Below are 56543 nucleotides of genomic sequence, written 5' to 3' on the forward strand. Positions count from 1 at the left end.
CGAATACCTCTCGCTCAAGCTCGACGATCCGTCCTTCACGGCTCCGGTCTATGCCTCCCTCGTCCAGGGCGACAAAGGCGAGCACAAGCTCATCTGGTCCCGCTAAACAGCACCAAGGCGCCCCGCTCACTGCGGGGCTACCCATCAACCCCCGGAATTATGCGGAGTAAAATCTACCGCAAACACCGGCAAAAGCAGTCTTCAGCGACCGATACTCCGCATAATCCCACTCTCTGCATAATCGACGTTATGTGGAGCTCCACATAATGTCGAGTTCGGCGCAGCGTGGAAGAAAACCTCGAATGACGGCCGTGACTATCTCTCGGTCAAGCTCGACGACCCGAGCTTCCCGGCCCCGATCTACGCAACCCTGATCGAGGTCGAAGGCGAGGAAGGCCTCTCTCTCATCTGGTCCCGGCTGAGCCGGGACTGATAGCAACGAAGGCCCCGCCGAAAGGCGGGGCCCTCCCTTTTAGGGGATCAGTTGTTCAGTGCATCCTTGAGCGCCTTTGCAGGCGCAAATGTCAGCTTCTTCGAAGCCGCGATTTTCATGGTCGCGCCGGTGGACGGGTTGCGGCCGTCGCGCTCTGGCGACGCCTTCACCTTGAATTTTCCGAAGCCCGGGATTGAGGTTTCAGCGTCGGAGCCGGCAGCTTCTGCGATCGCCTTGAACACGGCATCGACGATGCCCTTGGCCTGGACCTTCGTCAGGCTGTTGTCGGCCGCGATCTTGTCGGCAATATCATTGGTGGTGGTCATGGAATTCCCTCGCATCATCTAAGAAGACGGAATCACTGTCAGCTTGCGGAGGCTTTGTCATCGACGTGCTGCGGTGAGGAATGCCGGATAACCTTGATTTCCACAGGTGATTTTGGTCTATAGCCTCGATTTCGCTTTTCGCGGAGAAGTTCGAGGAACAGACCGATGGCGTGCTTCTCTTCATTGAAGAGGCGCACTTTCCGCTGGCCGCGTGTTCCGATCCTTCCCCAGCAGCGCACCAGCGACACGTCTCCGAACAGTGTCGGCTGGACCGCGAGCGCGTAGAACCGCGCCATGTTCTTCTCAAAGTCGACACGCTCGACATAGACGTGATAGGGTTGAACGATCATCTACGCAGAATCGCGCGTTCAGATTTCGGCGTCCAATCAGAGTTTTGAATCGTCCGATGCGGATGGATTCATTTTCGTGATCGGACGTTGCCGCTGCCCCTTTTCCGCTTTTCGACGTTGAAGAGTGTACCCTGTCGGGGTAGGGGGCAATCGTGCCTCACTTCATTCCTATTTCAACGTTCCTATTGAAGCGGTTGTGGCCGACGCAGGTTCTCATATCTTCGCGCCGGAACCAGATAGCGCGACCGCATCTCAGTGGCGCGTTGCCGGCGGTGAACACGATCTGCTCGTCGCCGCGCATGCGCAGAACCTCATGCGGCAGTATCAGTGGACGGCGCGCGAGCTGTTTGGAGCGTGTGCGTGACGATCCCGACATCTGCGACGAGCGGCTGGTCTGATCGACCTCGACCGTCGTGTCGCCGCAGCGTTTCGAGATATATTCAGCCGTCTCGGGATCGTTGATCGCGGCAAAGGAGACCCACGATGCCGACTCGAACCATTTCGATGTAGCGTCGCGGCCGCCATAGGCTTCCCGCATCTGCCCGATCGACTGGAATATCAATGTGAGCGTCAAGCCATATTTCCGGCCGGCGTCGCGGGCAGTCTCGAGGATGCGCAGATAGCCAAGACGCGCCACCTCATCGAGAAGAAACAGCGTCCTGTCATTTACCTCGCCGTTTCGATTGTAGATCGCGTTCATCAGCGCGCCGATGATCACACGCACGAGTCCCGGATGGGTCTCCAGCACCTTAAGATCAAGCGCGATGAAGATATCGGTATTGCCGGCGGCGAGATCGTCGGTCGTGAAGCTCGACCCCGACACTAGCGCCGCATAGTTGGGATAGGAGAGCCAGTGTGTCTCTTTCACAGCATTGGCATAGACGCCACTGAAGGTCTCGGGCGTCATCGAAATAAATGGCGCGACGTTCTCCTTCACGAAGGCCGAATCCGACTGGTCGTAAATGTTGGTGAGACGCTCACGCAGTTTCGGCTCAGGCTCGGAGAGGTTCTCCCTGACCTGTCGCAAGGTTTCATCCTTTTCTTGCCGGTGACCGGATAGGCAGACGTCGGCGATCAGCGCGGTCAGCAGCTGCAGCGCGGAGGCGCGGAAGAAGTCGTCACGAGCCGACGCCTGCCGCGGATTGTCGGTCATCACCCATGTGGCGACGGCGACGATATCCTCCTCCTTAGTGCTGCCGAACCGGCCGATCCAGTCGAGCACGTTGAAGCCGATCGCCGGATTCTCCGGACCGAGGACGATGACATTCCGTCCGTCCTGCTTTCGATGCTCGATCACCATCGGCGCGACTTCGCTAGACGGATCAAGCACGACGAGGCCGCCGCCCCATTTCAGCGCCGTCGGGATCGTCACCGACGTCGTCTTGAAGCCGCCGGAGCCGGCAAAGACGACGCCATGCGACGAGCCGAAGGAGCCATCGAAGCACAGCAACGGAGTCCTGCCGCCCGCCCCCCATGTGTCCTTGGCATCGGCGCGAAACGATACCGCCGCCACACTGTCGCGGTCGACGCGATATCGCTCGCCAATGACAATGCCGCCGGCATCGGGAAACAGCCGGGCAGCCTCGGGCATTCCCATCCAGTCGCTCTCGCCATGGATGGCGCGTTTGCCCCGGATGCGGCGCGGCGCGGCGGCCGCGAAAGCGGCATTACCCTTGATTGCTACACGCAGCCCGAAGACGCCGGCGAGAAGTGCTGCGGCGACGCCTGCCATCGTCGCCGGATCGGCATAGGCAATCGGCGAGCTCTCCGCCGGCACCTGAGTTACAAAAGCCGAAATCCGCGTCGCCTCGCGCAGCACGGCGATGATCATCGTGGCCACGGATCCGCCGACAACGCTGCATCCGGCCACCCTGATGCTCGACGAACCGTTCGTCGCGAAAAGGAAGATGACGCCAACCGCCCCGGCACCAACATAGGGCAGGGCGATTCCGGCCCGGCCGAGCATCAGCCGCGCGCTGTCTGTCTTGCCGAACGCGGCCAGCCATTGTTCGATCCCGGTCATTCCGATGACGACGGCGATCATCAACATGACGGGAGCGATGGCGAGCAGGATCCTACTCGACGTCACGCCCAAATGCCTCCGCACCGATCGCCGTCAGGCGCGATTTCTCCGCTGCGTCATTGCGCAATCGCTGGGCGGCGTCGATCAGCAGGCCGAGCAGCAGTGCCCGTTTCTCGTAGCGCAGGCCCGCCTTGACGATCAGGCCGCCCAGTTCGATTTTCTCGCGCGTGTCCTTTTTGCGCGCCTCTGACGATGCCGACCGACTCATCCGTTCAAGCCTCGCCAAAGCGGCCCGCAGCCGCGCCAGCCGTGACCGGCGGGGTCTCGCGCTTCCGAGGTTTTGCGTCTTGTCTGCAAAACCGCGCCGCGAGCTCCTCGAACGCCTTTTGCAATTCCGTCTCGTCGATCTCGATTTCGCCCAGTCCGGACTTCAGCGCGACGCGGCCAATCCGCTCGGCCTCTCGCGTCTCCGCCTGCCGGAGCTGATCCTGCAGGCGGGCGATTTCTTCTCGGATCTTCGATGACGGCTTCTTCATTCCGGTTGAACCTTTCCTGTCCGATGTGATTGCGCTCGGACATGAGTTTTCCTCAGGTAGGTCGCGTGCGCGACTCATAAAAAAGCTAGTCGGCAGGGCCGACGCTTTTGCCGATCATCCCGGCCGTTCCGAAGGAGCGGTTTCCAAGGGCGCAGTAATACGTCGCTGACGCGACGTGGCTAGCGCAGGCCAGGTCCAGGCCTGATCCGATCCCGACGAACACGATGTTCGTTCAACCGTTGGGATTCGTATCGCCTTGGCCATCACGCATTTCACGCCCCAGCTCATCGGACGCGGTAATGGCCGCAGCGCCGTGCTGTCTGCGGCGTACCGGCATTGTGCGAAGATGACCTATGAGATCGAGGCGCGCGCGGTCGACTATTCCAATAAGCGCAATCTCGCCCATGAGGAGTTCCTATTGCCGCCGGATGCCCCGAAATGGGCCCCCGCGCTGATCGCCGACCGCTCGGTTGCCGAAGCAGCCGAAGCCTTCTGGAACTGTGTCGAAGCCTTCGAGAAGCGCGAGGATGCGCAATTCGCCAAGGAATTCATCGTCGCGCTGCCGGTCGAGCTGTCGAAGGATCAGAACATCGCGCTGATGCGCCAGTTCGTCTTCGAGCAGGTTCTGTCGCGTGGCCAGGTCGCCGATTGGGTCTATCATGACGAGCCGGGCAATCCGCATGTCCACCTGATGACGACACTGCGCCCACTGACGGAGAAGGGCTTCGGACCGAAGAAGGCTGCTGTCATCGGTGATGACGGTCAGCCGGTTCGAATGAAAAGCGGAAAGATCCAATATCGTCTGTGGGCCGGTGAGAAGACGGAATTCCTTCAGCAGCGCAATGGCTGGCTCGACCTGCAGAACCTACATCTTGCGCTCGGCGGACTGGAAATCCGCGTCGACGGGCGTTCCTATGCCGAGCGCGGCATCGACATCGTTCCGATCGTCCATATCGGCGTCGGCACCAAGGCGATCCAGCGCAAATCGGAGCAAGACGGAAGCGCCGTTGAGCTCGAGCGGCTAAAATTGTTCGAGGAGCAGCGGCAGGACAACGCTCGGCGCATCGAGAAGCGGCCGGAGATCGTGCTCGAGATGATCTCTTCGGAAAAGAGCGTCTTCGATCAGCGCGACATTGCCAAGGTTCTGAATCGGTACATCGATGACGCCGGCACCTTCTCGCAGCTGATGGCACGCATCCTGCAGAGCCCGCAGGTTTTACGCATCGAACGCGACAGCGTCGATTTTGCCACCGGCGAAAGGATCGGCGCCCGCTATACGACGGGTGAGCTGATCCAGATGGAAGCGGCAATGGCGAAGCGTGCCGTGGCGCTGTCGCGGGCCGGCGGATTCGGCATCAAGGGCCGCGTCCTCGATTCGACGTTCGAACGTCATCCACGCTTGTCGCTGGAGCAGAAGACCGCCATCGAGCATGTGGCTGGTCCCGCCCGCATCGCCGCTGTCGTCGGCCGGGCAGGGGCTGGCAAGACGACGATGATGAAGGCGGCGCGCGAGGCCTGGGAGCTCGCCGGTTATCGTGTGGTCGGCGGGGCTCTGGCCGGCAAGGCGGCCGAAGGGCTCTCGAGCGAAGCCGGCATCGACAGCCGCACGCTGGCATCCTGGGAGCTCCGCTGGAAAGACGGCAGGAACGCGCTCGACAACAAGACTGTGTTCGTGCTCGATGAAGCCGGCATGGTCGCCTCGAAGCAGATGGCGCTGTTCGTCGAGGCGGCATCGCGGGCAGGGGCCAAGCTGGTGCTTGTCGGCGATCCCGAACAGTTGCAGCCGATCGAGGCGGGCGCCTCCTTCCGCGCGATCGCCGAACGCATCGGTTATGCCGAACTCGAAACAATCTATCGCCAGCGCGAGCAATGGATGCGCGACGCGTCGTTGGATCTTGCCCGTGGCCGCGTCGAAGAGGCGGTCAACGCCTACCAGCAGCAGGGCCGCATCCTTGGCTCGGTGGTGAAGCGCCAAGCGATCGACAATCTCATCGCCGACTGGAACCGTGAATACGATCCCGCCAAGACCACGCTGATCCTCGCCCATCTTCGTCGCGACGTTCGAAGCCTGAACCACCTTGCCCGCGAAAAACTGGTCGAGCGTGGCGTCATCGGTGAGGGTCATGCCTTCCGGACGGAAGACGGCATACGCCGCTTCGACGCCGGCGACCAGATCGTCTTTCTGAAGAACGACAGCGCCCTTGGCGTGAAGAACGGCATGCTTGGGCATGTCGTCGAGGCGGCTACGAACCGGATCGTCGCGGAAATCGGCGAGGGAGATCAGCGCCAGCGCATCACCGTCGAACAGCAGCTTTACCGCAACCTTGACCATGGCTACGCCACCACCATTCACAAGAGCCAGGGCGCGACCGTCGATCGCGTCAAGGTGCTCGCCTCGCTCTCGCTTGACCGGCACCTGACCTATGTGGCGATGACCCGCCATCGCGAGGATCTGGCGCTCTACTACGGTCGCCGGTCCTTCGATCTGAACGGCGGCCTCGTGAAGATCGTCTCGAAGCGCAACGCCAAGGAGACGACGCTCGATTACGAGCGCGGGACGCTCTACCGGCAGGCGCTTCGCTTCGCCGAGAACCGGGGGCTGCGCATCGCCAATGTGGCCCGGACACTGGTTCGGGATCGCCTCGAATGGACCGTGCGCCAGAAGCAGAAACTCTCCGACCTCGCCATTCGCCTGCGCGGCGTTGGCGAACGGCTTGGCCTGGTCGAAACCAGCAATGTCGAAACCCGCAAAACCCAGATCGGAAAGGAGGCCGAACCTATGGTTGCCGGCATCACCCTGTTCCCGAAGTCGCTGCAGGACGCCGTGGAGGAAAAGCTCCTCGTCGATCCAGCTGTCAAGAAACAGTGGGAAGAGATCTCGTCCCGCATCCGCTACGTCTTTGCCGATCCGGAAACGGCCTTTCGCGCCATGAATTTCGACGCGGTGCTGAGCGATCCGCAGGCCGCGAAACGGACGCTCGACAAGCTTGTCACCGATCCTGCGTCGATCGGTCCGCTGAAGGGCAAGACGGGCATGCTGGCCGGCAAGGCGGAAAAGCGAGCGCGGCATGTCGCCGAGTTGAACGTGCCGGCGCTGAAGCGTGACATCGAGCGTTATCTCGCACTGCGCGAGGGGGCCGTCCAGAAGATCGAGGGAGAGGAGAAGGCGCTGCGCCAGCGCGTCTCGATCGACATCCCGGCGCTGTCATCTTCCGCCTATGGTGTGCTCGAAAAAGTGCGCGACGCCATTGATCGCAACGATCTGTCCGCGGCATTGGGCTACGCCATCGCCAATCGGGAAATCAAGGCCGAGATCGATGTGTTCAATCGCGCCGTCGCGGAACGCTTCGGGGAGCGCAAATTGCTGACGAACGCCGCGCGTGAACCTGCCGGCAAATTGTTCGACACGCTGTCCGAGGGGCTCCGTCCCGCCGGGAAGGAAGAGCTCGCTAAGGCGTGGCCGGTCATGCGCACCGGGCAACAGCTCGCGACCCAGGAACGCGCCGCCGAGACGCAGAAGCAAACGGAAAAGCTGCGACTATCGCAGCGTCAGAGCCAGGTGCTTAAGCCATGAGCCGCGAGCGCGTCATCTCAGCTGTCATTGCAACATGTACTTGCTTGATGGCAGTCGCCGCCGGTGGCTGGATCGGTGGTTATCGACTGAACCTGACGCCGAGCGAGCCGCTTGGCCTGTGGCGGATCGAGCCTCTGATGCGGGTCGCCGCCGTCGGCGATCTCGTGTTCGATTGCCCGCCGGCTTCGGCGGAATTCGCCGTGGCGCTGGAGCGCGGCTACCTCCGCCGCGGGCTCTGCCCAGGCGGCGTCGCGCCGCTGATCAAAACCGTCGTGGCACTTCCTGGCCAGCATGTGGAGGTCGGCTCTGATGTCGTCATCGATCGGCTTCCTCTGCCCAACTCCGCCATTCGGCCCAGCGACGGCGCCGGGCGTCCGCTTCACCATTTCGGCGGTGGCATCGTGCCTTCAGGACATCTGTTTCTTCACTCAGACTTTGCGAGCTCCTATGACTCCCGATATTTTGGGCCTGTGCCGGAAACGGGCCTTCTCGGGCTGGCGCGGCCGGTCCTCACATTCGATCCCTGATCTCCTCCATTCGCTTTTATTGATCGGCGGCGCGGTCATCGTCGGCGTTCTCGGTTGGAGCGGATATGTCCTGGCACTGCCACTGGCGTTGGTGTTCCCGACGCTTTGGGCCTTCTCGCGGTCGCGGGTGACGGCGGCCCTCGTGTCGGCAGGATATTTTCTGGCGGCCTCGCGTGGGCTGCCGCAGGGCGTCGCCAACTTCTATGCCTCCGACCTGGGGCCGGGGCTTTTCCTCTGGATCGTCGCGTCGCTTGCCTTTGTGATCGTCCACACGACGCTCTGGACGGATCGTCCGGGAAAGGAAAGGGCGCTGCGCTATGTGGCGGCTGCCGTCCTGATGGCAGTTCCTCCTTTCGGTATAGCAGGATGGGCGCATCCGATCACGGCGGCTGGCGTGCTGTTTCCGGGATGGGGGTGGCTGGGCCTCGGCGCGACCGCGATCCTATTGGTCATCATGACCGGTCGAAGGTGGCAAATCGCGGGCGCAGTCCTGGGAGGACTTTATGTCTGGTCAGCCACGACCTGGACGCCATCCAACGAACCAAACGCTTGGGCGGGGGTCGATCTTGAACTCCGGGAAAACCTCGGCCGTGACGCATCTCTCGAGTTTCACCGTGGCCTCATCGCAACGGTTAGAAAGTTCGCGGACAAGGGCGCGCGCGTTGTCGTGCTTCCCGAGAGCGCCATTGGCTTCTGGACAACGACTGTGGAGCGGTACTGGCAGGGAGAGCTGGCGGAAGGCCGCGTCACCGTAATCGCCGGCGCTGCAGTCGTCGAGCGCGTCGGCTACGACAATGTCCTGGTCGTGATTTCCGGTGACGGCGGGCGCATCCTCTATCACGAACGCATGCCCGTCCCCGTGTCGATGTGGCAGCCATGGCTTGCCTGGAGCGGGCTAGGTGGCGGCGCGCGAACTAGCTTCTTCAGCAATCCCATCGTCGAACTCGATGGCCAGAGGATTGCGCCGCTGATCTGCTACGAGCAACTCATCGTCTGGCCCGTGCTGCATTCGATGCTGCATAGGCCGGACATGATTGTCGCCGCCGGCAATGGCTGGTGGACATCAGGCACTTCGATCATCGCGATACAGCAAGCCAGCACTGCGGCCTGGGCGCGACTGTTCAACCTCCCGCTCGTCACAGCCTTCAACACCTGAGAGAGGAATAACAAGGATGGTGGATGCCGCCGTTATCCAGAAATGTGCCGATCCGGGCCTAAAGCCCGCGATCGTCGAAAAGTTTATTGCGCAGGCCGGATCGTCCGATCCGCTCGCCGTCACGGTTCGTTCGGGAAACCGGGTCATCCTGGTTCCGCCGGCAAAAACGGCCGACGAGGCGATGGCGCTGATCGGCGAGTATGTCGGACAGGCTGTCGTACGTGTGGGAATAACGCAATATCCGGCCGGTTTAGGGATCAAGGACGTCGCGGAGTTGAAACCTGACCTCGTCGATGCTTGCGAGAATATTCGCATGGGCACCGCGCTGTTCGGCAAGGTCTATCGCATCGTCACCAAGTGGTACGGCAATGCCGTTGACGAGGCATTCGAGGACGCCATTATCTCGTGGCAGAGCGGATATTTCGAGGGGACGGCAGTTTTTCGTGCGCCCGATCCGGGCGACGTCAAGCTGGCTCAGCCGAAGCAAGACGAACCGGGCATCGAGGCGGATGCGCGCGCAGGTATGAAGCCGGAGGACCAGAAAGCCCGGGACACTCCGAAAGCCGACGGTGCAAGCGATCCGAACAGCGCAGGGATGCGCATCGATCTCTCTGGAATCGGCGGCTCCAGATAAGCAGCATTTCCTCCACGTCACAGGTGAAGCGGCGATCATTCACCAGAAAACATCAACACACCAGCCGACGCGGCAGATCCTCGGATTTGCAGAAAACAGCAAACCGGACATGCTGCTCGAAAGGAAACCAATGGAAGATCGACAACAGTCACCATTGTCGTGGTCGTTGACGAGGTTGCGAAGGGTAGGCAGCGGAGCGGATTTGAATGTTGCCATTGCGAACATTCGAGATCGTTACCAATTTGCTCATTTGGCGTTTTTGGTGGTCCGTCTTGCAAACCCGGCAGACACCCACCCATTCTATTGCGCGACATATCCGGAAGAATGGACATCCCTTTATCTTGATCGGAACTATTTCGCGATCGACCCCGTCATCAACCTCAGCCGCACTGGCTTCTTGCCCGTCGATTGGTCAAATCTCGATCGACGATCCGCGAGAACCCGCAGCTTTTTCATGGAGGCACGCTCATTCGACATTGGCCGGTACGGTCTGACGGTCCCGATCAGAGGTCCGAGCGGCGAACGCAGCCTCTTTTCGGTGACGTCGAACTTGCGGCGGGCTGAGTGGCGAAAGTTACTCTTATCAAGTAACCACGACATTCAGATACTTTCCCATTATCTGCACGAGAAAGCACTGTCTGCGTCGGGCCTGCGGACAAGTGGCGGCTACCGGAAGCTATCCAGACGCGAACAGGAGTGTCTTCAACTCCTGGCGCACGGCCTCGTTTCGAAGCGCATTGCCGCGAAATTGCAGATTTCGGAGAATGCGGTGCGCCTTTATCTCAAGTTAGCCAAACGCAAACTCGATGCCAAGACGATGTATCAGGCTATCGCAAGGGCAAGCTTCCTTGAGATAATCCAGACCTGATAGCGCGCAAAGACCAGCAAACCTATCGTATTGCATTTTGCAATACATGACCTTATCTTTCGCTCAAGGAGATCAGCCATGGCTACGACCGTCGAACGCAAGGAATACCCGATCGCAATGCGTCTGCCTGCCGCAGACGTTGCAATGATTGATCGTGCAGCCAGCCTACGTGGCCGTTCGCGTACCGACTTTGTGCGCGACGCCGCCGTGCGCGCGGCCGAAGAAGTCGTCATGGAGCAGCGGCTGGTCCGCATGACTCCTGAAGGATTCGCCGATTTCATGGAAGTCCTGTCCCGTCCCGCAGTTTCGGTTCCCGAGATGGTGGAGCTTGCCAAGCGACCCGCCCCCTGGGAGCCCGGTTATGGGCCGAAGCGCTAAGCCGTGGCTCTATCGGCTCCTGAACCGCTCACTGTTACGCACAATGTTTCCGAATTCTCCTGTGGCAAGCCGGCGCTCGATTACTGGCTGAAGACACGCGCCCTCTCCAATCAGCAGAAGGGCTTCACCGCCGTTCTGGTCGTTCATGAGGCGGGGCGCGTCGTCGGTTATAATGGTCTGGCGCCGACCGCCGTAGTGCCGGCGATCCTGCCACGCTCGATCCGCACTGGACAACCGCCTGATCCGGTTCCCTGCCTTCTCCTTGGCCAGCTTGCAACCGACGAAGTCTGGGCGGGGCTGGGGATCGGAACGGGCTTGGTCAAGCACGCGCTCCAGCGCTGCGTTCAAGCTGCCRCACTGATCGGCGGGCGGGCCTTAATGGTCAATGCAGTCGACGAGGAGGCCGCTGAATTCTGGCGGCGGCGAGGATTCATTCCTTCAAAGGACGACACACTCGTGCTCTTYCGCTCCATCGCGGACATCGCCGCATCGCTGGCCAATTTCAGGTAACCATTTACCGGGACAATATGTGTTTCTACCATTTCACGTAGCAGGGCGGGTGGATTTCCTGTGTACGATTGACACGGCAGAAACGCCTGTTCAACCACCGAGTACGTGATTTCCGCGCTTTTGGGCACACCGTTTGAGCAAGCAAAAGTTGCGAGTCAATCTCCCGATATCGGTAGATTGCATCGAGGCTCCTCGGCAATCAACTCTACGCAATCACGGGTAGTCGCGAAAAATGCCCTCGGCAGGGGGCGATTGGAGGAGCGGTGAAGCCGTTCCGAATCCGGATCAGCACGGCACCAATCATTTGGCTTGATAACGAGGATCGCGCCATGGTGGATAGCAAGACCATAGAGGCCTGGCGGAAGGCTCCGCGCCTCAATTCGTTCGCAACCTTCTTTGAAAAAACCGCCAGCGGACTGGAAGGGGCGCCGGATCTGGGCAGGCCCGAGCCTGAGATGGGTCTCCTGTCGTTCGATCTCGATTGCATGACATTCTGGGATACGCACCGGCGCTTATGGGGACATTTCGATAGCCACTATTTTTCAAGCATCCCCTACCGGCTGGAGGAGGAGTGTCGCCTCGGCGCCGCCATCTTCTCGTTTGCGCAGAAGACGTGGGCCCACCGCGGACGTCCGGCGACGATCTACACCCTGGGAGCGGGCGCCGGCACTCTTGCAAGAGCACTGGCAAAGCTGGGTGACGGGCGCATGAAAACCCTCAACTGCAGTCCCACCGACGGCAATCGTGTCTGTTTTTTCGCCCGGAGAGGCAGCGACGATGCGCACTTCTACCATGGGCCGTTCTTCGAACTCGACGATGAGCGGTACGCGACAGATGAAACTCTTCAGCCTTTCCGGGACGGATATGATGTCCTGCTGGAAGACACGACGTTCCAGATGTACGGCCGCGACAGGGATAGTCAAACGGGCTTCGTCGCGCCCCGTGTCCGGGCTAACGGCGTGTTGGTTCAGGTGCAAAAGCTTGCTCACCACAACACTGAGGCCTATCTTGAACGAGAGCGTCAAAAAGACGAGACGTTCAAGTCGAGGTTCTTTACCACGAGTCAGATTATCGAAAAAAAACGCGGTGTTTTGGATACGATGTTCGACTTCCAGGTCGATCTGGAGGCATCGCAATCGGCTCTCCGATCGTACTTTCGGTATGCCGTCATCACGTGGAACAGCGGGAATTTCTACACGATCGTCTCATCCAATTCCTTGAATTCGCTGCGTGACTTTGTCACCTCGATGGTGAAGCCGGCGATACCGCCAGAGTTCTTCTACGAGCAGGTGCCGCACATCCTCGTGAATGACGAGAAAAATCCGATACTGTCAGACTGGGCGTGGCGACCGCCGCAGTCGATCGACAGCGAAACCTGACCGGTGGCTTCCTCATGTGGGAACAGCAAAGATGAGCAAAGAGCGGTCGAGTGCAACTTGCGGTCAAAGTGCCGCGGAAGATGTAAGACGGACTTTGTCTTTCCTTATGCCCGACCTTGCCCGGTTCTGGGCGCTTCCGCTCAAGGACTACGCATCTGCAGTTTACGCAGAAGGCAGCCGTGGCCGATGTTCGGTTCGCGACGACGCGATGATCCGGTTTCGGGCGTTTGTCACGCGTATCGCATTGAGGTCGGGAGCCAATCAGGACGATGCAGAGGAAGCAAGCCGGCAAATTGCGGCTTCGCCGGTTATGCAAACCGGCCCCCATTGTCATTTACTGATAGAGCCCGATGCCTTCTACACGCACCTGTTCAGCGCACTCGGTCTCACCGCCCATGCCCACCGGTGGCACATTTGCTACAGCTCTTCGACGGTAAAGTTCACAGAAAAGTCGAAAAAAGGCCCCGGATGGCTTTCGCTTGGCGGCGAGGTCGTGAACGTGTTCGGCCTGTCTCGAAGCCGGATGGTCCCTTATAGTATTTGTGGCTTCAAAGGGCCTTACCGGTTCACAATGGCAGGGCGAAATGGCGGTCCAACCAATCCCGCTTTCGCACGGTTGAAGGCTATTTTGCCGGACATGGAATTCCCGTCGGCAGCCGAGGCGATCAAGGCCGCCAATCAGATCCTATGGCGAAGATCGTTTCCTGCATCTCTCAAGCTGCTGCAATTTGATGATATCGATGTTGCCGATCTTGTTGCGGAGCACTTCGAGGATCCGGCATCGTGGCTGTCGGTTTGTTTTGTCGGTGACGGTCTCTTCGCGGAGGGCATATTGCGAGAAATGGACCTGCTCAATGCCGGTCCCTGGGCAGGATGGATACGCCAAACAACCGACTTTTTCTGGGGCCTGGTGGATGGCAGGATACTTCCCCTGCGTTTGCGCGACGGCGTTCTTTCAGGCGGCTCCCCTTCGATCCCCGAGGTGAGGTGTGATCCTGAAAGCATCGCGACCTCACTGCGCCAACGCAAGTTGGTGCCGAATCTGTTTATGACCTTTCTGGTGATGTCGATCCTGCCGGGCGTTCGTGTTCTCGGCGGATGCCGGCAGACCGTCTATTATCCCCTTATGCGGCATCTTCTTGCCACCGCACTCGAATCCTCGGGCGATCGCGATCTCCTTGATGCTCTGCGTGCGGACGAGCGGCCCGGGATGTGGGGGCACCGTGTCTTGCGTCCGAAGGACGGCTCTCCGTTCATGGAGATCGAAGAGAATGGAGCTGCGTTAGAGCTGGCTGCCAGATACAGCGCCCGCTCTCTGGAGGATGCCGCCGGCGATCTTGTCAGTTTCACCAGCGATCCGATCTGGGCAGAGTTGTCGGCGCATATCGGTAGTCAAGCCATTCACCCCGCTTCCGCACAGTGGCGGTGGGCATAGTTCACGCAACTTCTGGTTCGGCTGCCGACTGGAACGCCTGAGAAGAGACTGCCCTCCATGCGGTTGGTGGCTGATTGGGTTGGAAATTCTCACAGGAGGAACCCGATTTATTTTCTGGAGTCCGTCATGGGTGGAGAGCGAATATTGATCAGGCGAATTTCACCGGACGAGATTGATGTTTTCAGGCGCATTCGGCTGGAGGCCCTTCGTTGTGAACCGGCTTCGTTCGCGAGCCGATTTGAGGATTGGGCCGTACTTCCCGACGAGGAATGGCGCCAAAGGCTGAATGATCCTGTCTTTATCGCGTTCAGCAAAAGCGAGCCCATCGGCATTATGGGGTTCGTGCGTTTTCGCCCGCCCAAGATGATCCATCGCGCGACGATTGTCAGTGTCTACGTGCGAGAGAGCGAACGTGGAACGGGAGTTGCCGCAGATCTCATGCGCGCGATTGTCGAATTTTCAAGGGGCGAGGGAGTTTTGCAACTGGAACTCGCGGTCAGCGCGGAGAATTCAGCGGCCTTACGCTTCTACCAGCGTAATGAATTTATCGAAGTCGGACGGATCCCTGGCGGATTGGTGGACGATAACAGGGAAATCGACGACGTCATCATGGTGCGGCGACTGAACAGATGAGGACCTTCCGCGTCTCCGCATGTAGCAACCGACCAACCTCTAAATCTCCGCCGCAGGAGGATTGTCGAGCCCTATCATGCTTGAAATCGAAGGCAGAAAGTAATACCTGTATTTGTAGTGGTATTACAAGGTTTGCATCATGACGACGACAGTTACAGCGAAAGGGCAGGTCACCATTCCGAAGGCGGTGCGGGATCTTTTGGGAATCGTTCCGGGAAGCCAGGTCGATTTCCATCGTGCCGCGGACGGTAACGTGGTGCTGACACGGGCTGATGCAAAAAAGCCAATTAGCCGCTTCCAAAAATTGCGCGGGCATGCCGGAAAGGGGCTCGGCACTGACGCGATCATGGCGCTCACGCGTGGTGAAACGTGACGCTGGTCGACACAAATGTCTTGCTCGACCTCGCAACTAACGATCCGGTTTGGGCAGATTGGTCGATCGAGCAGCTTGAAAGAGCCGGTCTGGCCGGTCCACTGCTGATCAATGATGTTGTCTATGCCGAACTTGCCGTTCGATACGAGCGCATTGAAGAGCTTGATGCCTTCATTGATGAAGCGGCGTTGGTGATCAGTCCCGTTCCGCAGGCAGCTCTGTTTCTCGCAGGCAAAGTATTCATGCAATATCGCCGTGCCGGCGGTTCCCGTACCGGCGTCTTGCCGGATTTTTTCATTGGCGCACTGGCTGCAGTGCAGCAACTGCCGCTCTTGACGCGAGATGTCAGTCGCTACCGTACCTATTTCCCGACCGTCGAACTGATTTCACCAGCGCAGTGAGCCAGAGTCTGGTGGCATTGCTTTTAACGGGGCAGGTTTCATATCCCCGGACTGATGGCGTGCAGCGTCCACCACTGCCTCACCACATCGGCTTCTTGAAGCGAACGCCAACACCCCCGCCGTTTTCTCGGATAAATTCTATTCCGGCCTCCTGAAATGCCGCAATCATACTCGTGAGATTGTTGCTGATGGGAATATGTGCGCCGCGTTCAAAATCAGCGACGGTCTGACGAGAGACGTTAGCTGCCTTTGCAAGCTCTGCTTGGCTCCAGCCCAACATAGCCCGGGCCCCACGGCATTGCTCCATCGTGAGTATGTTGCTGCTAGTCAATCCGGCTTCTTGAATCGCACTCCGACGCCTCCACCATTGCGTGCGATGAATTGGATGCCGGCAGCCTCCAGAGTTATCCTGATCAGTTTCAAGTTTGCTGCTGTAATCGATGGCTGCCCGTCTTCAGCTTCCGCGCGGCGCACCGTCATAACACCAATACCAGTGGACTTCGCGAGCTCTTCCGCAGTCCATCTGAGCAGCGCCCTCGCCGCCCTAATCTGAGCTCCGGTTATTCCATTCATTTTTTCTTATTTCTCATTGTAAATTATATGACCACATGGTACTAAAAGCATCACTCGGCTGCACCCGGCGCTTGCGACACCGGATACAGCCTAACCAAAACCAAGCTTATAGGAGCTCGGATCATGGCTGATTCCGACAATAGCAGAACTTTGCCTCCGGTCACCGGGGGAGCAACTTCCATTCCTTCGTCGCGGCGTCTTTACCCACATATCCCGAGCTTGCCGCCGCACTCACCGCGCCGCTGGACGCTTGGAATGATGATCTGCCATTCGCAATCTGGCGCGAATGGCGTGCAACCCGACAGCGTCTGATCGAATCATGCCTTAGTGGGCAAGGGCTCGAAGCCAAGCTCTCTTCGATGGTTGGCTCACGGCTTCACGCGAAGCCTAAAGGACAGTCGAGAAAGTCGCGCAAGCGGATCTTCTAGGGCATCGCTCCGGTGTTGAATGCGTGGCGGGAGTCAATCCGCCGCGAGGGCAACAGCAACAGCAAAAAATCAAAAATGGGAACTTCACAATGAAACTGAGAAATCCGTTGCGTTCGCTTTTGCTGTCCGCGTTGCTGATCGTGCTTGCGGTCTGGAGCATTCCTTCGCGGCCGGCACAGGCACAAGAACTTCGCATCGCGACGTCGTACAAGTTGATGACGCTCGATCCGCATTACGCAAATCTCAACGAAAACACCTCGTTGCTCTCCCAAATCTACGAACGGCTCGTCTATCAGGACGAGAATCTCGATCTGAAGCCTGGCCTTGCCATCTCCTGGCGTGCGACGTCCGGCACACAATGGGAATTCAAGCTGCGGGACAATGTCCGCTTCCATGATGGCTCGCCCTTCACCGCAGACGACGTCGTCTACACGATCGAGCGAATCCGGGATTTCCTGAAATCGCCAGGCGGCGGCTTTCAGTCCTATTTGGCCGGTATAAAGACGGTTTCGGCACCTGATCCTCTCACAATCCTCATCGACACGAACGGCAATGCCCCCAACTTGCCGCTGTCGTTGTCCTCGATCTTCGTAATGCATCGGCCGGGGCAGGGGTTCCAGACAACAGAGGAGCTTAACGCCGGTCGCCCTCCCGTCGGCACAGGGCCTTACAGGTTCGAGAGCTGGAGTTCCGGCGAGATGCTGAAGCTCCAGAGGAATGACGACTATTGGGGCGGCAAGCCCGCCTGGGCGGCGGTGACGTTTCGGATTATCGAAAACCCTGCGGCGCGGGTGGCGGCATTGGCAACAGGTGAGGTCGACGTCGCGGATGCCATTCCTGCACGCGATGTGGCCTCGCTCAAGCAGCGGGGTGCCAAGATCGACAGCGTCAGTGCGGCGCGCGTCAATTTCCTGCAATTCGACGTGGGACGGGAAACACTTCCCGGCGTGACGAGCAAATCGGGTGAGCAGATCCTCAATCCCTTCAAAAACCCCTTGGTACGGCGCGCGCTTGCAATGGCGACGGATCGTGGAGTCCTGGTCGACAAGATTCTCGCCGGTTACGGCACACCCGCAGCGCAGGTTTTCCCGGGCGGCCTGCCAGGCACCTCGGCAAATCTGAAGCCGGAGGTTCCGAATTACGACGGAGCGAAAGCGCTTCTCGCAAAGGCCGGCTTTCCGAACGGCTTCAACGTCGTCCTGGCTGGACCCGCAGGCCGCTATCCGGGCGACAGCGAAAGCCTCCAGGCGATCGCGCAAAGCTGGGCGCGCATTGGCGTCGCCGTCCAGCCTACTGCCTTTCCGTTTTCGGTCTTCAACACCAAACGCGCAAGCGGCGACTATGGCGTCTGGTACGGTGGCACCTCCGGCGAGGCAGTCGACATCATTCTTCATGCTCTCCTGGCCTCGCCAAATCCCGAACGTGGAACCGGAGCCTTGAATTTCGGGCACTATCAGAACGAGGCTTTCGACGCGATGCTTGCAAAGGCGGAAAGCCTTCAGGACGGACCGGAGCGAAACAAGGCGCTTGCCGACGCGACGGATTTTGTGATGGCGGACCAGCCGGTCATCCCCCTCTACCACTTCCATCATATCGTCGGTTACGGCCCGCGGGTTGGCTCCTATGTGATGCACCCCCGCGGCTGGACGACCGCGATGCAGACGCTCCCAGCGACGGAGTAGTCGATCATGACCTTGATTTCAGCTGCATTGGGAAGACTGTCGCAGGCCTCCCTTCTCCTCCTTGCCATGTCGTTGATCGGCTTCATCGGCATTCACAGCATCGGCAATCCGGTCTTCAACATCGTCAACATCGAAACCGCCACCCCTGAGGATATCCAGCGCGCGACGGTGGCGCTGGGACTGGATCAGCCGATCTGGCGCCAGTACGTCCTCTTCATTGGCAACGTCGTCCATGGAAACTTCGGGACCTCCTATATCTATCATCTGCCGGCCCTCCGTCTGGTCATGAGCAAGCTTCCCGCGACCCTCGAGCTCGCATGTATCGCGATGCTCATCGCGGCTCCGGCCGGCATAGGAGTGGGGCTCCTGGCCGGCCGGAGGAGCGGCACGCTGTTCGACCGAAGTGTCCTCAGATCAAGCGTGTTCGCACTCAGCGTTCCATCGTTCTGGCTGAGCATGATGCTGATCCTCGTCGGCGCCATCCTGACGGGCTGGTTTCCATCCGGGGGCAGGGGCGCGACCGCGAGCTTTATGGGGCAGGAGTGGAGTGTCCTGACCAGGGACGGCGTCTGGCACATGGTTCTTCCCGTGCTTGCACTGGCGATACCGAATATTGCGCTCATCGCGCGGCTTTCACGATCGGGCACAATCGAAGTCGAGAGCCTGGACTTTACGCGGTTTTGCCGCGCGAAGGGGCTTTCTTCACTAAGGATCCTGCTCCGCCACACCCTGCCGAACATCAGCGTGCCGATCGTGACGATCATCGGGCTGCAATTCGGGGGCATGCTCGCGTTCGCGGTGGTGGTGGAATCGATTTTCTCGTGGCCGGGCATCGGCAAGCTCCTGATCGACTCCATCCAGCTCCTCGACCGGCCTGTGGTGATGGCGACACTGACCTTCATCTCGGTCGCGTTCGTCGTCCTCAATGCGCTTGTCGATCTCTTCCACGCCGTGCTCGACCCGCGCGTGCGCCAGTCCTCATAAAGGTACACAGCCATGAAAGCTGGAATTCTTCGGGCGCTGAACAAGCGTCCCCATGGGCAGATGCTCACGCCGTCCATGCTGCTGCTTACAACCTATATTCTACTTGCCCTTGCCGCCCCGGCGATTGCTCCACAAAACCCGTACGACCCGTTGCAGATCTACGGATGGGAGGCATCGTCTCCTCCAGGCACGCCGGGAAGCGGCGGCTATCTCTACCTGCTCGGGACGGATGGGCTCGGCAGGGATATCGTCAGCTGTATCCTCTACGGCTTGCGGATCAGCCTGGTGGTGTCAGTCACAAGTGCGGCCGTCGCCGCGCTCATCGGGCTGACGGCTGGCGTCAGCGCCGCTTATTTCGGAAAGTGGGCCGATATCGCGATCATGCGGCTCGTCGACCTTGAGCTCAGCCTGCCGACGATCCTCGTCGCCCTGATCGCCATCGTCACGCTCGGCCCCGGAATCGACCGGATCATTCTGGCGCTGATCATCGCCCAGTGGGCGAGCTATGCCAGGTTGGCACGCAGCATAGCGCTCAGCGAGACCAACAAGTCCTACATGGACGCAGCCCGGCTGATGCGGCTGCCGACATCCAGGATCATCTTCCGCCACCTGCTTCCGAACAGCATCGCGCCGGCGGTGACCTTGATCCCGATCGAAGTCGGCCATGCCGTCGCACTCGAAGCGACCCTGTCATTTCTCGGCCTCGGCGTTCCGATCGACAAGCCGTCTCTGGGTTCCACGGTCGCAAATGGGTTCCAATACCTTCTGACCGGCCAATACTGGATCAGCCTTTGCCCTGGCCTCGCCCTCTTCGGGCTGATCGCAAGCATCAACTTCGTCGGTGAAGATGTTCGACGCCGTCTCGATCCAAGGAGCCGTCCGGTATGACGCAAAACACTGGAAGAACGCCTCTGCTTCAGGTGAAGAACCTCGGCCTTCGCCATCGCTCTGCGTCCGGGCCGGTGACGATCCTGACAGACGTGAGTTTCGAGCTTGGGCGCGGCGAGATACTCGGCATCATCGGTGAATCGGGGGCCGGAAAGTCGACATTGGGCAATGCCCTCCTCGGCTTGCTTGCCCCTGAGTTTCAGCTGACGTCGGGGACGATCGAATTCGACGGCAAACCGATCGGTGCCATGGGAGAGTGGGAGCGCCCCATCCGAGGACGGCGCGTCTCCGCCATCTTCCAGGATCATACCGCCTCGCTCGATCCTCTGATGAGCGTCGGTGCACAGGTGGAGGAAACGATCCTTGCCGTCGACGGCTCTGTCCCGAGACGCGAGGCTCGCAGACGTGCTGTCGAGCTCCTGGCCCGCGTCGGAATTCCGGAGCCGCAGCGTCGGTATGGCAATTATCCGCATCAGTTCTCCGGAGGGCAAAGACAGCGGGCGGTCATCGCAATCGCTCTAGCGGGATCGCCCGACATCATCATCGCCGACGAGCCGACCTCAGCACTGGATGCCACGGTCCAGAAGCAGATTCTCAAGCTTCTTCGCACCCTCGTCGATGAGACCGGCGTCTCCATCATTCTGGTCACCCACGACATGGGCGTGGTTTCGGAGATAACCGACCGTGTTCTCGTTATGAGAAAGGGTCAGGTAGTGGAACAGGATCGCACCTCAGTCATTCTCGATGCGCCCGCAAACGACTACACACGCAACCTGCTTGCCGCGGTCCCGCGGCTGCGGATCTCGACAGCGGCAGGGGAGCCGGACGCCAATGGCAGCCGGACCATGTCGTCCGATGGAGAGGAGGGCGACAACATGCTTCTCGTTGCAGAGGGTGTTTCGAAAACCTTCTCCCCAAAAGGGTTCTCTTGGAACCTTGGCCGGAACACGGCAAAGTTCGCGTTGAGCGACGCAAGCATACGGCTGCCGCGCGGTGAGATCACCGGCATTGTAGGCGAGAGTGGAAGCGGGAAGACAACACTCGGCCGGATCATTGCCGGACTGGACGCGGCCTCAGTGGGAAGAGTGACGATAGGAGGAAACGAGTTCGATGTTTCGAAGAGCGGCCGCCGCAACGGCCTCCTTGGCCGTGTGCAGATGGTGTTTCAGGATCCCTCGGTTTCGCTCAATCCCAGGATGACCATCGGCGAGGCATTGCGCGAAAGCATCCGCTTCGGCGCGGATATGTGTCCCGGTGACGAACCCGCGGACGTCGGGACGATGATGGATCAGCTTGGTCTCTCCCGGACCTTGCTCGCCCGGTATCCACATCAACTGTCGGGCGGCCAGAAGCAGCGCGTTTGTATCGCGCGAGCACTTCTGGCGAGGCCGCAGATTATAATCGCCGACGAGCCGACCTCAGCACTTGACGTGTCCGTACAGGCCGAAATCGTCAAGCTTCTCAAAGACAGCATCGCCGAGTGGGATATGACGATGATCTTTATCTCCCATGACCTTGCCGTCGTGCAGCAACTCTGCACTTCCGTCTACATTTTGAAGGACGGCCGGGTGGAGGATTTCGGGTCCTCCGACTTCATCTTCGCACAATCCCAAAATCCCTACACGCGCGCCCTCATCGAGGCCCGGTCCCTCCGGTTCACGTACTGAGTGCTGCTGGGCCGCAGCTGCGCGCCGGCGGCCCAGTGTTCAACATCCTTTTTCCGAAAATTGGCGGCTCTTGCTGCCCCAGAAGGTGACATATGAATGACAGGTTTACATTGGCCGTCACGGGCCAGTCGCTCATAAAGCATGACATCCGCAATATTCGCACTCCGGCGTTTCAGCAGGTTCAGGCACTACTTCGTCAAGCGGATCTATCGTTCACCAATTTCGAGGGAACGATCCTTGGAAGCCATGGCGGATGGCCGCTCAAGGGATCATTCTTCGGCTGTAGCGATCCTGTCGTCCTGGATGCGCTGCAAGCGATCGGGTTTCGGGCACTTTCGCTCTCAAACAATCATGCCTTCGATCTTGGACCGTCCGGCGTGCTCTCGACCCTGGAAGAGGTCGGCAAGCGAGGCTTCCTTCATGCGGGTCTCGGCCGCAACAAGTTCGAGGCTGCGCAGGCAGGCACTGGAACGATTGGCGGACGGCGTGTCGCCATCGTCGCGATGGACGGGGGTCCCGGTCCCGATTTTATGTATGCAACAAATGCAGACATAGGCCGGCCTGGGCGCCCCGGCGTGAACAGGCTACGTCTGTCGCAGGTCATCACGGTCGATGACACAGCCTTTGGGCAGCTTCGCTCCATTCGAGAGAGTGTTGGCTACACGGCGATTGACCTCACCAATGACAGCCAGCCCGACGACCCCCCGCATGTTGATCCGCATGAGGAGATCGGTATCGCTCGCGCGATCTTCAAACGATCCGAGACATTCGGCAGGACAGTCAAAATCGATGAAAACGATATTAGGCGGCACCTCGAGGCGATTGCTTCGGCCGCCAGGGATGGCTGCATTGTTATTGCTTATCTGCACCACCACCACTGGGCTTCCGACTGGTACGAGGTCCCGGCGTGGGTAAGCGGCGTTGCAAGACAGTGCGTCGACGCAGGTGCTGCCATGTTCGTCAGCCATGGTGCGCCGGTGCTTCAACCGGTGGAAATCTATCGTCGCCGTCCGATTTTTTACAGCCTCGGCAATTTCATCTTCCATGTCACGTCGGAAAAGTCGACATGGCGAGCACCCGAAGTGTGGGAGAGTGTTGTCGGCTTGTGTTCTTACGGGCAGGATAACGATTTGATCGACATCAGCTTCTATCCCATCGTGATCGGCGGGGAGGACGGATTGAGGGATCCCTTGCTCGAAAGCCGATTGGTTCCACACCTTGCGACCGGAAGAAGCGCTGAAAGAATCCTGCAACGATTTAAGGAGCAATCGGCTGACCTGGGCGTGCAAATCGAACTGCAAGCCGGGATCGGTATTCTTCGCATCTGAATGTTCGGCCTGTTCGTCATCTGGTTCCAGAGACCCAGCGGTTCTCATGACCGGCAGGGAAGGGAAGGGATGGGAGCCGTTGCACGCTCGCCAGGAGCAGCCACTGAAAATGTCATCATCATTCATAGCAATTGAGAGAGCTGAATGCATTCGATTGAACAAGGAACGACGGGCATTTGCGATGAACTTGTCGCTCGGTTTTTCCGCTATGTCGCCATAGAAAGCCAGAGCGATGCCTCGACTACTGATCTGCCCTCTTCGCCAGGACAGCTTGAACTCGCTAGGCTACTGGCGGAGGAAATGCATGCCCTCGGCGTTGATGATGTCGTGCTCGATGAGCACGCGATCGTGACGGGCGTAAAGCGCGGCAATAGCCCAGGCGCTCCGCGTATCGGTTTCATCGCGCATCTTGATACGGTCGATGTCGGCCTCTCCCCGATCATCCGGCCGCAGATCAAACACTTCGAGGGGCACGATCTGTGCCTCAACCCGGAGAAAGATATCTGGTTGCGGATTGCGGAACATCCGGAAATTCTTCCCTGGCAGAACCAGGATATTATTCTCAGTAACGGCACGAGCGTGCTCGGGGCGGACAACAAGGCAGCGATCGCGATCATTATGACTCTGCTTGCCAGACTCGAGCCGTCGCAGCCTCATGGCGACATTGTCGTTGCCTTCGTTCCGGACGAAGAGATCGGGCTGCGGGGCGCTAAGGCGCTCGATCTGAGCCGCTTCGCGTGCGACTTTGCCTACACCATCGACTGCTGCGAGCTTGGCGAGGTCGTCGTGGAGAATTTCAACGCCGCATTGGGCGAGATCGTCTTTACCGGCGTCAGCGCACATCCGATGTCGGCAAAGGGCGTACTGGTCAATCCGCTGCTGATGGCGCTCGACTTTATCTCCCATTTCGACCGCAATGAAACACCGGAATGCACGGAGAATCGTGAAGGCTATTTCTGGTTCAAGGACCTTGTTGCGAACGACAGCGAGGCTCGGCTCAAGGTCATGGTCCGCGATTTCGACAGGTCCAAATTCGAGCAGCGGAAACAGCGCATCGGCAACGTTGTGGAACGAATCACGTCGGAATATCCATTAGGATCGGTGCAATATCGCGTGGCCGACACCTATCATAACATCGGGGACTACCTCCGGGGCGACAATCGCTCGGCCGAGCTGCTGTTCAAAGCTTTGGACAGGCTCGGGATCGAAAAAAAGCTCACTCCGATGCGTGGAGGAACCGACGGAGCGGCCTTGTCTGCGCGCGGATTGCCCACGCCGAATTTCTTCACCGGTGCTTACAATTTTCATTCGCGCTTCGAATTCCTGCCCGTTTCCGCTTTCGAAAAATCCTACGAGACCGCTCTCATGCTATGCACTCTCGCAGCAGAAGGGGGCGGCGTGGCGCCGCAGGCCAAAGAGTGAATCATGAGCCGGCAAAGCGTCGTGCATTCGCGCGGCAGAATGATCGTAGTTTAGCTGGGAGAGTGGATAGGTGAGGGGGATCTGCCATGAATGCCGCTACGTTGGATTTAAAGTGTGTCCAGGTGCTTCGGTGCTAAAGGTCCCACACTGTCCGGTGCACCTTTCAACCCGGCTGGGGATCAGGGTTGACGTTCTCAGTGCGTACAGTGCATGCCCTCCTGGGAGACTATTATGGTAGCTGGAAGAGAGACGAACGTGCAGCCGGAGCAAAAAACTATCCTGCGGCCCATTATCGGGCTCACAGAAAATCTTCCGAAGGACGATCTGGAATGGATCACGATCGAGGCGATCAAGTCTCACCGCCGGCTTCGCGACATGGCGGAGGAACGCTGGGAGCAATGCCGTATGGCACCTCTCAATCCTTGCGCTCAAACCGTCGGGGCCGCTCGCATCGCCTATATTAGTGCCATGATCGATATGCATGCACAGCAGACTGTGCTTTCGACTCTCTTGGACGTGCTGGGACACATTCCCTCTGTACCCTCGGATTGACCGTCCTGAGAGATCATATCAGCTTAATCTTTGTGGCGAGCGCGCTTGCCTGTATGAGGCTTCCGGCATCAAGAGCCTTGCGCGCATTGTTCAGGTGAAAGTTCACCGTGCCGAACGACAAGTTTTCGAGAGAGGCAATGTCGCGCATCGACTTTCCTTCCGCTGACCACCGCAGGCAGGTCGCTTGTTTCACCGTGAGTTCGACCGGGGCGCTTGCGGTCGGCGCGGTCTCCTGCTGCTCCAGCTTGGCATGAAGCAGTGATACGGCGGTGACGGCAGCGAGCTGATCGATATCCTTTTCGAGGGAGAGGGATGGTTTGTTCGATGCAAGGGTCAGCATCGACATATGGCCGAAGGCGGTTCTGATAGGGATGGAAATACCAGACCTAATTCCAAATTCAGCAGCTTCTGAATAGAAACGACGCAGCCGCTTCGACGTAACGCGCCTCTGGGTTTCTGCTCCCCAGGTGAAGGCCCGCATCACCGACCTCGCGGTCGAGACCACTGGATCTGTCCTCGTGTAACGCTGGGCTAGATATCGCATCTGCCATTCAAGCGGGTAGTTGGAGACGGCGAAGGATCTGATTGGCTGCACATTGAGATAGGCGTAGCAGTCGAATCCGAGTTCGGGGGTGAGCTCGGCGAGCGCCTGCTTCAGCATGTCTTCCGTATGCGCGAGGGAGGAAATATCCGTCAGTTTCTGAAACCATGTCCTCAACTTGCAGGCCTCCTATGCATTCGTCCCATTTTCCGCGATTGGGACTCCGCTTCAGATTGCCGCCTGAATGATGATAGGCGGACTTATTTCGACAACAGCTTTATGACTACTGCGCCGCTACTTCATGCAAAAGAGAAAAATCTCCTGTAGCGTGCATCAGGATATTCACATCTTCGTGAGTATGCAAAAAAAATGCATAAAAAACAGACAATTGCTGCCTACGAGGAAGGCAATTCGAGCAAATGGCATTTAGGCGCATACATGCCATCGGTTGTATACGTGCTATTTAGCTGTTGATCTTGTGAAAGCTCATGCTCGGCTTCCTGCGATGCATCAGAGAGACGATGGGTACCGGGGTTAATACACTCTGTGTTAAGGCACTGCTCGAAATCGTCCGACTCGATCAAACGCTCGCAGGGGGACAGCCATCAGCGCGTCATAGTCCTCACCGATTGCCGCTCTTCAGAGTTTGCAGTTGGGGTCGGCCATCCCCCTTCAAAAGCCCGGAATAGAGAACGACACCGAATTGCTTCAGGGGCGAATCCCCCGGAGGCGCTCGGTGCGCCGGCGCAAAAGCTCGACAGTCGCAAGCAGGGCAGCGGACACGAGCACGAGGAGCGTCGCCGCGGCCAGAATGGCGGGACTAACCTGCTCCCGGAGGCCTGCCCACATCTGGCGCGGAATGGTCACTTGCTGCGGGCCGCCAACAAAAAGCACTGTGACAACCTCATCAAACGAAGTCGCGAACGCGAACAGGGCTCCGGACAAGATCCCGGGGAAGATCAATGGCATGACCACTTTGAAGAAGCCTTGCACAGGCGATGCGCCGAGGCTGGCGGCGGCGCGCGCGAGCGAGCCGTCAAACCCGGACAAAGTCGCCTTGACCGTAATCACCACGAAAGGAACACCTAGCGCGGTGTGGGCAAGCACGATGCCGGTGAACGTTGACGTGAGACGCCCGCATTCAAATCCCAGGATTCCGCACGGGTTAGAATAGAAGAAAAACAATCCGGTCGCGATGATCACAATCGGAATGATCATCGGGGCGAGGAGGATGGCCATGATAGCACGCTTGAAAGGCATCTCCTCCTGAACCAGCCCAAGGGCGGCGAGGGTTCCAAGGGTGGTCGCCAAGATCGTGGACACCAATCCGATTAGAATGGAATTCTTCGCCGCGTTGAACCACTTGGAGTTGGCCCACATGTCTTGGAGCCAGCCAACTCCAAACTTTGCGTCCGGCTGGGACATGCCGAATTTTGCCAGAAGCTCGTACCAACGTAGCGAATATCCCGCCGGATCGAGAGCTAGCATCTTTCGCGTGAAGGAAAAATAAGGCTCCGCATTGAAGCTAAGAGGGACGATAATGATGATCGGGGCGACGAGAAAGAAGAAGACGCTCACGCAGATCGCCAGATATATCCAGCGCCAGATCCGTTCGATCGGGTCGGAATATGCAGGAAGCTTCACGTTGATCCCCTTTTGATCGATTGCGCCTTGGCCTAGCGGCGCGTGCCTCTATCCCAGTTTCAGTTTGTCGATGCCAACGAGCCGATCGTAGATCCAGTAAAGGACTGTCACTGCCACCAGCAGAATGAAGGCCAGCGCTGCCGCAAGCGACCAGTTCGACGCGCTAAGATGATATTGGATCATGTTGGAGATCAGCTGCCCATCCGCACCACCGACAAGTGCCGGCGTGATGTAGTAGCCAACTGCCAGGATGAAGACGAGGAGCGAGCCAGCTGCGATGCCGGGCAAGGTGAGTGGGAGATAGATCCTGCGAAATGCTGTCCAGCTGGTCGCCCCGAGGCTTCGCGCGGCCCGCACATAGGCTGGATTGATCATGCGCATCACTGAATAGAGAGGCAGCACCACGAACGGCAGCAGCACATGCGTCATCACGATGATCGTGCCGATATTGTTGTATATGAGCGACAGCCGATGGTCGGTGTCGATCAGGCCTGCAGCGACAAGGACATTGTTAACCACCCCCTGACCCTGGAGTAGCACGATCCAACTCGAGGTTCGTACGAGAAGCGATGTCCAGAAGGGTAGGAGAACCAGAATGAGCAACAGGTTTGCCGTTGATTGCCGGACTGTTGCAATCAGATGGGCGATCGGGAAGGCAAGTCCGAGACAGAGAATGGTAATGAAGGCAGATTGCCACAGAGTCTTGGCGAACAGTCCCACGTAAAGACGCCTTTCTTCAGGAACGGGAACAATATTCCCGTTCTCATCCCGCTGGCGGTCGACCGCCGCAATGAAATAGTCCAGGGAGTATGGGTTCGACGCGGCACGCATGGCATGCCAAAGACGGGGATCACCCCATCTTTCGTCCTTCGCCAATATCGCCTCCTTGAAAGGCGAAATGAACTCACCGGCTGCCCTGGTCGACGATGTGAACAGAGACCGGGAGCCGGGCAACACGTCGTTTATCCGCGTTCCTGCGGCTCCAGCGGCACGAGTGCGGCGCATCAGATCAAGGTCAGCCGCGAGCGCAGCGAACGCGTTTTCATCGGGAGCGACGCTTGCTGGGTTCGCGTTAAACCAAACAGCGAGGTTCGGTGCAGTCCGGGCAAATTCGTCGTTCACGACCGACCGGAAAAGCACCTGTCCGATCGGAATGATGAAAGTGATGACAACAAATAGCAGGAGGGGCGCAACCAACATCATCGCGCGTCGACGATCGCGGCCCCGCGCAGATTCAAGCGCTTTTCTCAGCGGCCGGCCATCGGCCGTGGTGACTTCCACTATTGCGACCATTTTCCGTTCCCGGCTTAGAGAGGTCCCGCGGGCCAAACTGTGTCAGGCCCGCCGGAATTCGACATCAGTTCGAGGCGAGCCAAGTGTTGAAACGCTCCGTAAGCTCGGCTTCGTGATCGCTCCAGAACTCTGAAGAGACGGAAAGCGCGTTCTTCAGGTTATCAGGGTTCGTCGGCATGTGAGGACGGATGTCCGTCTTTCCGTCCTTGAAAAAGTGGACGAGCGGAATGGAGGACTTCCGCGCCGGCCCAAACGGAAGCTCTGTCGCCATTTTCGCAAGTTGCTTGGTATCCGTGGCGAAGGCCAGATACTTCTTTGCATCCTCGAGATGCGGCGCGCCCTTGGGAATGACGAACATGGCGAAGTCGTAGATCTGTCCGTCCCACACAGTGGTGAACGGCTTGCCTTCGGCCACCGCGGCATTGAAGAAGCGGTTTGCGGGGCCCGAGGACATCACTACTTCACCGTCGGCAAGAAGTCGCGCAGCTTCGGCATTGGCCCCGTACCAGACGAGCTGGTCTTTGACGGAGTTCAGTTTGGCGAACGCGCGATCAACACCCTGCGGCGTGCCCAGGACCTTGTACACGTCCGCAGCCGCGACCCCGTCGGCCATCAGCGCCATCTCAAGAGCAAACTTCGGCTGTTTGCGAAGGGCGCGCTTGCCGGGGAACTTCTTCGTGTCGAAGAAGTCGGCGATGGTGGTAGGACCCTGTGCCAGCTTCTTGTTGTCGTAAGCGAACACTGACGAATAGACTACCGTTCCAACACCACATTCTGTGATGGATCCCTTGAGGAAGTCGTTTTCGGCCCTGGTGCCATCGGCTGCGGCAGGAAGGATCGATGGGTCGATCTGCTCAAGCAGTCCCTCATCGCAGCCGCGGAGCGCATCTGGATATTCCACTTCGACGACATCGACGGTAACGTTCTTCGCTTCGACCATCGACTTGACCAGTGCGGTGGGATTGTCGGAGTCGACCATGCTGGATTTAATGCCGGTCTGCTCAGTAAAAGGATTGTTGTACGCGGCAACCTGACCCGCACCATAGTCGCCGCCCCACGACATCACGACCACCTCAGCACGCGCCGTGGTCGTCAGTGCCAGGATCATCGTCGTAGTAAGTAGATACTTGTTCATGTTGGTCTCCCGTTAGATAGATTTGTTCCCACGAAGTGCATGCTTTGGGGCACTATGTTTTTTTCCGGTGATCTCCCCTCAGACAGTCGTAGGATTGAGCGCTCTGGCATCTTCCGGATGCCACCCAATCCTGATGCGATCACCGGAAGCCAACTTGGTCTGCCCTTGTGTGTTGCGCATCTTGATGACGAAGTTGTCGCTGCCGGCGGCCGTCAGGCGGCAATGCAAGACATCTCCCATGTAGACGGTCTCGATTACTGTGGCCTCAAGCGTGTGTGCTCCTGGAGGCATCAGTTCGGGCTTGAATTCAACCCGTTCCGGGCGGATGGACACAGAGGTCGCCTGCCCCTTTGCGCTGACGCCCACAGCAGTGGCGCTGATCAACTCCCCACTCGACAGGCGAACGAGCGCCCGGCTGCCCTCAAGCTCCTCGATCACGCCTGCCAGGCTATTGTTCGCACCTATGAATTGGGCCACGAAGCTGTTTTCGGGCCGCTCGTAAATGTCCGATGGCGAAGCCATCTGCTGGATACGCCCTTCGTTGAAGACGGCTATCCTGTCGGACATCGTCAGGGCCTCGCTCTGATCGTGTGTCACATACACGACCGTGACGCCGATCCGCTGATGGAGGCTCTTGATCTCCAACTGCATGTGCTCGCGAAGATGTTTGTCCAGCGCGCCAAGCGGTTCGTCCATCAGGACCAGTGCAGGGTCAAAAACGAGCGCACGCGCCAGAGCGATGCGCTGTTGTTGGCCTCCCGAGAGCTGGGCGGGACGGCGGTCGCCAAAGGCCGCCATCTTCACCATGTCCAGCGCTCGTCTGATCTGAATCTCGCGTTGGGCCTTAGGGATGCCTCGCACTTCAAGCGGGAAGGACAGGTTTTCGGCTACCGTCATGTGAGGAAACAGAGCATAGCTTTGAAATACCATGCCGATCCCGCGCTTGTGTGGAGGCACGAGATTGATGTCGCGCCCTGATAGCCGGATCTCGCCGTTCGTCGCGGTTTCAAACCCGGCGAGCATCATTAGACAAGTGGTCTTTCCCGACCCGGAGGGGCCGAGCATCGTCAGGAACTCTCCTTTGGAGATGGCAAGGTTCAGGTCTTTGACGACCAAAGTGCTCCCGTCGTAACTCTTCTGAACCCGGTCGAATACAACGTATCGCTCGTCACTCGTGTGGCCAGACCAAGTCGGCACCGCGTTCCCCTCCTTCGGATGCTGATCCTTCCTCCATCCGACGCCCAAGTCCATTCGACGCTCCTCCTACTCGTTAGTATGTTGACATGACTTGCTGGTCTATTCAAGATCTTTTTGGTATAATATAATTCGGAATAGAATGTAATAAGGATGCGCGTCATCGCGTTGACGTACGAGCAGTAGCCGCCAGCAGTCATCAGCGCTTCGACGGAGTTGCCCGAGACTTCAAGAACTCGGTGTCGCAAAAGGGCAGGGCATGCAGTCGCAGTCTTCAGTCAGCCCTGATCAAGCATAAGGCGACGATTTTCCTCGGCGTGCCGGCCATGTTCTCCATGATGCCGAATTCGCAGGGCAGCAGAACGTCAGCTATGACCTCTTCAACATCCGCTTTGCTCTGCTCGGGCTCCGCTCTGCTCGGCGGGCTGCGCGCCCGTTTCACCCAACGCTTCGGAAGCCGGGCTAACACCCGGCACCAGTATGCTGCAACGGAAGCTCTGACGCTTTGCGCCCTGATGCCCGAAAGGGAGGACCATCTCGACTCCGTTAGCATGCCAGCCCATATCGGCGTCATTTCTAACGGTCTGTTAACCACCCAAAGTGAGGAAGACCCCGGTTAGGTGCCAAATGACAAGATGAGGCTGGATCGTCAAATGTCGAAAAACCACACTCCCCATCCACTAAGAACGGTCCGCGATGCCCGGCATTCATCATGGCCGGCTGAAACGACAGCCAGCCAAGTCGGTGAGCAGGATGTTCAGCACGCTGCTGGCCACGCTCCAGCGGATCACCAGAGTAAAGTTTGACGCCATCCTGCGTTTCTTCGAGATATTCACTGGATACAGCGTCTACGCGGCGATGAAGGCGGCTATAGAGGTTCTGGCCCGCTTCATAGTGGTCGAGCTTGTAGCGCGCAAGATCCGAGTCAATGCGATTGCTCCGGGCGCCGTTGCGACGAATTTCAACGGGGGCGGCGTTCGGGACAACGAAACCGTGAACGCTTATGTGGCGCAGGGCATTGCGTTAGGCCGTGTGGGGGCCAGACGATATCGGTGGCGCGGTTGCAGCTATCCTATCCAATAATACGGTTGGGCGAACGGGACCACCTTCGATATTTCCGGTGGCCAGTTGCTGTAACCGTCAAAATTCTTCAGGTGCAATTGGTGCTCGTTTGCGCGCTGAGTGGCAATGCCTCTCAGCGCGTAGATATCTCCATGACATGCCGCGAATGAACATTGCCTACTCGCAAAATCCTGTGTCCGCAGCCAACGTTTCTCTTATTCAGTCGCCGGCTAATTTTGTGACTGCGTTCACATCAAGGAGATATCGACCTCAAAACGGTGGCCGAAGCCGCTCCAACCAATGCCGTCATAGGAATAGAGATCCCTTCCAGCGAGTTGATAGACCGTCTTGGAGCAGAAGGATTTGCGCGGCACGTCCTAATTAAGGTGAAAGACCCTATCGGCGCGCTTTCGCTGGAAGATCACGCGTCCCGCGGTGACATAGGCAATCTCCTTTGCTGAATTAAATCAGAAAATAGCGACGGTGGACGCATGTGTCCGATAGTTGGCGGTCCTGATCAGAATTCGCTTTTATCGTGACCATTTCATTCTTCTCCACGCTACTGATCTACCAGGTATGCGTTTTCATTAAGCAGCTGCTATTGAAGGCGGGGATTGCATGCCGCCAACGCTCAAGAAGTGGCTTCCCCGCCCGTTCCGCTCCTGGCGCGGCAGGTCAAACGGCGAGTTTCGAAATGGCGTTCACGTCAACGTAGTCACGCCAAGCGACGATGCGGTCCCCCTCGAGCTCAAAGATCCCCACCAGTGTCACTCGCCCCATCTCGCTGCCGTCAGCCCGCTCAAATCGGTCCAGTCGCTCTGTGAGAACGCGGTTCCCGTCCGCAGCGATTGCAAGCATATCGACGTGAACAGTCGCTATTCCCATGGACTTTTCCAGCTCATCGATCATCACGATCGCTTCATCGATGCCGGTGGTCTTTGAAATACCTTCGTTTACCCAAACAGTCTCGGGTGTGAACCACCGGCGGACTGCAGGCCTGCCACCGTCCTCCGAAAGAGCGGCACAGAATTCAGATATGATTTCAACAGGTGTTGGCATGTTGATTTCCTTATCTTTATTTGCGGTAACCTCTGCACGATTGCAAAACCCACCTTTCGGAAGAATTTCCTTGATCCTGGCTGGGTTACTGTCAGCACCAGCTGCGGCATTAATACCTCCCATTGTGTAAGAGCATTCTTGATCATGCGCAGAGCTGTGGCGATGCCTAATCGTCCTGAATGATTGCCTGATCCTGCCGAACGCTTGACATTTTTATGCATCTAACGACAGCTGGCGTAATGGAAAAACTTGATGAACTCTGCTCTCTGGCGATCCGTCATGCCGGCACCCAACACCCGGGCATGCCAATTTGCTCCGTCGGCTGGGATCCATAATCGGCACCCGCTGAAAAGACCGCGCGTAGGACCGAAGCTTCTGACTCAGTGGGGAGGGGTACTTTACGCATGATACAAGTCGTTCGGCTTCTTCGCGCGTATTGATCATCGGGCAGATCACGCCCATTTCCCCCGCGTCGAGGATCTTCATAACTTCGGCGGGGTCCAGCCAGGGAACGCGGGCCATGGGTGTAATGCCCGTCGCATCCATCGCCTGAAACATGCCCACCGCCGTCTTGTAGTCAGCGATACCATGCTGCAGGTCGATGGTAACACTGTCGTATCCCTGGGCAGCCATGATCTCGGCACTGAAGGCGTTCGCCATAGTAGCCACCCGTTGAGGACTGGCTTGCGTTGCTCCCATCGGGACTTTGATGGCGGCGATAGGCCGTTAGAATCTAGGGAGTTCAGTCGAAGACAGGCTCGCGCTTTGCGAGAAACGCAGCAACACCTTCCTGGAGATCGGGGCCACTGAAGAGCATGGAATAAGTCGGGCGCATTCTCGCGCATGTCGCCGCGTCGGGCTCCGAGAGCGAGTTTATGATCAGCTTCATTGCCTTCAACGAAGCGCGAGAACGTCCGGCTAGGTCTTCGGCGTATCGCTGTACGGCTACCGAAAGCTCCTCAGAAGGCGCGACGCGATCGACAAGCCCCCAAGAGTACGCCTCGTCAGCCTCGATCGTACGTGCAGAAAAGAGCAAATCCTTCGCCCGCACGGCTCCCACCTTTTCCATCAGGCGCGCGGAATCTTCAGCGCTGTAGGCGATGCCGAGCTTGGAGGCCGTCACCGAGATCTTTGTCGATGTGTCTGCGAACCTGAAGTCGGCCGACAGGGCGAGGCCGAGACCGCCTCCGAAGCAAGCCCCACGCAGTTCGGCAATCACGGGAATGTCAAGCTTTCTGATCGCCGCTTCAACCGCGTTGTACTGGCTGTTGTATCGCTCCGCGCTAGATTCGGAACTGTAGGCCTCGGCGAATTCGGCTATGTCCGCACCGCTGCAGAAATGCGGCCCGGTGCCAGCCAGTATAAGGACCTTGATCTCTCGAAGCTTGGAAATGCGCTCGCAAGCAGAGAGAAGGGCGCGCCACATAGCGCTGCTGATGGCATTCCGCTTGTCGGGTCGGTTGATTTCCAACCGCGCGACGCGACCAATGGAAAGAGAGATTTTTTCATTCTCGAAAGTTTCAGTAACCACTGCCGAATTCCTCAGGGTAAAAATGAACTCTGACTTCCATTCATAATGTCAACACTATGAATGGTATTATCCCGTTGACGGCGCCGGGCTCTCGCGGCACGTTTTCCGCGGATAGGCAGATCAAATCCATATATGGAGGTTTTCGAGATCTTCATATAAGTCTCCTTGGACTCGACCGAGAGAACGCCAGCAGGCTGGAGAGGATACAGCTTTTTCTCCTCGACCAGGCAGCCAACGCACGTGAATCGCTTGAAGCTAGGGTGCCGTGAGCGCGAAAACTCAAACCTGGAACTCCGCACGAAAGCGCGCTCCGTTTTTCACGTAATGTTTGGCGGCAGATCGGTTCTTCTCGACCTCCTCGTCGGTGAGCTGCCTCACGACCTTTGCCGGACTTCCAAGAATAAGGGAGTTCTCCGGGAACACTTTTCCCTCCGTGACCAAGGACCCGGCACCAACGATCGAATTTCTGCCGATCCTCGCGCCGTTGAGCACGATAGCGCCCATCCCGATCAAACAGTTCTCTCCAATGACACAGCCGTGCAGTAAGGCCCGGTGACCTATGGTGCATCCTCGGGCGATCTCCAGGGGACATCCGAAGTCTGCGTGCATGACCGTATTCTCCTGAACATTCGTCTCAGATCCGATGGATACCCTTTCAATGTCCGCCCGAATGGTCGTGCCGAACCAGACCGTGACGTTCCGGCCGATGGAAACATCGCCGACAATGATCGCGTCGGGAGCGATCCAGGTGGTCGCCTCATCTTCGAATCTCGGTTTCAGATCCCCGATGGTGTGGATAGGCAAACTTCTTCTCCCGTATTTGAAAGGGAAAGGTGGACGCAAAGAGACTTCAGTACCTTGCAGAATAATTTAATCGTGACAAGTTTATTTCGATGAAGGCGCGGCAGCTGAATCGCCCTCCAGGCACCGAAGCGCGGTTGGATTTGGATGTCATTGATCCAGACTCTGCTCCTCCGCTTTGAACGCGGACGACAACGCGGTGATCGTAACGCATATAGGCGGTCAGGCCTTCAGCGCCTGTCGCGGGGCATTTCTTGGAAACGGAGCCGACGGTGACGGTCGATGGATGATCCGCGGTCGTGGGTAGACCTCAACGCACGACGGCGGCCAGCCGAATTCAATTCAACGCAGATGCAAAGCCTTACTTCTAAAGGTCTTGCCGAGAGTACCAATTAGTATAAAAAGAGACGGGAAAGTATTGGCAACGCATTGGCAGAATGCCGATCTCGGAGAATAACAAATGCCTTTGAACTTTGAACTCCAAGGATCTGCCGGGGTCGTGACAATCGACCGTCAGTCAAAACTAAACGCGCTTGACCTCGAGTCCTTCCGCCAGCTCGAAGAGATCATCGCCAAAGCCAACGATAACAGGCAAATCCGCAGTCTCATTTTCACCGCCGCTGGCCGAGCGTTCAGCGCGGGAGCGGATATCAACGATCTATCCGGCCTGACGCCATTAGAAGCTTCGGAGCGGGCAACGTATCGCCGTGGCGTTTTCCAAAGCCTTTCGACCGTGGTTGTTCCTACAATTGCGGTAGTGGATGGCTTCGCGATGGGCGGCGGCGTCGAACTAGCGCTTGCCTGCACGTTCAGGCTCGCGACCGAACGCGCGACGTTTTCCATGCCCGAGGTAAAGCTCGGGCTCCTTCCGGGTGCAGGGGCCACCCAGCGGCTGCCTCGCCTTATCGGGATGTCTCGGGCTTTGGAAATGATGATTACTGCGATGATGGTTGATGCCAAGGAAGCACTGGCGATGGGATTGGTAGACAAAATTGTCGTGTCGCCGCTTGATGAGGCCAAAGAGTTCGCCGCGCGATGGGAGCCCCTTAGCAGAAGCGCGATAGCCGGAATCATGGCCGCTACTCGTTGCGCTGAGCAGCCGCTCGAAGAAGGACTCGGCAAAGAGGGTTTATACCTTGCAACGCTGAATACGTCTCCCGATGGCTTGGAAGGTGTGTCCGCATTTCTGGAAAAAAGGCCGGCCCAATTCAATCGCAGCTGAATTGACCGAAGGAGAGTGCAATAAGAGCGAAGATTCAGTTATCGGTATTGGAAACATGGGCAGCGCGATCGCTGATATTGCTCTGATCTGATCGTTCGCGCACCATCCGACGGGAAGGCGTGGGCGCGGTTGTCATAGATAGCGAAGCGGTCGCTTCAGCGCATCGCCGTTTGATCCGCTGTGGCACGCCAAGCTGCCTGCTCGCTTCATTTATTTGCAGTTCAAGGGTTAGAACGGGGTTCGGCACTTGACGCCTGCCGCCACCATATATACTAAATAGTGTAATAACATACCCACTGGTTTGTTCGGTTTTGGCTGTTTTGGGCAAGTGAGAGTGCCTCGTGAAAGTTGGAGATTCAGTATCATGCGGAAGGAATTCGACTTCATCGTAGTTGGGAGCGGATCCGCGGGATGCGCTTTGGCGTCACGGTTGAGCGAAGACCCTTCCGTCCAGGTACTATTGATTGAAGCAGGACCAGATGCCAGCCCGTGGCAAATCAGAATGCCCCTTGCAATGGACATGCTCCTGACCTCGACCACGTATAATTGGGGTTTTGAATCCGAGTCGGAAGAAGGGCTTCGCGGACGTAAGATATCTCATCCGCGGGGTCGGGTAATCGGTGGGTCCTCTGCAATCAACGGGATGCTGTATACTCGTGGAAATCCGCAGGACTACGACGAATGGCGGGATTCTTACGGATGCACTGGGTGGGGGTATGCCGATGTCCTCCCATACTTCATGCGGATGGAGAGTTCCGCGGAAGGCGACGATCGTTACCGCGGACGGAAGGGGCCGCTACGCGTCACGCGTCCGAAGCCAAAGAACCCATTGAACGCTGCATTCCTTGAGGCCGGGCGCGCGCTTGGCTATCCGGTCACGACCGACACCAACGGCCCGCAGCATGAAGGATTCGGTGTTGCCGAGCAGACGATCGTTAATGGCCAACGTAATACCGCCGCTGCCGCATTCCTTAATCCCGCGGTTCGCGCTCGCCCGAACCTCATCATTACTGCAAAGACGGTGGTTGAAAAGGTTGTGTTTGAAGGTAAGCGGGCGGTTGGCGTCAGGTGCAGAACCGCGGATGGTCCCGAGGTATTTACGACAACTCGGGAGGTCATCCTGTCGGCCGGCGGCGTAGGCTCGCCGCAAATCCTGCAACTCTCCGGGATAGGTCCCGCCGAGGAACTGCAGCGCCTCGGGATCCCCGTGATCCATGACAACAGGGCTGTAGGCTCCAACCTCCAGGATCATCTAGATATTCCGGTTCAATATCGTTGCAAAAAACCTGTCACGCTTAAAAGCAGCACCCAGTGGCCGAAGAAAGCATTTGTTGGCATTAACTGGTTCATGTTTAAAGGCGGGCTAGCCGCAAGCAACCAGTTCGAGGTTGGCGCATACATCAGGACGCGTGCTGGCTTGTCCAAACCTAACCTGAAGTTTGAGTTCTTCCCACTCGCTGTTTCGCACAACGATTTCAAGCCGTATTCCGACGAGGCCTTCCAGATCCATTGCACGGTAGAGACTTCGTACGCGCGCGGCACGCTACGCCTACGTTCGGCGAACCCCTCCGATGCACCTAAGCTGCAGTTCAACTATCTGCAAGACGAGCGTGATATGGAGACGATCCGAGAGGCTGTCGGCCTGATACGCGAAGTGGTTGCGTCGCACCCGTTCGATGAGTTCCGTGGAGCGGAAATCGAACCTGGCGAGGCAGTGAAGACCAAGGAAGCCTTGGATGAGTGGATCAGGGAACGCGCCACGACTGCGTTCCACATTTCAGGCTCGTGCCGGATGGGGCCGGCCAATGATCCAGAGACGGTTATCGGCCCAGATCTCAAGGTTCATGGTATCGAAGGGCTCCGGGTTGCAGATGCATCGATCATGCCGATTATCGTTACCTCAAACCTCAACGCTACTGCGATTATGATCGGCGACAGGGCTGCTGACATCTGCCTTGGTCGCCAACCACTCAGTCCCTCGAACGCGCCTTATTGGGTCAATCCCAACTGGCAAACGAGCCAGCGCTAAGTCGCGCCTGACATGCCACCGAACTTTGATCCGGCACCGACTAAAATCTTGTCACTAAGTTGACAGAAAATATTAGTGGCGGGAATCAGATGATACTTCGCAGCCGAGCTTGTCGTACACCGGCGTGAACCACTGACGAACGGTACTCTTGCCGTGATCCATGGAGAACGCTGCGCAGAAGGTAGTTACTGTCTCGATTGGGGTGGGCACTACGACGTCCATTCTACTTTCGAGTGAATGGGATGTGGGAGTTACTGAACGCGGAGCAGATTTTGGAAGCTTCTTATTCAGCCCTCAGTTCGCGAGGAGCGCCTGATGCTGACGGAGGTGCTGCTGGAATCGCTCGGCATAGTCTCCTGCCACCGCGGCAACGACGCTCTGTCGTCCCGCCAGCGCCGTCCGCCACGTGGTGACGCGGGGAAGGTCCTCGAAGATCGGCTGCGACACCGTCGGACCGAGGATGTCGAAATAGCGAAAGAGAGGCGCGAACACTGCATCGACCATGCCGAAGGCGGCACCGCTGAAATAGGGGCCTTCCACGAGCACCGCCTCCAGTCGCTGGAGCCTGTCCCGGAACGCGGCCTGCTTTGCATCTGCGGTCGGGTGATCCTTGGCGTTGAGGAAATGCCAGGCGTCAGCGAGGGTTGCAGTACCGAATTCGATCCAACCCCGCAGCCTGGCACGGGACAGCGCATCGACCGGATATAGCCCTACACCGCCCAGGGACTCCTCGAGATACTCGCAGATGACCATGCTTTCGAAGAGGACGGCGTCCGGCCCATCCGCCTGGCTTACCTTGAGCAACGGCACCTTTCCGGTCGGCGAAAGCGCCAGAAACCAATCGGGCTTGGCCGTAAGATCGACGTCGATCCTGTCGAACGGCACGCCCTTTTCCAGAAGGACGATCGCCGCCCGTTGAACGAACGGGCAAAGGGGATGGCTGATGAGCGTGAGGCTGGTGTCGGCCATGATGGTCTCCCTAACTGCCGGCAATGAACGGGCGATGGTGCGCTGGTGCTACAACAACTGCCCACCCGAAATGTCGAACGTCGTGCCGTTCGCCCAACCCATATCGTTGGACAGGATGGCGGCGACCGCGCCGCCAATATCGTCCGGCAGGCCGACGCGACCCAGTGCGATGCCCTGCGCCACATAGGCGTTCACATCGTCATTGTCGCGCACCGCACCACCGCCGAAGTCGGTCGCGATGGCGCCGGGCGCGATCGCGTTCACCCGGATACGGCGCGCACCAAGCTCGACAGCCATGTACCGGGTGAGTACCTCGACCGCTGCCTTCATCGCCGCATAGAGGCTGTAGCCCGGCAGCGTGAAACGCACGAAGCCGGACGAGACGTTCAGGATGCGTCCGCCGTCCTCAATAAGGGGCAGCAGCTTTTGGGTCAGGAAGACCGGTCCGCGCAGATGAGTGGCGACCAGCGATTCGAATTGCTCTTCGGTCGCCTCGGCGAAGTTGGCGAAAAGACCGTTGCCGGCATTGTTGACTAGAAAGTCGAACCGCTCGCGGCCGAAATCAGTCTTCAGGGTTTCGGCCACATTCGCGGCAAATGTCGGGAAACTCGTCGTATCCGTAACGTCGAGCGCCAGCATGGCGGCCGTGCCGCCCAGTGCGTCGATCTCCTGGCGCAGTGCGTCGGCTTCCGTCGCACCGCTGCGGTAGGTGCCTATGATGTGGACTCCGCGTTTAGCAAGATGCAGCGCCATGTTGCGGCCGAGGCCGCGGCCGGCGCCGGTGATAAGTGCGATTTGCTTGGTCATGGTCTGCCCTGGTTGGATTGTCACGCTGCGAAGCGGCGGCGCCAAGGCGCCCTTGCGATGTCTCCAATATAGGCGACGGCGGCTCAACGAGCCCGCCCGATACGCTCAACCTTTTGCCCGATTGTCTCAATCGCTTTACCTGGCGGACTGACGATGGCATAGTCTGGCGATGACCGACCATCTCAAGCCGCATCTCGACATCGCGCTGCGCCACGCGCCATCAGGGTTGACCATCACGCCGCTCCCGCGGCTGGAGATCAGCGTGGGACAGGCGACCACCGGCAAGGCACCGTGCCTGTACCACTCGATGATCTGCTTCATCCTGCAGGGTTCGAAGCATGTGGCGATCAACGACGAGCTTTTAAGCTATGATCCCGCGCATTACCTCATCAGCGCCCTCGATCTGCCGCTGATCGGCCAGATACGGGATGCCGACGACGGCCAGCCTTATGTCGCAGTGTCGTTGGTCCTTGACCCTGCCATTCTAGCCGATGTTGCGTCGACCATGCCGCAGGTGCGCGACACTGAACCCCAAGGTATTGGCATAGCGATCAATCCGATGACGGCGCCGCTGCGCGACACCTTGCTGCGCCTGTTGTCGTTGCTCGACACCCCGGGCGACATTCCCGTTCTCGCCCCCCTGGCGGAACGTGAATTGCTCTATCGTCTCCTGCAAGGTCCGCAGGGTCGCCTATTGCGTCAGATCGCCCAGCCCGACGGTGCGCTGGGCCGTATCCGGCGAGCGGTGGGGTGGATAAGGGACAATCACAACGCCCGTTTGCGCATCGAGGCGCTATGCGATGCAAGCGGCATGAGCCGCGCAAGCCTGCATCGCCATTTTCTGGCACTGACCGGTCTCAGTCCGCTCCAGTATCACAAACAGCTTCGGCTGCAGGAAGCGCGACAATTGTTGCTCGGTGGCGACCATAGCGCATCCGATGTGGCCTTCGCTGTGGGCTACGAGAGCGCCTCGCAATTCAGCCGCGAATATCTCCGGCAGTTCGGCGCACCGCCGGCGCGCGACGTTCGTCAGGTCAGGCAGGCGATCGGCAGTCCGGCAATGGGCTGAGCGGGCGCGGCGTATATATCCTGCTCACAATGGCGCAGAAACAACCAACTGGCTTGTATCTGGACCACGCCGAAAACGCGCCGCGAGGGCGCTCAATGCCTGCGACCTTGCGGGCAATGCGCCGCACAGTGCCCGCAAGCGCCCACCTCACCGTTTCCATGATGATAGCTTCGCGTGCTCCAAAGTGGTGGGTTGGACGTATGCTTGCATATCAGGACGGGCGTACCTGGGGCGCGGAATTTGTGGGGGTGATCCTGGTCGACGACGAGCGTCCACCAGGACCTTGTTCGAAGAGATGCGGCTTAGTCGGCCATCAAGCTGTCGATAAGGTCGAGAGCCGGGCGGATAGCGCCTTCTGCCAAGGGGTTCAACGGGCCTGGTTGGAACTTCCGCGAAAGGACGCCCTTGTAGTTGCGCTCGCAGAGTTCCTTATCTTCGGCGTTCGTAGCGCGCCATACTTCGATGACCTTGTTGATATCGTAATCGACGCCCTCGACCGCATCCGAGCGGACATACCAGCGCGAAGTCCATTCGACTTCCGATTCCGAAATCGGGTTCATCGTGTGAATGATGGCGTGGTCGATGTGGAAGATTACGCGGCTGAGGACAGGAAGAAGTCCCACGCCGTCGGTGATTTCCACCGGAAGTTCCTTCTGATCCGTATATACACCGAGCGGCTTGCTAACCAGTTCGCCGTTCATGGAAACGGTCGTGAAACCCTTTCGCAGCGGTTCGCCACCGAGGAAGCAGCTGCCGCCCCAGCCTGCAGTTTGACCGTAGGAGGACTGAATGTCGAAAGCGATGCCGAGTTCTGGATGGGAGCCTGCGCAGTGGTAGCATTCCAGATAGTTCTCGAGCAGGGTCTTCCAATTCCCCTTCACAGACAGGGCTTCGCGGAAGATTTCCTTCATATTCTCGGGCTGAAGCCTTTTGACTTCGTCCGACGGAGCGCCCAGTAAGTCGCTAAGGCTTTCGGACGGGTTGCTCTTGAGGTTGACGAAAATCAGGCCGGCCCACACCTCGACGGCGGCGGGAAAGAGGGAGAGCTTTTCGTAATCGATGCATTCCTTGTCCGGCATCATTGGCGCACGGCGGAGCGCGCCGTCAAGGCCGTAGCTCCACTGGTGATAAGGGCACACGAAGTTGCGGACGTTACCCTTATCGGATTTGGACAGCTGCGAGCCACGATGGCGACAGACGTTGTAGTGCGCACGAACGCTCTTAGCGCTTTCCCGGACGATAAGGAGGGTCTCCCCCGCGAAGTTATGGGCGAAGAAATCGCCGACGTTTGGAATCTGGGAGATATGACCCGCAAACGTCCACTGCCTTGCGAAAATGTTACGAGTCTCTTCTTCGAAGACTGCAGGCGATACGTAGCGCTCACGAGGAAACGTTGTTTCCGTGGAGCGCACAGCACGGAGGCTGTTTGGCGCGATTTCTTGTCCCATAGTTTCTCCTTGAGGTTTCATATCCAAATATACGACGAGGACCGTGCCATGTTCGGCATGTGCACGTAGGTTTTAGGCATCAAGCTCGATCTCGGAGCCCAACGCCCGTGATACGCAAATCATCATCCAGTCGCCCTGCTCTTGCTCCGAAGCGCTGAGCACCGAATCGCGATGATCGATTGCTCCGGACAAAACCCGCGTCTCGCACGAACCGCAGGTGCCCTCGCGACAGGCGCAAGGCCAACGAATTCCTTCGCGAGCCATGGCCTCCAAAATACTCTCCTCCACACCCACCGAGATCGAGCGCCCAGATGCACGAAGATGGGCGGTGAACTCACGATTTTGAACTGGAGTCGTGACGGATATCGGGCTGAATCTCTCAAGATGCAGAGTGTCCTTAGGCCAACTGGAGGACAAAGAGGTCAGCGCGTTCAACAGTCCTTCCGGTCCACAAGAGTACAGCTTCGCTCCAGGGGTGATGGTGCTTCCAATCGCTTTGAGGTCGAGAAGACCGGCTTGGTCTTCAGGGACAATTCGGACGTGATCACCCAGTGCCTCAAGCTCCTGATGATAGGACATCGACGAACGGCTCCTGCCACCGTAATGCAGAACCCAACGAGTGCCACTGGACGTCGCTTGCTCGATCATTGGGAGGATGGGCGTGATACCGATGCCTCCGGCGACGAAGATGTACTCGGACGCGGGCTCCAACGGGAAGTGGTTTCGCGGAGCCTGAGCTTCCAGGATGTCGCCCTTCTTCACTTTCTCGTGGATATATTCAGACCCACCGCGGCCGTTGTTGGCACGCAGTACAGCTACTCTCCAGTGATAGCTGTCGCCTAGCGGCCCACAGAGGGAATATTGCCTTTCAAGCCCTGGTCCGAGTTTTAGCGACAGATGCGCTCCCGGTTGCCACGACGGCAGCTGTTGTCCCTGGGCGTCAGCGAGCACAAGCTCGACAACATGATCCGCGCGTTTCACGACGTCTTCCACACGTAGGGACCTGGTTTCTGTATCGTTCATTAAACTCTCGCAATCACTGGCGGGTGGCAAAACCTCTTCGTTCGATCCGCCACCCCAGCGAGCCCCTACAAGTCCGCGCGTCTTTGGGACGCGGCCAGAACTTCACCGATGCTCAACATTCCGGTGAGTATGTGTCTAAGGGCATTGCGGCGCAATTGAAACTATGTCCTACTCTTCATGACGATTTGTCATGATAGAAACGGAAAGTTCCAGATGGCGTTGTACTTTCCGCCGACAGAGCAGCTTCTTGCCTTCAAATTGGCAATCGAACACGGCAGCTTCACTGCGGCGGCGAGCGAACTTAACATTACGCAGTCTGCGGTAAGCCATCAGGTGGCAAAACTTGAAAAATCGATCGGTGCCCGTCTCATTACACGGAGCGCCCGTGGCCTAGCCTTGACCGACGCGGGAGAGACCCTGATCGCGGCAATCAGCGATCCGATTTCGCAGTTACTGTCAGCCTTTGATTCACTCTCAATTCCCAATTCGACTAATCTGCTCAAGATACAGGTCGAGTCCGCATTCGCGGCGTCTTGGCTCTCGCCCAGGCTCGACAATTTCCTCGGACGATTTCCGAACTTGCGCCTTGAACAGTATCGTTCAACGAACCTGCGGCTGTCAGATCGCGTTGAACTCGCCATCAAATGGGGGAGTGGTCGGTGGCCGGATTTGACGTCTGAGAGGCTGCTGAGCATCTACTACACGCCGGTTTGTTCTCCGACGATAGTCGCTTCGGGCAAGTTGCAGGAGCCGGGCGACCTCCAAAACTTCACGCTTTTGCATGACCGGCGCTATAAGGACTGGCAACAGTGGCTGGAGAAATATCATGTTCAGCATCGCAACGTTCGGCTAGGTCATATCGTCGACGATGCGTACATCCTGACCGAAATGTGCATGGAGAGCAGAGGGATAGCATTGTGCGCCCCGGTCCTGGTAAGGCGGGAACTGGCAAGCGGAAATCTTGTCTGTCCGTTTCCGGAGATGCGACTATTTCCTAAGGAAGCCTATTATCTTGTGACGAGGAAAGAGACGCGACTTTCCCGCAATGCGGAAGCTTTTGCAGCCTGGCTGAAAGATGAAGCGGCTGAAGCAAACGCATGACGAATGCTTCTCCCCGAGCGCAAACTGATTTTAGATTCGATGGGCCGAGAATCTCAGATTGAGTGCAACTGCGAAGGCACCCGCTACTGAAGCGCGCAGTCTACTATCTCTTCTATAGCGTTGCCGAAGCAGGCTTTGTTCTCCCCCCTCATATGGCCATGCAGCATGTGAAGTATTTCCGGACCGGTGAGCTGGCCGATGGCGCGCTTCTGCAACTCGAGTTCCTCGAGACGAGTTTTCGATCGTCCGGCGGTGTGGCGGCTTGAGCCCGGCCGAGACGCAGGTCCTTTGTATATCGCGAACCAAATGAGGAACGCCGGGGTGGTTTTTATTTTGGTAGTACCGGTTGATCGTGGCGCGAATAGAGTTGCGTCATCTCCATTACGTACTGAAGGCAGCGGAAATTGGCAGCTTTCAGGCGGCGGCGCGTGCGTTGGATGTCCAGGAATCCTGCATCAGTCGCCGTATTCGAGATCTTGAGGACGAGATCGGAACGGCCAACTGGCATGGGGCTTGATGATGGCGACGTTGCGCAATCTTGGGCGAAGAGCATCGGCGCATGCGCGAGGGAGGGTGGCAGGCCCCCGCTGGGGTGGCCCTGTCCGGCAAGGCACTCGGCCTGCTTCGGCAGGCTCGGCAAGTGCAGGAATAGCTAAGAGCGAGCTAAGCATGGCAAGTTAACTCTGTAAGTTCCATAAGATACGTTACGCCACTTTTACAATTATAAATTGCGCAATTGTACGAGCGCCCCTCGTAGTTGGTGCCGATCGGCGGCTGGGTTCAAATGCCGTTTGATGATCGCAGTTCGTAGAGCACGTGACGGCGCAACGGATGCCCTTCGGCCAAATTGGGATGATCGAACTCACCGATCCGGTTCATCCCCAGCCGTCTCATCAAACCCCAGGAATTGCTGTTTGCGGGCACCGTGAAGCTGACGATGCGGTCAAGCTTCATATCGTGGAACGCAAAATCGAGAGACCGTTCCGCGGCCTCGCGCGCATATCCGGCGCCATGCCGCGATGCTGAAAGCCGCCAACCGATTTCGACTGCCGGGGCGAACGGCAAAGTCGGCGAAACATTGTTGAGGCCGCAGAGGCCGATCAACTCGCCGCTTGCCTTCTCCTCCAGCGCCCAGAACCCCCAGCCATGGTGCTCGAAGTGAAGGTCGATGCGGTCGAGCATCGCATTCGACTGTTCGTCGGTCAGAGGATTGAGATATCTGACAACGTCGGGCTCGGCATTGATCGCAGCGAAAGGCTTGCGATCCAGCGGTCGCCAAGGTCTCAAAATAAGACGTTCGCTTTCGAGCCTCATCGTCCCTCTGCGATAGATCCTACCAGAGCGTCATGTGACGGTTGACGTCCTTGTAGAGCAGGTAGCGGAAACGGCCGGGGCCACCGGCGTAACATGCCTGCGGGCAGAAGGAGCGCAACCACATGAAGTCGCCGGCCTCGACCTCGACCCAATCCTGGTTCAGCCGATAGACCGCCTTGCCCTCCAGCACATAGAGACCATGCTCCATGACATGGGTTTCCATGAAGGGGATCACGGCACCCGGCTCCAGAGTCACGATATTCACGTGCATGTCGTAGCTGACATCGGCCGGATCGATGAACCGGGTCGTCCCCCAGCGTCCATCGGTGTCGGGCATTGCCGAGATGGCGTGTTCGTCCTCATGCGTGACGATCGCCGGTGGCGGCTCCAGCCCCTCGACCTCCTGAAAGACCTTTCGAATCCAGTGGAATTTTGCCGCAGTCGAGCCGCCGTTTTTCAGGCGCCAGACCGAACCCGCCGGAAGATAGGCAAACGAGCCGCTGCGAAGGGCATGGCTGACGCCTTCGAGTTCCACTGTCATCTCGCCTTCGACGACGAACAGAACCGCTTCGGCCCGCTTGTCGGGCTCCGGCCGGTCGCTTCCGCCGCCCGGCTGAACTTCCATCACATATTGCGAGAAGGTCTCGGAGAAGCCGGAGAGCGGCCGGGAGAGAACCCATGCCCGTGTCCCCGTCCAATGCGGAACGACGCTGGTAACGATGTCGGTCATGACGCTGCGCGGGATGACCGCATAGGCTGTGGTGAAGACGGCCTTGCTGGAAAGCAGCTCGGTTTGCGGCGGCAATCCGCCGAGTTTGGAATAATAATCTCTGCTCACCGGTCCAGGCTTCGCGGCATGTGGCACTGCATCTGCTTTATGCGCCGCTCACCTTCCAGGCAACTCTTAATTCGACCCGTGAAAATCGATGCGGAGCCGCCCGGCACGTTTCCGTCAGAACTCGACTTCCAGCTCGACGATCTCGTCCGCCTCGACCAACGCCCCTTCGGTCCATTCGCCCATCAGCGGCCAGGACAGTACCGTCTCGACATAGGCTGCAAGCTGCGGCTCCAGTTCCACCGCATAGGTGCGAAAGCGGGTGCAGACCGGCGCGTACATCGCATCGGCCACGGTCGGCACGGTCCCGAACAGCCAGGGCCCGCCGCTTGCCTCGAGGCATTCGGTCCAGATCGCCTTGACGCGCTCGACATCGGGCCGGGCGCCTGAAAATATCTTGAAACGCTCATGCCGCGCCTTGAGGTTCATCGGCAAAGCCGAGCGCAGATTGTGGAAACCCGAATGCATCTCGCCCGAGACCGACCGGCAGCGGGCGCGCGCCGCGCGCTCGGCAGGCCAGAGCCCGGCGGTGGGCGCCACCTCGTGGAGATATTCCGCGATCGCCAGCGTGTCCCAGACCGTCACGTCGCCATGGGTCAGCCTCGGCACCAGAACCGACGGTGAAAGCAGAAGCAGTTCCTGGCGCGCCTCGTCATCCAGCTCCACAAGGACCTCGGCGAAGTCCAGCCCCGCCATCCGGCACAGCAGCCAGCCGCGCAGAGACCATGAGGAGTAGTTCTTCGAGGAAATCGTCAGTGCCGCCTGCGACATCGGGCTCTATCCTTGTCGGACAATGTTGCTTCTTCCTCGATAATCTTCTCGCATGGCAGGACATATTCCACTAGCATTTTTTGCACCGCCGCATTGATGCGGCAGTGCGGGAGATTTCGGCCATGCTCTATCAGGCCTATCAGTTCCAGGATGATCTCATCGCGCCCCTTCGCGATCTGGCACGGCGCCTGCAGATCTTCTCCGCGACAGCGTTCTGGGGACCTGTCGGCAATATGGGCCGGCACTTCGCCGCCGCGCTGGAGATGATCTCACGCTTCGAGATCACCCACGAACGTCCAGACTTCGCCATCACCTCGGCGATGATCGGCAACCGCATGGCGCCCGTCACCGTCGAGACCGTGCTCGACATGCCCTTCGGCACGCTGCTGCGCTTTGCGGCGGAAACAGACGCGCAGAGACCGCGGGTGCTGGTCGTTGCACCGCTGTCCGGTCATTTCGCTACGCTCCTGCGCGGCACCGTGCAGACCCTGCTGCGCGATCACGACGTCTATATCACCGACTGGGCCAATGCCCGCGACGTGCCGCTGTCGGCAGGGCGTTTCGGCATGGACGATTATGTGGACTATATCATCCGCTTCCTGGAGGAGATCGGTCCGGGCGCTCATATCCTCGCCGTCTGCCAACCCTGCGTGCAGGCGCTGGCCGCCGTTGCCGTGATGTCGGAAGAGCGGCATCCCGCCACCCCGCGCACCATGACGCTGATGGCCGGGCCGATCGATCCGCGCGAAAGCCCGACGAAGGTCAACGAGCTTGCCGTGTCGAAGTCGCTCGCCTGGTTCGAGAATTCGTTGATCACAGCTGTTCCCTGGCGCTATCAGGGCGCCGGACGGCGCGTCTATCCCGGCTTTCTCCAGCTCGTCGCCTTCATGTCGATGAACATGGAGCGCCACCAGGACGCTCATCGCAAGCTCTACGACCATCTGGCGAAGGGCGAGACCGCCGAGGCCGGCAAGATCAAGAATTTCTATGACGAATATTTCGCCGTGCTCGACCTCACCGAGGAATTCTACATCGAGACCATCGAACGCGTCTTCCAGAAAGCGGAACTCGCAACCGGCGACTTGACCCACCATGGCCGCAAGGTCGACCCGGGCCAGATCCGCAACACCGCGCTTTTGACCGTCGAGGGCGGGCGCGACGATATCTGCGCCCTCGGCCAGACCTCGGCCGCGCACGATCTCTGTCGGGCGCTGCGCCCGCATCTGAAGCGCCATCATCTTCAAGCCAATGTCGGGCATTACGGCGTCTTCAACGGCCGCCGCTGGGAGGGGGAAATCTACCCCGTCGTGCGCAACATGATCCTGGCGATGGAATAATGTCGGCCAAATCCGAAAACGGGATGGCAAGTCTACCGATCGGCCATGACCAGATGGCCGGGCCCGACTTCGCGATAAGAAGTGCTCGCAGGCTGATAATCGACCGGGCGCATCGGGCTCTTGATCTCGTCATTCGCCACCATCCGCTTTTCGTGGCGACGGTCCGGATCGGGCACGGGCACTGCCGCGATGAGTTTCTTCGTATAGGGGTGCTGCGGATTTTCGAAGACCGCGGCCCGTGGGCCGATCTCGCCGATCTCGCCGAGATACATCACCGCTACGCGATGGCTGACGCGCTCGACGACCGCCATGTCGTGCGAGATGAACAGGAAGGCGAGGTTGAGGCTCTGCTGCCGGTCCAGCATCAGGTTGATCACCTGCGCCTTGATCGAGGCGTCGAGCGCGGAGACGCCTTCAGAAGATCCGTGACGAACGCCTGAGCGTTGTCCAGCCTGCCGAACTGCTCGACCTCAGTCGAAGTCAGGTCCACAGGTTGTTGCAGGCCTATGACCGGGATGGTCCAGCCGGCCTCGTTTCCAAGAAGCGATTAATGTTATCACCCGCCCCCGCTCCTCCCTTGCAACCCGGCCCAGCCGGTCGGATCGGGGGCTTGCCTCAGCGCAAGTGTCGCATTTCTAACTAGTTGCCGAGGTCGCATCTCTATCCAGCTTTGACACTTGATTGTAGCCGCAAACCCACGGCGTCAATATTTGTACTTGACGGAATATCCTACATCTTTCAAGGTTGATAAAGAATACCGACCGGTGTGTTTAGCTGGCTTGAGAGAGGCTGTACCGATGCATGAAACATCAATCTCCGGCGTAGTAAGCAGACGTCAGTTCGTCATAGGAGCCATCGGGGGAACGTTGGCGGTTAACGGAGCGCTGGGGAGCGCCGTGGCAGCAGGAAGAGCGCCGAAAGTACAAACCGCAAGTGGAGAAATCCTCGGTTACGCGACCGAGAATGTTAACGTCTTCAAGGGTGTGCCTTATGGGGCCGGCACCGTTGGTGCTAGGTTCAAGCGCGCGGCTCCGGTCGCAAGAGGAACAGAACCTTTTGTGGCGCACGCTGTGGGCGATCCCTGCTACCAGAAGAACGAGGATTGGAAAGGATGGGTCGACAACCGCGACGGGAGTGAAAACTGCCTCTTTCTGAATGTTTGGTCGCCGATCGACGCCTGGGGGAAGCCAGTGATGGTCTTTCTCCACGGCGGCGGGTATTTCTACGGCTCCGGCGGAGCACCGCTTTATGACGGCCAGCGGCTTGCAGAACGCGGCGATGTCGTTGTCGTCACCGTAAATCATCGCTTGCATGCTCTGGGTTTTACCTTCCTTGGCGATCTTGCGCCCGAAGCGGGATATGCAGCGAATGTCGGCCTTCTTGACCTTGTTGACGCGCTCGAGTGGGTAAAGACGAACATCGCCGGTTTTGGCGGAGATCCCGATAACGTTACCATATTCGGCGAGTCCGGCGGCGGCGGTAAGGTCTCCTGCCTGATGGCCATGCCGAGCGCCAAAGGACTCTTTCATCGTGCCATCGTGCAAAGCGGTGCGCAGCGCAAGCTAAGAACCCGGGAGGAAGCTTCCAAGGACACTCTGGCGCTCCTGAAAACGCTGGAGCTCGGGGAAGGCGATGCGGCAAAGCTTGCGGAAATTCCGGTTGAGAGGTTGTATGAGGCGTACCGCAAAGTATCCGGCACCGTGTCCGCTAGGGGAGGCTTGTCCTCACCGTTCTGCCCGGTAGTCGATGGAGAAATTCTCCCTTGGCACCCGTCCGACGATCAAGCCTTGGAGCTTTCCCGCGACGTCGTGAAGATGTACGGCACCAACGCGCACGAAACAACGTATTTTCTGGATTTCGCAGGCCTGCTCGCGTCTCCCAAGACGGATGAAGACGTAGTGCGCGACGCGACCACCTTCCTGACGCTCGACGAAGCGGAGCGGGAACAAGTCTCGCTTCTCTTGAACGACTACAAGGCGCGTTTCCCCGGGGAAGGTCTCGATCGTATCAAGGTGCGCTTGCTTTCAGACCTGTGGATGGCCTCCGATTCCCTGAAGCAGAGCCTCAAAGCGTCCGCAACCCCCTCGGGTGCTCCCGTCTACCATTACATGTTCACATGGACGGAGCCGTACAAGGGTGACTTCTGGTCGGTACACGGAGCGGAATTGCTGTTCACGTTCGACAACGTGGACGCAGACGAAATGTGGGGCGAAAGCGGAGCGCCCGCGGCACGGGCCAATCGTGACCCGGAAGGTGACCGCTATCTTCTCCGCGATCACGTTGTCAGCGCCTGGACTAGCTTCGCCGCCGGCGGACTTCCGGTCCTCAGGGATGGGACGAAGTGGCCTGCGTTCAGCGCGGAAAACCTGAATACGATGGTTCTCGGCGAGGCATGCGAAATCAAGGCAGACTATTTTGGGGCTACTGCCAGGGCCGCGTTCCAAAAAATCGATGTGGGCGTCGGCTCATAAGTCCCACAGCTGTCGCCAGAATATCGTGGGGAGCGAGCAAGCGTGCTGCGTCCTTCGCGTTGCCGGTCGACGCGCGCTCGGCCAACTCAAAGAATCTAGATAAAAAGGCGGTTGCCGAATGTTTCGAGGGATTCCCCTAGCCTGCTGGCTTCATACTGTTCTATACGTATTAGTACAATTTACAAACTAATTGGTATAGAATGGCGTGTTGAAAGTTTATCGAGTAAAGAAGGCTCGCAAATATGCCGACGTCAAGAAGCAGCAATACGGTTTACGACGCACTGGTCAACGTTGCCCGCGCGCAACCGGACCGGACCGCTATCACCTTTGGTGAGCGGAGCTACAGCTACGGCGAGCTGATTGGCCGGATTGACCGGGTAGCTGGGAAATTGCGCGAACACGGGGTGCGAGAGGGCGACGCGGTTTCGGCATTTAGCCAGAACCGCCCCGAGTTTATCTTCTGCTTCCTCGCCACGACAAAGATCGGCGGGATTTTCGTTCCCCTGAACTTCAACCTTACCAATTCCGAAGTTGGATACATTCTCACTCACTCAGACGCAAAGTTCCTCTTCCATGACGAGATGGTCGCTGACCTCAGCGAACTGAACCTTCCTCAAGGCATGCGTCGTTCAATCAACGAATTGGACGGTGATACCGGCGACGCTGCGACTGCACCTGCCGCCACAGTCGATTCCGGCGACGATCTTCTGATCGCCTACACATCCGGCTCTACTGGATTTCCGAAAGCCGTCGTACTCAGCAACCAGGCGCAGCTGAACGCGGCCGCGTCGTTCAAGGAACTGTTCGCGCTCAGCGCTGAAGACACGACTGTTCTTGGAGCCCCGCTAGGCTTCCTCCTCGGGCTTTCGACGATTACGACGGTGTCTCTGTTGGCGGGCGCGCGGGTGATCGTGAATCGGCGATTCCACCCTGGGGAAATTCTGGAGGCATTGGTCAGGGACAATGCCACTATCTTCCATGGTGTACCTACAATGTTCTCGATGATGCTCGAGTATTCCGAGCAGCAGAACGCGAATTACGATCTGTCGAAGATGCGGGCGCTTATCTGCTCTGGATCACCATTGCTGGACGAGCTCCGCCAGCGCTTTGCACGCCGTTTCGGCAAAGAACTCCAGGATTACTTTGGTATGACCGAATCGTACCCCGTCTTCGGCCGTTATGCTTCCGATCCGGTCGATCCTCCAAACGGGTCTGTAGGGAAGGTGGTACCGGGCGCAGCGCTGCGCGTGCTTAACAGTGAAGGCAACGATTGCCGCAATGGTACCCACGGCGAATTGCTGATCAAAGCACCGTCGATGGTGAAACGGTATCACAAAGATCCCGAACTGACCGCAGCTTCCTACTTGGATGGATGGTTCAAAACGGGTGATATCGGTTACAAAGACGATCAGGGCTATGTTTACATCACCGGACGTATCAAGGACCTGATCCGCCGGGGTGGCGCAAACGTAGCTCCCGTTGAGATCGAAAATGTCTTGCTAAGACATCCAGAAGTACAGGACGCAGCGGTAATTGGCGTACCGGACCGGATTTTTGCCGAAGTTCCAGTAGCGTACGTGGTTAGGAAAAACGGTTCAGTTCTGACCCGCGAAGCACTCGTTTCGTTCGCATCCGAGAGCTTGGCGAAGTTCAAACTTCCGGCCAATGTGTATTTCGAGACTGAGCTCCCCCTTGGTAAGACCGGAAAGATCGACAAGAAGGCTCTCCGTTCGAGGTGGGACGCGTTGGCAGCCACGTCACCGCAATAAACAAAGAAACGGGCCCGCATTCGAATGCGAGCGCTTCTTTGTGAGCAGGTCAGCCCGGAACCATAGTCACATCCGGTTAGCGCGGAGCGCGGGCGCAGGAACGAAAAAGAGATTTCACCTTTTGGTAAAACTCGGCAGCCACGCCGATACTCTGTCCGCCCGCGGTAGCCGGGCTCAACGCCTTTCCCTTGGGCTTGGCCGCGATACGCAATCCATCCGGCGCCTCCGGATAGAAAAAGCTCCCGCACCCTCCGAAGGAGATTGTAAACGTCTTTTCGTGATCCTCTCTGTCGGTATCCATTTCCGATTCTCCTTTTCGCTTGGGACCTGACGTTTAAAGTGTTGCGACCTTGTCAAACCAAGGCGCGGTCGCTTCAATTGCTGCCGACAGACGCAGTAGTCTGCTCTCATGACCGAACGGAGCAATCAGCTGGACGCCAATGGGCAACCCCTCGGACGACCAGTGAAGAGGCAGGCTAGCGGCCGGCTGTCCTGATGCGTTGATAATTGCCGTGAATGTGGCGTATCGGCTTATGTTGCGTCTAAACGTATGGAAGTCATCCTGGGTACTGATGGTTCCGAGTTTTGCGGGCGGCTGCATCAGCGTCGGAGTCAGGATGAAGTCATAGTCCGCGATGTAAGTCTCCAGTTGGCGGCCAATAGTATGAAACCGTGTGATGGCGAGCGCATAGGCTTCCGCGCTGAGACCGGCACCAAACCTGTAAGCGTCCAGCAACGCAGGCTCCAATTTCTGCTCCCAGCCGGACCCGGGATCGTTGCGAACCTTGCCGTTTACCGAAAGCGTCACGTTCGCCGCCATCACGCTGATCTGCGCTTCGACAAACTTCGAGAACTGAATCTGCGGAAGGGCTGCGTCGACGACCTCGTGGCCAAGAGATTCGATGACCCGGGTCGCCTTGTCGACTGCTTCAAAGCACTCGGTATGTATCGGAATGTCGTCGAAGCCAACATTCCATCTCGCGATTCTCAGTGGCTTTTCGAAGGGCTTGTGCAGTTGGAAAAGGTATGAACCTTCCTTAGGGGGCGACGCATAGGGTGCGCCGATTTCCATTCCCGCTACACCGTCAAGCACCGCCGCGGTGTCACGCACTGAACGGGTGAGGACACCATCCGTTGCCAGGCCGCCCCAACCTTCCCCGCGTGCCGGGCCCGTTGGTATAAGTCCGCGAGATGGTTTCAGCCCGTAGATTCCGCAGCATGAAGCCGGAATGCGTATCGAGCCGCCACCGTCGCTTCCATGCGCGATGGGAAGAACTCCGGCGGCAACCGCCGCGGCTGCGCCGCCGCTGGAGCCGCCGCTCGAGTGCGCGAGGTTCCACGGGTTTCTTGTGGGTCCACCATTTTGCACCGCTTCGGTCGTGGGAGCCATACTGAATTCCGGAACGGTTGTCCGCCCGAAAGGAATGAATCCGTCCTCGATAAAGCGCTCGGTCAGCGTGGAATAGAAGTTGATTTTGAGGTCGGCGAAAAGTCTGGAGCCGAAAGAGTTCGGCAGATCAGGATAGGCCAGCCCGGAATCCTTGAGCAACAACGGAAGCGCGCCGAATTGGCCTCTGAGCGTAGACCGTCTTGCGCGCTCACGGGCCTGTTCATAGGCTGTGTAACTCAGAATGTTGAGCTTCCGGTTCGCCTCTTCGCCGCATTCAATTGCGCAATCCATCAGCTCCAGTGGAGTGAGGTGCCGATCTCGGAGTAGCTCGCTCAGTGCAAGACCGTCGTGCTTGCGATACTCGCTCTTGTTCATCTGCGTCCCTGTTTGTCGAGGCAGCCGCTCAGGCTACGGAAAGCGCATCTTCGGCGCGGGTCTTGAGAGCCTTCTTGTCGACCTTCCCCGTCTTGCCCTGCGGCAGCTCTGTTTCAATGTAGATCGTGCGAGGAACCTTGAAATCGGACAGTCTGTGTTCAAGAAAGAGGATGAGTTCCTCGGCAGTCGCGTTTACACCGGGGCGCAACACTACAAACGCGATGGGAACCTCTCCGAAAATCCTGTCCGCGATACCGATGACAGCAGCATCCTGAACTGCCGGGTGCATGACGATCGTCCTCTCGACTTCCGCAGGCGAGATGTTGTGGCCGCCCCGTATGATAATGTCCTTGATACGGCCTTCGATAAAGAAAAACCCGTCAGCATCGCGGCTCACCAGGTCTCCTGTCCGGAACATCCCCTCGTTCAGGGCGGCACGCGTCAATGCCTCGTCCTTTGCGTAGCGCTTCAGGGTAGCGGCTCCACGAACAAGCGCCTCTCCAGGCTCGCCGATTCCACATTCAGTTCCATCCGGACGCTGAATCCTGATCGTCGCCCCGGGAGCGGCTTTCCCGATCGCTCCCGCCGGCAATGGCGCCGGGTCGTCGTAGTACCTTCCGAATACTGGGGCCACTTCGGTGAGCGCATAGTAGTTCTGGAGCGGTTTGTGAAAGCGCGCCACGAACCTCGACCCAACTTCTTCTGGAAGGGGTGCGCCGGAGCAAATGAGCAGGCGCAGGCGCGAGAGGTCGAACGTCAGATCGCGCTGCTCGCAATACTCCATCATCATGGAATACATCGTCGGAACGCCGTGATAGATTGTGATATGGTGGTCGATAAACGCCTCGAGCACCTCGCGGGGATGGAAGCGGCGAAGGATCACGACCTTGCCGCCCGCTTGCAGCGCGGTTGCCGCTGCGGTGGAGAATCCAAACAGATAGCCGAGCGGCAATGCCACCAAGGTGGTGTCCCGGGATGAAACCCCCCACATACGCGCAAGGGACACCGCTACATTTACCTGTGAACGCTGACTGAGAACCACGCCTTTCGGATTGCCGGTCGTGCCCGAAGAATAGGTGACGACGAAATCATCGTCGAGATCGATCAACTCTCCCGTGTCGCCACTGTCGCTGGAGACGCCTTGGAGATATGAAATCGGCAGGAGTTTGTCGGCGGCGATCGCGGATCTGGCGGTCTGCTCGACGTGTTCATCAAAGAACAGCACTTTCGCTTCGCTGTGCTGGAAGGTATATCCGACCTCGTCAGCCGTCAGATTAGGGTTTATCGGAACGA

56 protein-coding genes and 4 pseudogenes (1 of these 60 running past the window's edge) are annotated in these 56543 nt (G+C 58.4%); 33 read left to right on the forward strand and 27 right to left on the reverse strand.

The window, feature by feature from the left end:
• Both AB4Z52_RS27535 and AB4Z52_RS27540 read left to right on the forward strand, forming a co-directional pair.
• A partial coding sequence (locus AB4Z52_RS27535; protein WP_154668634.1) for a DUF736 family protein occupies positions 1-106 on the forward strand: 106 nt, incomplete at its 5' end.
• Positions 107-265: 159 nt separating this feature from the next.
• Positions 266-433 (forward strand): annotated as a pseudogene (locus AB4Z52_RS27540) (DUF736 domain-containing protein); the annotation flags it as partial.
• Positions 434-480: 47 nt separating this feature from the next.
• Here AB4Z52_RS27540 and AB4Z52_RS27545 read toward each other — a convergent pair.
• The 5 genes from AB4Z52_RS27545 to traC form a co-directional block, all read right to left on the reverse strand.
• The gene (locus tag AB4Z52_RS27545) at positions 481-759 is read right to left on the reverse strand and encodes an HU family DNA-binding protein (RefSeq protein ID WP_442221067.1); all 279 of its coding nucleotides are present in this window, start codon (positions 757-759) and stop codon (positions 481-483) included.
• A gap of 38 nt (positions 760-797) precedes the next feature.
• Positions 798-1109: a WGR domain-containing protein gene (locus AB4Z52_RS27550; protein ID WP_442221068.1), complete on the reverse strand. Its 312-nt coding sequence runs from the start codon at positions 1107-1109 to the stop codon at positions 798-800.
• A 157-nt stretch (positions 1110-1266) separates the two neighbouring features.
• Positions 1267-3198, reverse strand: coding sequence for a Ti-type conjugative transfer system protein TraG (traG, locus tag AB4Z52_RS27555; RefSeq protein WP_442221069.1), 1932 nt, complete (start codon positions 3196-3198; stop codon positions 1267-1269).
• Positions 3185-3400, reverse strand: a complete 216-nt coding sequence (gene traD, locus AB4Z52_RS27560) for a type IV conjugative transfer system coupling protein TraD (RefSeq protein ID WP_442221070.1) — start codon at positions 3398-3400, stop codon at positions 3185-3187. The genes traG and traD overlap by 14 nt, the downstream gene beginning before the upstream one ends.
• Before the next feature lie 4 nt (positions 3401-3404).
• Complete coding sequence (gene traC / locus AB4Z52_RS27565) at positions 3405-3668, reverse strand: conjugal transfer protein TraC (RefSeq protein WP_442221071.1); 264 nt, start codon at positions 3666-3668, stop codon at positions 3405-3407.
• Positions 3669-3924: 256 nt separating this feature from the next.
• Here traC and traA point away from each other — a divergent pair, with 256 nt between their 5' ends.
• The 12 genes from traA (at position 3925) to AB4Z52_RS27625 (ending at position 15536) form a co-directional block, all read left to right on the forward strand.
• Positions 3925-7242 carry a Ti-type conjugative transfer relaxase TraA gene (traA, locus tag AB4Z52_RS27570; protein WP_442221072.1) on the forward strand — a complete coding sequence of 1106 codons (3318 nt, stop codon included), beginning with the start codon at positions 3925-3927 and terminating at the stop codon, positions 7240-7242.
• Positions 7239-7769 carry a conjugative transfer signal peptidase TraF gene (traF, locus tag AB4Z52_RS27575; protein WP_442221073.1) on the forward strand — a complete coding sequence of 177 codons (531 nt, stop codon included), beginning with the start codon at positions 7239-7241 and terminating at the stop codon, positions 7767-7769. Before traA ends, traF begins: the two co-directional genes overlap by 4 nt.
• The gene (locus AB4Z52_RS27580; RefSeq protein WP_442221074.1) at positions 7690-8925 is read left to right on the forward strand and encodes a conjugal transfer protein TraB; all 1236 of its coding nucleotides are present in this window, start codon (positions 7690-7692) and stop codon (positions 8923-8925) included. The genes traF and AB4Z52_RS27580 overlap by 80 nt, the downstream gene beginning before the upstream one ends.
• Before the next feature lie 16 nt (positions 8926-8941).
• Positions 8942-9559: a TraH family protein gene (locus tag AB4Z52_RS27585; protein ID WP_442221075.1), complete on the forward strand. Its 618-nt coding sequence runs from the start codon at positions 8942-8944 to the stop codon at positions 9557-9559.
• Positions 9495-10427, forward strand: coding sequence for a LuxR family transcriptional regulator (locus AB4Z52_RS27590; RefSeq protein ID WP_442221076.1), 933 nt, complete (start codon positions 9495-9497; stop codon positions 10425-10427). The genes AB4Z52_RS27585 and AB4Z52_RS27590 overlap by 65 nt, the downstream gene beginning before the upstream one ends.
• A gap of 78 nt (positions 10428-10505) precedes the next feature.
• Complete coding sequence (locus AB4Z52_RS27595) at positions 10506-10805, forward strand: type II toxin-antitoxin system TacA family antitoxin (RefSeq protein WP_442221077.1); 300 nt, start codon at positions 10506-10508, stop codon at positions 10803-10805.
• A 3-nt stretch (positions 10806-10808) separates the two neighbouring features.
• Entirely contained in the window at positions 10809-11315 is a 507-nt protein-coding gene (locus AB4Z52_RS27600) for a GNAT family N-acetyltransferase (protein ID WP_442221078.1), read from the forward strand.
• Between the two features lie 329 nt (positions 11316-11644).
• Entirely contained in the window at positions 11645-12694 is a 1050-nt protein-coding gene (locus AB4Z52_RS27605; protein ID WP_442221079.1) for a class I SAM-dependent methyltransferase, read from the forward strand.
• Positions 12695-12725: 31 nt separating this feature from the next.
• Positions 12726-14129, forward strand: coding sequence for a hypothetical protein (locus AB4Z52_RS27610; RefSeq protein ID WP_442221080.1), 1404 nt, complete (start codon positions 12726-12728; stop codon positions 14127-14129).
• A 126-nt stretch (positions 14130-14255) separates the two neighbouring features.
• Positions 14256-14762, forward strand: a complete 507-nt coding sequence (locus tag AB4Z52_RS27615; protein ID WP_442221081.1) for a GNAT family N-acetyltransferase — start codon at positions 14256-14258, stop codon at positions 14760-14762.
• 139 nt (positions 14763-14901) lie between these two features.
• Positions 14902-15135 (forward strand): AbrB/MazE/SpoVT family DNA-binding domain-containing protein, encoded by a 234-nt coding sequence (locus AB4Z52_RS27620; protein WP_442221082.1) that lies wholly within the window; start codon positions 14902-14904, stop codon positions 15133-15135.
• The gene (locus AB4Z52_RS27625; protein WP_442221083.1) at positions 15132-15536 is read left to right on the forward strand and encodes a type II toxin-antitoxin system VapC family toxin; all 405 of its coding nucleotides are present in this window, start codon (positions 15132-15134) and stop codon (positions 15534-15536) included. Before AB4Z52_RS27620 ends, AB4Z52_RS27625 begins: the two co-directional genes overlap by 4 nt.
• Positions 15537-15615: 79 nt before the next feature.
• Here AB4Z52_RS27625 and AB4Z52_RS27630 read toward each other — a convergent pair whose 3' ends face one another.
• Positions 15616-15843: a helix-turn-helix transcriptional regulator gene (locus AB4Z52_RS27630; RefSeq protein WP_442221133.1), complete on the reverse strand. Its 228-nt coding sequence runs from the start codon at positions 15841-15843 to the stop codon at positions 15616-15618.
• A gap of 20 nt (positions 15844-15863) precedes the next feature.
• Complete coding sequence (locus AB4Z52_RS27635) at positions 15864-16109, reverse strand: helix-turn-helix domain-containing protein (RefSeq protein ID WP_442221084.1); 246 nt, start codon at positions 16107-16109, stop codon at positions 15864-15866.
• Between the two features lie 517 nt (positions 16110-16626).
• On the opposite strand from AB4Z52_RS27635, the gene AB4Z52_RS27640 reads away from it, so the two are divergent.
• The 7 genes from AB4Z52_RS27640 to AB4Z52_RS27670 all read left to right on the forward strand — a co-directional run bounded on the left by AB4Z52_RS27640 (position 16627) and on the right by AB4Z52_RS27670 (position 25060).
• On the forward strand, positions 16627-18219 hold the full coding sequence (locus tag AB4Z52_RS27640) for an ABC transporter substrate-binding protein (RefSeq protein WP_442221085.1): 1593 nt from the start codon (positions 16627-16629) through the stop codon (positions 18217-18219).
• Positions 18220-18225: 6 nt separating this feature from the next.
• Positions 18226-19203, forward strand: coding sequence for an ABC transporter permease (locus tag AB4Z52_RS27645; protein WP_442221086.1), 978 nt, complete (start codon positions 18226-18228; stop codon positions 19201-19203).
• 12 nt (positions 19204-19215) lie between these two features.
• Positions 19216-20091: an ABC transporter permease gene (locus AB4Z52_RS27650; protein WP_442221087.1), complete on the forward strand. Its 876-nt coding sequence runs from the start codon at positions 19216-19218 to the stop codon at positions 20089-20091.
• Positions 20088-21758, forward strand: a complete 1671-nt coding sequence (locus AB4Z52_RS27655) for a dipeptide ABC transporter ATP-binding protein (RefSeq protein WP_442221088.1) — start codon at positions 20088-20090, stop codon at positions 21756-21758. The genes AB4Z52_RS27650 and AB4Z52_RS27655 overlap by 4 nt, the downstream gene beginning before the upstream one ends.
• 92 nt (positions 21759-21850) lie before the next feature.
• Entirely contained in the window at positions 21851-23086 is a 1236-nt protein-coding gene (locus tag AB4Z52_RS27660; RefSeq protein WP_442221089.1) for a CapA family protein, read from the forward strand.
• A 144-nt stretch (positions 23087-23230) separates the two neighbouring features.
• On the forward strand, positions 23231-24508 hold the full coding sequence (gene pepT / locus AB4Z52_RS27665; RefSeq protein WP_442221090.1) for a peptidase T: 1278 nt from the start codon (positions 23231-23233) through the stop codon (positions 24506-24508).
• A gap of 231 nt (positions 24509-24739) precedes the next feature.
• Positions 24740-25060 carry a transcriptional repressor TraM gene (locus AB4Z52_RS27670; RefSeq protein WP_442221091.1) on the forward strand — a complete coding sequence of 107 codons (321 nt, stop codon included), beginning with the start codon at positions 24740-24742 and terminating at the stop codon, positions 25058-25060.
• 13 nt (positions 25061-25073) lie between these two features.
• On the opposite strand, the gene traR is transcribed toward AB4Z52_RS27670, so the two are convergent.
• The 5 genes from traR to AB4Z52_RS27695 form a co-directional block, all read right to left on the reverse strand.
• Positions 25074-25778: an autoinducer-binding transcriptional regulator TraR gene (gene traR, locus AB4Z52_RS27675; protein WP_442221092.1), complete on the reverse strand. Its 705-nt coding sequence runs from the start codon at positions 25776-25778 to the stop codon at positions 25074-25076.
• 531 nt (positions 25779-26309) lie between these two features.
• Positions 26310-27245 carry an ABC transporter permease gene (locus AB4Z52_RS27680; protein ID WP_442221093.1) on the reverse strand — a complete coding sequence of 312 codons (936 nt, stop codon included), beginning with the start codon at positions 27243-27245 and terminating at the stop codon, positions 26310-26312.
• A 48-nt stretch (positions 27246-27293) separates the two neighbouring features.
• The gene (locus AB4Z52_RS27685) at positions 27294-28538 is read right to left on the reverse strand and encodes an ABC transporter permease (RefSeq protein WP_442221094.1); all 1245 of its coding nucleotides are present in this window, start codon (positions 28536-28538) and stop codon (positions 27294-27296) included.
• A gap of 64 nt (positions 28539-28602) precedes the next feature.
• Positions 28603-29673: an ABC transporter substrate-binding protein gene (locus AB4Z52_RS27690; RefSeq protein WP_442221095.1), complete on the reverse strand. Its 1071-nt coding sequence runs from the start codon at positions 29671-29673 to the stop codon at positions 28603-28605.
• A gap of 78 nt (positions 29674-29751) precedes the next feature.
• The gene (locus tag AB4Z52_RS27695) at positions 29752-30924 is read right to left on the reverse strand and encodes an ABC transporter ATP-binding protein (protein WP_442221096.1); all 1173 of its coding nucleotides are present in this window, start codon (positions 30922-30924) and stop codon (positions 29752-29754) included.
• A gap of 182 nt (positions 30925-31106) precedes the next feature.
• Here AB4Z52_RS27695 and AB4Z52_RS27700 point away from each other — a divergent pair, with 182 nt between their 5' ends.
• Positions 31107-31487: an AMP-binding protein gene (locus AB4Z52_RS27700; protein WP_442221097.1), complete on the forward strand. Its 381-nt coding sequence runs from the start codon at positions 31107-31109 to the stop codon at positions 31485-31487.
• A 217-nt stretch (positions 31488-31704) separates the two neighbouring features.
• Positions 31705-32004, forward strand: a pseudogene (locus tag AB4Z52_RS27705) (SDR family oxidoreductase); the annotation flags it as partial.
• Between the two features lie 600 nt (positions 32005-32604).
• Here the strand turns inward: AB4Z52_RS27705 and AB4Z52_RS27710 are convergent.
• From AB4Z52_RS27710 to AB4Z52_RS27725, 4 genes are all read right to left on the reverse strand, one after another.
• On the reverse strand, positions 32605-33111 hold the full coding sequence (locus AB4Z52_RS27710) for a limonene-1,2-epoxide hydrolase (RefSeq protein WP_442221098.1): 507 nt from the start codon (positions 33109-33111) through the stop codon (positions 32605-32607).
• Between the two features lie 90 nt (positions 33112-33201).
• The gene (locus tag AB4Z52_RS27715) at positions 33202-33648 is read right to left on the reverse strand and encodes an aldolase/citrate lyase family protein (protein WP_442221099.1); all 447 of its coding nucleotides are present in this window, start codon (positions 33646-33648) and stop codon (positions 33202-33204) included.
• 82 nt (positions 33649-33730) lie between these two features.
• The gene (locus AB4Z52_RS27720; RefSeq protein WP_442221100.1) at positions 33731-34519 is read right to left on the reverse strand and encodes an enoyl-CoA hydratase/isomerase family protein; all 789 of its coding nucleotides are present in this window, start codon (positions 34517-34519) and stop codon (positions 33731-33733) included.
• 279 nt (positions 34520-34798) lie between these two features.
• The gene (locus AB4Z52_RS27725) at positions 34799-35323 is read right to left on the reverse strand and encodes a gamma carbonic anhydrase family protein (RefSeq protein WP_442221101.1); all 525 of its coding nucleotides are present in this window, start codon (positions 35321-35323) and stop codon (positions 34799-34801) included.
• 457 nt (positions 35324-35780) lie between these two features.
• Here AB4Z52_RS27725 and AB4Z52_RS27730 point away from each other — a divergent pair, with 457 nt between their 5' ends.
• Together AB4Z52_RS27730 and AB4Z52_RS27735 are read left to right on the forward strand one after the other, a co-directional pair.
• Positions 35781-36542, forward strand: a complete 762-nt coding sequence (locus AB4Z52_RS27730; protein ID WP_442221102.1) for an enoyl-CoA hydratase/isomerase family protein — start codon at positions 35781-35783, stop codon at positions 36540-36542.
• Positions 36543-36906: 364 nt separating this feature from the next.
• A complete protein-coding gene (locus tag AB4Z52_RS27735) occupies positions 36907-38571 on the forward strand; it encodes a choline dehydrogenase (RefSeq protein ID WP_442221103.1) in 1665 nt (554 codons plus the stop codon).
• Between the two features lie 294 nt (positions 38572-38865).
• Here the strand turns inward: AB4Z52_RS27735 and AB4Z52_RS27740 are convergent, their stop codons facing one another.
• Both AB4Z52_RS27740 and AB4Z52_RS27745 read right to left on the reverse strand, forming a co-directional pair.
• On the reverse strand, positions 38866-39540 hold the full coding sequence (locus tag AB4Z52_RS27740; RefSeq protein WP_442221104.1) for a glutathione S-transferase family protein: 675 nt from the start codon (positions 39538-39540) through the stop codon (positions 38866-38868).
• Positions 39541-39588: 48 nt separating this feature from the next.
• A complete protein-coding gene (locus AB4Z52_RS27745; protein WP_442221105.1) occupies positions 39589-40347 on the reverse strand; it encodes an SDR family NAD(P)-dependent oxidoreductase in 759 nt (252 codons plus the stop codon).
• A 169-nt stretch (positions 40348-40516) separates the two neighbouring features.
• Between AB4Z52_RS27745 and AB4Z52_RS27750 the strand changes: the two genes are divergently transcribed.
• On the forward strand, positions 40517-41416 hold the full coding sequence (locus tag AB4Z52_RS27750) for an AraC family transcriptional regulator N-terminal domain-containing protein (RefSeq protein ID WP_442221106.1): 900 nt from the start codon (positions 40517-40519) through the stop codon (positions 41414-41416).
• 302 nt (positions 41417-41718) lie between these two features.
• Here the strand turns inward: AB4Z52_RS27750 and AB4Z52_RS27755 are convergent, their stop codons facing one another.
• Together AB4Z52_RS27755 and AB4Z52_RS27760 are read right to left on the reverse strand one after the other, a co-directional pair.
• The gene (locus AB4Z52_RS27755) at positions 41719-42864 is read right to left on the reverse strand and encodes an aromatic ring-hydroxylating oxygenase subunit alpha (RefSeq protein ID WP_442221107.1); all 1146 of its coding nucleotides are present in this window, start codon (positions 42862-42864) and stop codon (positions 41719-41721) included.
• Positions 42865-42936: 72 nt separating this feature from the next.
• Positions 42937-43887 (reverse strand): PDR/VanB family oxidoreductase, encoded by a 951-nt coding sequence (locus tag AB4Z52_RS27760; RefSeq protein ID WP_442221108.1) that lies wholly within the window; start codon positions 43885-43887, stop codon positions 42937-42939.
• 213 nt (positions 43888-44100) lie between these two features.
• Here AB4Z52_RS27760 and AB4Z52_RS27765 point away from each other — a divergent pair, with 213 nt between their 5' ends.
• The 3 genes from AB4Z52_RS27765 (at position 44101) to AB4Z52_RS27775 (ending at position 45505) form a co-directional block, all read left to right on the forward strand.
• The gene (locus AB4Z52_RS27765) at positions 44101-44988 is read left to right on the forward strand and encodes a LysR substrate-binding domain-containing protein (protein WP_442221109.1); all 888 of its coding nucleotides are present in this window, start codon (positions 44101-44103) and stop codon (positions 44986-44988) included.
• A 62-nt stretch (positions 44989-45050) separates the two neighbouring features.
• Positions 45051-45254 (forward strand): hypothetical protein, encoded by a 204-nt coding sequence (locus AB4Z52_RS27770; protein WP_442221110.1) that lies wholly within the window; start codon positions 45051-45053, stop codon positions 45252-45254.
• Between the two features lie 86 nt (positions 45255-45340).
• Entirely contained in the window at positions 45341-45505 is a 165-nt protein-coding gene (locus AB4Z52_RS27775; RefSeq protein WP_442221134.1) for a helix-turn-helix domain-containing protein, read from the forward strand.
• Between the two features lie 263 nt (positions 45506-45768).
• Here AB4Z52_RS27775 and AB4Z52_RS27780 read toward each other — a convergent pair whose 3' ends face one another.
• From AB4Z52_RS27780 to AB4Z52_RS27790, 3 genes are all read right to left on the reverse strand, one after another.
• Positions 45769-46302 (reverse strand): GNAT family N-acetyltransferase, encoded by a 534-nt coding sequence (locus AB4Z52_RS27780; protein WP_442221111.1) that lies wholly within the window; start codon positions 46300-46302, stop codon positions 45769-45771.
• A 19-nt stretch (positions 46303-46321) separates the two neighbouring features.
• Positions 46322-47140: a bifunctional allantoicase/(S)-ureidoglycine aminohydrolase gene (locus AB4Z52_RS27785; RefSeq protein ID WP_442221112.1), complete on the reverse strand. Its 819-nt coding sequence runs from the start codon at positions 47138-47140 to the stop codon at positions 46322-46324.
• 114 nt (positions 47141-47254) lie between these two features.
• Positions 47255-47908 carry a glutathione S-transferase gene (locus AB4Z52_RS27790; RefSeq protein ID WP_442221113.1) on the reverse strand — a complete coding sequence of 218 codons (654 nt, stop codon included), beginning with the start codon at positions 47906-47908 and terminating at the stop codon, positions 47255-47257.
• 122 nt (positions 47909-48030) lie between these two features.
• Between AB4Z52_RS27790 and AB4Z52_RS27795 the strand changes: the two genes are divergently transcribed.
• Positions 48031-49245, forward strand: a complete 1215-nt coding sequence (locus tag AB4Z52_RS27795) for a polyhydroxyalkanoate depolymerase (protein WP_442221114.1) — start codon at positions 48031-48033, stop codon at positions 49243-49245.
• A 32-nt stretch (positions 49246-49277) separates the two neighbouring features.
• Here the strand turns inward: AB4Z52_RS27795 and AB4Z52_RS27800 are convergent.
• Positions 49278-49667 (reverse strand): annotated as a pseudogene (locus AB4Z52_RS27800) (ABC transporter ATP-binding protein); the annotation flags it as partial.
• Between AB4Z52_RS27800 and AB4Z52_RS27805 the strand changes: the two are divergent.
• The 3 genes and pseudogenes from AB4Z52_RS27805 to AB4Z52_RS27815 all read left to right on the forward strand — a co-directional run.
• A pseudogene (locus tag AB4Z52_RS27805) lies at positions 49667-49792 on the forward strand (helix-turn-helix domain-containing protein); the annotation flags it as partial. The pseudogenes AB4Z52_RS27800 and AB4Z52_RS27805 sit on opposite strands and share 1 nt — an antisense overlap.
• 169 nt (positions 49793-49961) lie before the next feature.
• Positions 49962-51716, forward strand: coding sequence for a carboxylesterase/lipase family protein (locus tag AB4Z52_RS27810; protein ID WP_442221115.1), 1755 nt, complete (start codon positions 49962-49964; stop codon positions 51714-51716).
• A 242-nt stretch (positions 51717-51958) separates the two neighbouring features.
• The gene (locus AB4Z52_RS27815; protein ID WP_442221116.1) at positions 51959-53485 is read left to right on the forward strand and encodes a class I adenylate-forming enzyme family protein; all 1527 of its coding nucleotides are present in this window, start codon (positions 51959-51961) and stop codon (positions 53483-53485) included.
• Positions 53486-53561: 76 nt separating this feature from the next.
• On the opposite strand, the gene AB4Z52_RS27820 is transcribed toward AB4Z52_RS27815, so the two are convergent.
• The 3 genes in view from AB4Z52_RS27820 to AB4Z52_RS27830 are tightly spaced (at most 33 nt apart) and all read right to left on the reverse strand, a layout consistent with a single transcriptional unit that may run on beyond the window.
• Positions 53562-53786, reverse strand: coding sequence for a hypothetical protein (locus AB4Z52_RS27820; protein WP_442221117.1), 225 nt, complete (start codon positions 53784-53786; stop codon positions 53562-53564).
• 33 nt (positions 53787-53819) lie between these two features.
• Positions 53820-55250 carry an amidase gene (locus AB4Z52_RS27825; RefSeq protein WP_442221118.1) on the reverse strand — a complete coding sequence of 477 codons (1431 nt, stop codon included), beginning with the start codon at positions 55248-55250 and terminating at the stop codon, positions 53820-53822.
• Positions 55251-55278: 28 nt separating this feature from the next.
• Positions 55279-56543: the 3' portion of a class I adenylate-forming enzyme family protein gene (locus AB4Z52_RS27830; protein WP_442221119.1), read on the reverse strand. The gene runs 256 nt beyond the window's last position; only the last 1265 of its 1521 coding nucleotides appear in the window; the start codon falls outside the window, past its right edge; its stop codon occupies positions 55279-55281.

The sequence above is a fragment of the Rhizobium sp. 2YAF20 genome (genome assembly GCF_052114685.1).
Lineage (GTDB): Bacteria > Pseudomonadota > Alphaproteobacteria > Rhizobiales > Rhizobiaceae > Rhizobium.

Excerpts from the sequence above, each read along its gene's own strand:
- AB4Z52_RS27545 (WP_442221067.1), bottom strand. The coding sequence starts at position 759 with ATGACCACCACCAATGATATTGCCGACAAGATCGCGGCCGACAACAGC.
- AB4Z52_RS27550 (WP_442221068.1), bottom strand. The coding sequence starts at position 1,109 with ATGATCGTTCAACCCTATCACGTCTATGTCGAGCGTGTCGACTTTGAG.
- traD (WP_442221070.1), bottom strand. The coding sequence starts at position 3,400 with ATGAGTCGGTCGGCATCGTCAGAGGCGCGCAAAAAGGACACGCGCGAG.
- traC (WP_442221071.1), bottom strand. The coding sequence starts at position 3,668 with ATGAAGAAGCCGTCATCGAAGATCCGAGAAGAAATCGCCCGCCTGCAG.
- traF (WP_442221073.1), top strand. The coding sequence starts at position 7,239 with ATGAGCCGCGAGCGCGTCATCTCAGCTGTCATTGCAACATGTACTTGC.
- AB4Z52_RS27580 (WP_442221074.1), top strand. The coding sequence starts at position 7,690 with ATGACTCCCGATATTTTGGGCCTGTGCCGGAAACGGGCCTTCTCGGGC.
- AB4Z52_RS27585 (WP_442221075.1), top strand. The coding sequence starts at position 8,942 with ATGGTGGATGCCGCCGTTATCCAGAAATGTGCCGATCCGGGCCTAAAG.
- AB4Z52_RS27595 (WP_442221077.1), top strand. The coding sequence starts at position 10,506 with ATGGCTACGACCGTCGAACGCAAGGAATACCCGATCGCAATGCGTCTG.
- AB4Z52_RS27605 (WP_442221079.1), top strand. The coding sequence starts at position 11,645 with ATGGTGGATAGCAAGACCATAGAGGCCTGGCGGAAGGCTCCGCGCCTC.
- AB4Z52_RS27610 (WP_442221080.1), top strand. The coding sequence starts at position 12,726 with ATGAGCAAAGAGCGGTCGAGTGCAACTTGCGGTCAAAGTGCCGCGGAA.
- AB4Z52_RS27615 (WP_442221081.1), top strand. The coding sequence starts at position 14,256 with ATGGGTGGAGAGCGAATATTGATCAGGCGAATTTCACCGGACGAGATT.
- AB4Z52_RS27620 (WP_442221082.1), top strand. The coding sequence starts at position 14,902 with ATGACGACGACAGTTACAGCGAAAGGGCAGGTCACCATTCCGAAGGCG.
- AB4Z52_RS27630 (WP_442221133.1), bottom strand. The coding sequence starts at position 15,843 with ATGGAGCAATGCCGTGGGGCCCGGGCTATGTTGGGCTGGAGCCAAGCA.
- AB4Z52_RS27635 (WP_442221084.1), bottom strand. The coding sequence starts at position 16,109 with ATGAATGGAATAACCGGAGCTCAGATTAGGGCGGCGAGGGCGCTGCTC.
- AB4Z52_RS27640 (WP_442221085.1), top strand. The coding sequence starts at position 16,627 with ATGAAACTGAGAAATCCGTTGCGTTCGCTTTTGCTGTCCGCGTTGCTG.
- AB4Z52_RS27645 (WP_442221086.1), top strand. The coding sequence starts at position 18,226 with ATGACCTTGATTTCAGCTGCATTGGGAAGACTGTCGCAGGCCTCCCTT.
- AB4Z52_RS27650 (WP_442221087.1), top strand. The coding sequence starts at position 19,216 with ATGAAAGCTGGAATTCTTCGGGCGCTGAACAAGCGTCCCCATGGGCAG.
- AB4Z52_RS27655 (WP_442221088.1), top strand. The coding sequence starts at position 20,088 with ATGACGCAAAACACTGGAAGAACGCCTCTGCTTCAGGTGAAGAACCTC.
- AB4Z52_RS27660 (WP_442221089.1), top strand. The coding sequence starts at position 21,851 with ATGAATGACAGGTTTACATTGGCCGTCACGGGCCAGTCGCTCATAAAG.
- pepT (WP_442221090.1), top strand. The coding sequence starts at position 23,231 with ATGCATTCGATTGAACAAGGAACGACGGGCATTTGCGATGAACTTGTC.
- AB4Z52_RS27670 (WP_442221091.1), top strand. The coding sequence starts at position 24,740 with ATGGTAGCTGGAAGAGAGACGAACGTGCAGCCGGAGCAAAAAACTATC.
- AB4Z52_RS27685 (WP_442221094.1), bottom strand. The coding sequence starts at position 28,538 with ATGGTCGCAATAGTGGAAGTCACCACGGCCGATGGCCGGCCGCTGAGA.
- AB4Z52_RS27690 (WP_442221095.1), bottom strand. The coding sequence starts at position 29,673 with ATGAACAAGTATCTACTTACTACGACGATGATCCTGGCACTGACGACC.
- AB4Z52_RS27695 (WP_442221096.1), bottom strand. The coding sequence starts at position 30,924 with ATGGACTTGGGCGTCGGATGGAGGAAGGATCAGCATCCGAAGGAGGGG.
- AB4Z52_RS27710 (WP_442221098.1), bottom strand. The coding sequence starts at position 33,111 with ATGGGAGGTATTAATGCCGCAGCTGGTGCTGACAGTAACCCAGCCAGG.
- AB4Z52_RS27715 (WP_442221099.1), bottom strand. The coding sequence starts at position 33,648 with ATGGCGAACGCCTTCAGTGCCGAGATCATGGCTGCCCAGGGATACGAC.
- AB4Z52_RS27730 (WP_442221102.1), top strand. The coding sequence starts at position 35,781 with ATGCCTTTGAACTTTGAACTCCAAGGATCTGCCGGGGTCGTGACAATC.
- AB4Z52_RS27735 (WP_442221103.1), top strand. The coding sequence starts at position 36,907 with ATGCGGAAGGAATTCGACTTCATCGTAGTTGGGAGCGGATCCGCGGGA.
- AB4Z52_RS27740 (WP_442221104.1), bottom strand. The coding sequence starts at position 39,540 with ATGGCCGACACCAGCCTCACGCTCATCAGCCATCCCCTTTGCCCGTTC.
- AB4Z52_RS27745 (WP_442221105.1), bottom strand. The coding sequence starts at position 40,347 with ATGACCAAGCAAATCGCACTTATCACCGGCGCCGGCCGCGGCCTCGGC.
- AB4Z52_RS27750 (WP_442221106.1), top strand. The coding sequence starts at position 40,517 with ATGACCGACCATCTCAAGCCGCATCTCGACATCGCGCTGCGCCACGCG.
- AB4Z52_RS27755 (WP_442221107.1), bottom strand. The coding sequence starts at position 42,864 with ATGGGACAAGAAATCGCGCCAAACAGCCTCCGTGCTGTGCGCTCCACG.
- AB4Z52_RS27760 (WP_442221108.1), bottom strand. The coding sequence starts at position 43,887 with ATGAACGATACAGAAACCAGGTCCCTACGTGTGGAAGACGTCGTGAAA.
- AB4Z52_RS27765 (WP_442221109.1), top strand. The coding sequence starts at position 44,101 with ATGGCGTTGTACTTTCCGCCGACAGAGCAGCTTCTTGCCTTCAAATTG.
- AB4Z52_RS27780 (WP_442221111.1), bottom strand. The coding sequence starts at position 46,302 with ATGAGGCTCGAAAGCGAACGTCTTATTTTGAGACCTTGGCGACCGCTG.
- AB4Z52_RS27790 (WP_442221113.1), bottom strand. The coding sequence starts at position 47,908 with ATGTCGCAGGCGGCACTGACGATTTCCTCGAAGAACTACTCCTCATGG.
- AB4Z52_RS27795 (WP_442221114.1), top strand. The coding sequence starts at position 48,031 with ATGCTCTATCAGGCCTATCAGTTCCAGGATGATCTCATCGCGCCCCTT.
- AB4Z52_RS27815 (WP_442221116.1), top strand. The coding sequence starts at position 51,959 with ATGCCGACGTCAAGAAGCAGCAATACGGTTTACGACGCACTGGTCAAC.
- AB4Z52_RS27820 (WP_442221117.1), bottom strand. The coding sequence starts at position 53,786 with ATGGATACCGACAGAGAGGATCACGAAAAGACGTTTACAATCTCCTTC.
- AB4Z52_RS27825 (WP_442221118.1), bottom strand. The coding sequence starts at position 55,250 with ATGAACAAGAGCGAGTATCGCAAGCACGACGGTCTTGCACTGAGCGAG.